The 46,932-nt window shown below is 72.4% G+C and carries 35 protein-coding genes; 14 read left to right on the top strand and 21 right to left on the bottom strand.

The annotated features are described in order from the left end of the window. Positions 1–226: 226 nt before the first annotated feature. On the top strand, positions 227–1,537 hold the full coding sequence (locus VFZ92_RS04720) for an MFS transporter (RefSeq protein ID WP_330874448.1): 1,311 nt from the start codon (positions 227–229) through the stop codon (positions 1,535–1,537). On the opposite strand, the gene VFZ92_RS04715 is transcribed toward VFZ92_RS04720, so the two are convergent. From VFZ92_RS04715 to VFZ92_RS04705, 3 genes are all read right to left on the bottom strand, one after another. Then, entirely contained in the window at positions 1,483–2,256 is a 774-nt protein-coding gene (locus VFZ92_RS04715; RefSeq protein ID WP_330874447.1) for an FMN-dependent NADH-azoreductase, read from the bottom strand. The genes VFZ92_RS04720 and VFZ92_RS04715 overlap by 55 nt on opposite strands. Before the next feature lie 97 nt (positions 2,257–2,353). Beyond that, a complete protein-coding gene (locus tag VFZ92_RS04710; RefSeq protein WP_330874446.1) occupies positions 2,354–3,868 on the bottom strand; it encodes a ubiquinol-cytochrome c reductase cytochrome b subunit in 1,515 nt (504 codons plus the stop codon). A gap of 140 nt (positions 3,869–4,008) precedes the next feature. Further along, complete coding sequence (locus tag VFZ92_RS04705; protein ID WP_330874445.1) at positions 4,009–6,681, bottom strand: FAD-binding and (Fe-S)-binding domain-containing protein; 2,673 nt, start codon at positions 6,679–6,681, stop codon at positions 4,009–4,011. Between the two features lie 91 nt (positions 6,682–6,772). Between VFZ92_RS04705 and fabG the strand changes: the two genes are divergently transcribed. The 3 genes from fabG (at position 6,773) to VFZ92_RS04690 (ending at position 9,388) form a co-directional block, all read left to right on the top strand. Further along, positions 6,773–7,477: a 3-oxoacyl-[acyl-carrier-protein] reductase gene (gene fabG / locus VFZ92_RS04700; RefSeq protein ID WP_330874444.1), complete on the top strand. Its 705-nt coding sequence runs from the start codon at positions 6,773–6,775 to the stop codon at positions 7,475–7,477. 35 nt (positions 7,478–7,512) lie between these two features. Next, a complete protein-coding gene (fabI, locus tag VFZ92_RS04695) occupies positions 7,513–8,280 on the top strand; it encodes an enoyl-ACP reductase FabI (RefSeq protein WP_330874443.1) in 768 nt (255 codons plus the stop codon). Between the two features lie 82 nt (positions 8,281–8,362). Then, a complete protein-coding gene (locus VFZ92_RS04690) occupies positions 8,363–9,388 on the top strand; it encodes a ferrochelatase (RefSeq protein ID WP_330874442.1) in 1,026 nt (341 codons plus the stop codon). On the opposite strand, the gene VFZ92_RS04685 is transcribed toward VFZ92_RS04690, so the two are convergent. The 11 genes from VFZ92_RS04685 to VFZ92_RS04635 all read right to left on the bottom strand — a co-directional run bounded on the left by VFZ92_RS04685 (position 9,385) and on the right by VFZ92_RS04635 (position 20,031). Next, the gene (locus tag VFZ92_RS04685; protein ID WP_330874441.1) at positions 9,385–10,317 is read right to left on the bottom strand and encodes a 5'-nucleotidase; all 933 of its coding nucleotides are present in this window, start codon (positions 10,315–10,317) and stop codon (positions 9,385–9,387) included. The two genes, VFZ92_RS04690 and VFZ92_RS04685, sit on opposite strands and share 4 nt — an antisense overlap. A 72-nt stretch (positions 10,318–10,389) precedes the next feature. Then, on the bottom strand, positions 10,390–10,794 hold the full coding sequence (locus tag VFZ92_RS04680) for a hypothetical protein (protein ID WP_330874440.1): 405 nt from the start codon (positions 10,792–10,794) through the stop codon (positions 10,390–10,392). Next, complete coding sequence (locus VFZ92_RS04675) at positions 10,791–12,161, bottom strand: HAMP domain-containing sensor histidine kinase (protein ID WP_330874439.1); 1,371 nt, start codon at positions 12,159–12,161, stop codon at positions 10,791–10,793. The genes VFZ92_RS04680 and VFZ92_RS04675 overlap by 4 nt, the downstream gene beginning before the upstream one ends. Continuing rightward, positions 12,158–12,841, bottom strand: a complete 684-nt coding sequence (locus VFZ92_RS04670; protein ID WP_330874438.1) for a response regulator transcription factor — start codon at positions 12,839–12,841, stop codon at positions 12,158–12,160. The genes VFZ92_RS04675 and VFZ92_RS04670 overlap by 4 nt, the downstream gene beginning before the upstream one ends. A gap of 4 nt (positions 12,842–12,845) precedes the next feature. Then, positions 12,846–13,511, bottom strand: a complete 666-nt coding sequence (locus VFZ92_RS04665; RefSeq protein WP_330874437.1) for a phosphatase PAP2 family protein — start codon at positions 13,509–13,511, stop codon at positions 12,846–12,848. Between the two features lie 69 nt (positions 13,512–13,580). Then, positions 13,581–17,060, bottom strand: coding sequence for a CHAT domain-containing protein (locus tag VFZ92_RS04660; RefSeq protein ID WP_330874436.1), 3,480 nt, complete (start codon positions 17,058–17,060; stop codon positions 13,581–13,583). Between the two features lie 4 nt (positions 17,061–17,064). Then, the gene (locus tag VFZ92_RS04655; protein ID WP_330874435.1) at positions 17,065–17,214 is read right to left on the bottom strand and encodes a hypothetical protein; all 150 of its coding nucleotides are present in this window, start codon (positions 17,212–17,214) and stop codon (positions 17,065–17,067) included. After that, entirely contained in the window at positions 17,211–17,858 is a 648-nt protein-coding gene (locus VFZ92_RS04650) for a DUF6338 family protein (protein WP_330874434.1), read from the bottom strand. The genes VFZ92_RS04655 and VFZ92_RS04650 overlap by 4 nt, the downstream gene beginning before the upstream one ends. A gap of 88 nt (positions 17,859–17,946) precedes the next feature. Further along, positions 17,947–18,744 carry a hypothetical protein gene (locus tag VFZ92_RS04645; RefSeq protein WP_330874433.1) on the bottom strand — a complete coding sequence of 266 codons (798 nt, stop codon included), beginning with the start codon at positions 18,742–18,744 and terminating at the stop codon, positions 17,947–17,949. 39 nt (positions 18,745–18,783) lie between these two features. Beyond that, positions 18,784–19,272 carry a YcxB family protein gene (locus VFZ92_RS04640; RefSeq protein WP_330874432.1) on the bottom strand — a complete coding sequence of 163 codons (489 nt, stop codon included), beginning with the start codon at positions 19,270–19,272 and terminating at the stop codon, positions 18,784–18,786. 48 nt (positions 19,273–19,320) lie between these two features. Beyond that, positions 19,321–20,031, bottom strand: coding sequence for a polysaccharide deacetylase family protein (locus VFZ92_RS04635; protein WP_330874431.1), 711 nt, complete (start codon positions 20,029–20,031; stop codon positions 19,321–19,323). 37 nt (positions 20,032–20,068) lie between these two features. Between VFZ92_RS04635 and VFZ92_RS04630 the strand changes: the two genes are divergently transcribed. From VFZ92_RS04630 to VFZ92_RS04620, 3 genes are all read left to right on the top strand, one after another. Continuing rightward, on the top strand, positions 20,069–21,460 hold the full coding sequence (locus tag VFZ92_RS04630) for a sigma 54-interacting transcriptional regulator (protein WP_330874430.1): 1,392 nt from the start codon (positions 20,069–20,071) through the stop codon (positions 21,458–21,460). Next, positions 21,457–23,400 carry a VWA domain-containing protein gene (locus tag VFZ92_RS04625; protein WP_330874429.1) on the top strand — a complete coding sequence of 648 codons (1,944 nt, stop codon included), beginning with the start codon at positions 21,457–21,459 and terminating at the stop codon, positions 23,398–23,400. The genes VFZ92_RS04630 and VFZ92_RS04625 overlap by 4 nt, the downstream gene beginning before the upstream one ends. A gap of 63 nt (positions 23,401–23,463) precedes the next feature. Beyond that, a complete protein-coding gene (locus VFZ92_RS04620) occupies positions 23,464–24,132 on the top strand; it encodes a hypothetical protein (RefSeq protein ID WP_330874428.1) in 669 nt (222 codons plus the stop codon). On the opposite strand, the gene ctaD is transcribed toward VFZ92_RS04620, so the two are convergent. Both ctaD and VFZ92_RS04610 read right to left on the bottom strand, forming a co-directional pair. Next, positions 24,129–25,886, bottom strand: a complete 1,758-nt coding sequence (ctaD, locus tag VFZ92_RS04615) for a cytochrome c oxidase subunit I (RefSeq protein WP_330874427.1) — start codon at positions 25,884–25,886, stop codon at positions 24,129–24,131. The two genes, VFZ92_RS04620 and ctaD, sit on opposite strands and share 4 nt — an antisense overlap. Positions 25,887–25,956: 70 nt before the next feature. Then, entirely contained in the window at positions 25,957–26,778 is an 822-nt protein-coding gene (locus VFZ92_RS04610; RefSeq protein WP_330874426.1) for a slipin family protein, read from the bottom strand. Between the two features lie 179 nt (positions 26,779–26,957). Between VFZ92_RS04610 and VFZ92_RS04605 the strand changes: the two genes are divergently transcribed. Together VFZ92_RS04605 and mshC are read left to right on the top strand one after the other, a co-directional pair. Beyond that, positions 26,958–29,042, top strand: coding sequence for an MMPL family transporter (locus VFZ92_RS04605; RefSeq protein WP_330874425.1), 2,085 nt, complete (start codon positions 26,958–26,960; stop codon positions 29,040–29,042). A 10-nt stretch (positions 29,043–29,052) separates the two neighbouring features. Beyond that, a complete protein-coding gene (mshC, locus tag VFZ92_RS04600) occupies positions 29,053–30,291 on the top strand; it encodes a cysteine--1-D-myo-inosityl 2-amino-2-deoxy-alpha-D-glucopyranoside ligase (protein ID WP_330874424.1) in 1,239 nt (412 codons plus the stop codon). A 109-nt stretch (positions 30,292–30,400) separates the two neighbouring features. Here the strand turns inward: mshC and VFZ92_RS04595 are convergent, their stop codons facing one another. Beyond that, positions 30,401–32,212, bottom strand: a complete 1,812-nt coding sequence (locus tag VFZ92_RS04595; protein ID WP_330874423.1) for a S8 family peptidase — start codon at positions 32,210–32,212, stop codon at positions 30,401–30,403. Positions 32,213–32,737: 525 nt separating this feature from the next. On the opposite strand from VFZ92_RS04595, the gene VFZ92_RS04590 reads away from it, so the two are divergent. Together VFZ92_RS04590 and VFZ92_RS04585 are read left to right on the top strand one after the other, a co-directional pair. Next, complete coding sequence (locus tag VFZ92_RS04590) at positions 32,738–33,865, top strand: S1 family peptidase (protein WP_330874422.1); 1,128 nt, start codon at positions 32,738–32,740, stop codon at positions 33,863–33,865. Between the two features lie 258 nt (positions 33,866–34,123). After that, positions 34,124–36,607, top strand: a complete 2,484-nt coding sequence (locus tag VFZ92_RS04585; protein ID WP_330874421.1) for a terpene synthase family protein — start codon at positions 34,124–34,126, stop codon at positions 36,605–36,607. On the opposite strand, the gene VFZ92_RS04580 is transcribed toward VFZ92_RS04585, so the two are convergent. Then, positions 36,580–37,068 carry a GbsR/MarR family transcriptional regulator gene (locus VFZ92_RS04580; protein WP_330874420.1) on the bottom strand — a complete coding sequence of 163 codons (489 nt, stop codon included), beginning with the start codon at positions 37,066–37,068 and terminating at the stop codon, positions 36,580–36,582. The two genes, VFZ92_RS04585 and VFZ92_RS04580, sit on opposite strands and share 28 nt — an antisense overlap. Before the next feature lie 90 nt (positions 37,069–37,158). Here VFZ92_RS04580 and VFZ92_RS04575 point away from each other — a divergent pair, with 90 nt between their 5' ends. Together VFZ92_RS04575 and VFZ92_RS04570 are read left to right on the top strand one after the other, a co-directional pair. Beyond that, entirely contained in the window at positions 37,159–38,064 is a 906-nt protein-coding gene (locus VFZ92_RS04575; protein WP_330874419.1) for an ABC transporter ATP-binding protein, read from the top strand. After that, complete coding sequence (locus VFZ92_RS04570) at positions 38,061–39,734, top strand: ABC transporter permease (RefSeq protein ID WP_330874418.1); 1,674 nt, start codon at positions 38,061–38,063, stop codon at positions 39,732–39,734. Before VFZ92_RS04575 ends, VFZ92_RS04570 begins: the two co-directional genes overlap by 4 nt. 22 nt (positions 39,735–39,756) lie before the next feature. On the opposite strand, the gene VFZ92_RS04565 is transcribed toward VFZ92_RS04570, so the two are convergent. From VFZ92_RS04565 to VFZ92_RS04555, 3 genes are all read right to left on the bottom strand, one after another. Further along, complete coding sequence (locus VFZ92_RS04565) at positions 39,757–40,944, bottom strand: MFS transporter (RefSeq protein ID WP_330874417.1); 1,188 nt, start codon at positions 40,942–40,944, stop codon at positions 39,757–39,759. A 38-nt stretch (positions 40,945–40,982) separates the two neighbouring features. Next, positions 40,983–42,293, bottom strand: coding sequence for a serine hydrolase domain-containing protein (locus VFZ92_RS04560; protein ID WP_330874416.1), 1,311 nt, complete (start codon positions 42,291–42,293; stop codon positions 40,983–40,985). A 94-nt stretch (positions 42,294–42,387) separates the two neighbouring features. Beyond that, entirely contained in the window at positions 42,388–43,284 is an 897-nt protein-coding gene (locus VFZ92_RS04555; RefSeq protein WP_414719809.1) for a PAC2 family protein, read from the bottom strand. Between the two features lie 50 nt (positions 43,285–43,334). Between VFZ92_RS04555 and metH the strand changes: the two genes are divergently transcribed. Then, a complete protein-coding gene (gene metH, locus VFZ92_RS04550) occupies positions 43,335–46,859 on the top strand; it encodes a methionine synthase (protein WP_330874415.1) in 3,525 nt (1,174 codons plus the stop codon). The last annotated feature ends 73 nt before the right edge of the window (positions 46,860–46,932 follow it).

The following is a 46,932-nucleotide window of genomic DNA, read 5'->3' as shown; positions in this document are numbered from 1 at the left end:
GGCGTCGGGGTGGTTCCGACCAGCGCAAATCGGCGTGTTGACGGCCTGGGGACGGCCTGGGGATGATCATACAGTCTGGGTGGGTGGTAAAACGCCTGGTAGAAGGCATTTGATCATGGTTCTCCCGGCCCCATCGTCCTAAGGGAGTGCAAAGAAGTGCCGGTGCGCCTTGTCGTGAGGTTGTGGTGGACCCGATGGTGTGGGCGATCACACCAGGAGGACGACTATGGCGGTCGAGGTCGGGCAGGGGCGGGAGACGGGTGCTGCTGAGCGCCGCGTTGTCGCCAACGTGCTGAGGGGGTCCATCGGGAACCTCATCGAGTGGTACGACTGGTACGCGTACACCGCGTTCAGCATCTACTTCGCCGCGGCGTTCTTCCCGAAGGGTGATCAGACCGCGCAGCTGTTGAACACGGCCGCCGTGTTCGCGGTCGGGTTCCTGATGCGGCCGCTCGGCGGGTGGCTGCTGGGGCGCTACGCGGACCGGCACGGGCGGCGGGCGGCGTTGACGCTGTCCGTGACGCTGATGGCGCTGGGGTCGTTGATGATCGCGTTGACGCCGTCGTTCGCGACGATCGGGGTCGCCGCGCCGATCCTGCTCGTGACGGCCCGGCTGCTCCAGGGGCTGTCGGTGGGCGGGGAGTACTCGACGTCGGCGACCTACCTGTCCGAGGTGGCGTCGAAGGGGAAGCGCGGGTTCTACTCGAGCTTCCAGTACGTGACGCTGACCGCCGGGCAGCTGTTGGCGCTGGGCGTGCAGATCGTGCTCCAGCAGGTGCTGACGCGCGAGGAGATGCTGTCGTGGGGGTGGCGGATCGCGTTCGTCATCGGCGCGACCGGTGCGATCGTGGTGATGTTCCTGCGGCGCGGCATGGACGAGTCGGAGAGCTTCCAGCGGGAGGGCCGGACGTCGGACTCGCGGGGGTCGCTGCGGGCGCTGCTCCAGTACCCCAAGGAGTGCCTGCTGGTCGTCGGCCTGACGCTCGGCGGCACGGTCGCGTTCTACACGTACACGACGTACCTCCAGAAGTTCATGATCAACACCAGTGGCATCGACGCGGCCACGGTGAGCTGGATCAACTTCCTGGCGCTGCTGGTGTTCGTGGTCATCCAGCCGCTGGCGGGCGGGTTGTCCGACCGGATCGGGCGGAGGCCGCTGCTGCTCGCGTTCGGCGTGCTGGGCGCGCTCGGCACGGTGCCGCTGCTGACGACGCTGGCGTCCACGACGGAGGCCGTGCCCGCGTTCCTGCTGATGCTGGCGGGACTGGTGGTCGTGACCGGCTACACGTCGATCAACGCGATCGTGAAGGCCGAGCTGTTCCCGACGCGGATCCGGGCGCTCGGCGTCGGGCTGCCGTACGCGCTCACGGTGGCGATCTTCGGCGGCACGGCGGAGTACGTGGCGCTCGGGCTGAAGTCGGCCGGGCACGAGTCGTGGTTCTACTGGTACGTCTCGGGGTGCGTGCTGGTCTCGCTGCTCGTCTACGGCTCGATGCGGGAGACGTCGAAGGAGTCCACGCTGGAGACGAAGGCCTGACTGCCCGCCAGCTCCACGACGGCGGCGCGTGCCGCGGCCAGCGATTCCGTGCCCAGGGCCTGGAACCGCGACGGCCGCGGCACGTCCGGCGCGCGGGTCATCTCGACGTGCACGAAGCGCAGGTTGGCCTCGGGCACGCCGAGGTCGCCGAAGTAGGCGCGCAGGTACGGTTCCACGAAGTCCGCGCCGGAGCGGTGGCGGCCACCCGTCGCCGTGACCACGACGACCTCGGTGCGGCGCAGCAGGCTGTCCTCGGTGGCCGCGTCGGTGAACACGCCGGGCACGGTCACCCGGTCGATCCACGCCTTCAGCGCCGCCGGGACGGTCAGGTTGTGCACCGGCACGCCGAGCAGCACGGTGTCCGCCGCCAGCAGTTCGGCCACCAGCGGCCGGGTCAGCGCCCACTCGTGCTCCTCGGCCGCGGAGGCGAGGAGCTTGCCGACCGCGCGGACGGCGACGGGGCCGCGGTTCTCCAGCCGCCCGCGCAGCGCGCTGTAGGCCGGGCCCGGCAGCGGCACCGGGTGCTCGGCCACGTCGCGGTACCGGTGGCCCGCGTCGCCGTGCCGCTCGCGCCAGGTGTCGGCGTACAACGAGGTCAGGTGCTTGCTGATCGACGGGTCGGAGTTGCTGGAATCGAGGTGCAGCAAGGACTTCACCGGTTCGGCCGCGATGGGCGGCACGGAGCGGAGGTGGTTCCGGCGGGAGGGGTTCGAGATCATCGGAACCATGCTCGCAGAGCGCTCGCGCGCACCTCCCACCGTCACGGGAAGTGCACCTGATCGTGTGCCCGCGTCGGCCTGGCAAGTCCACAGAGGACTAGTGCTTGAGCGCCCGCACCTCCTCCGCCGGGTCGGGGGAGTAGAACGAGCCGGGCGCGGGTGACCCGGCGGAGCCGAGCTTGTTCATCTTCTTCGGCACGGCCGCGCCCTGGTAGGTCAGCGGGTGGTCGGCGAGCGGCTGGTGCACCTCGATGAACTCCCCGTGCGGCAGGCGTTTCACGATCCCGGTCTCGACGCCGTGCTCCAGCACCGCGCGGTCGGAGTGCTGGAGCCCCAGGCACAGCCGGTAGGTGACGAAGTACGCGAGCGGCGGCAGCAGCAGGAGCCCGAGCCTGCCCGCCCACACCGTGGCGTTGAGCGAGACGTCGAACGCGTGCGCGATCACGTCGTTGGCCGCGGACAGCAGCGCCACGAGGAAGTACGCGAGCGCCATCGCCCCCAGCGCGGTGCGCACCGGCACGTCGCGCGGCCGTTGCAGCAGGTTGTGGTGCGCCCGGTCGCCGCTGAGCCTGCGCTCGACCCACGGGTACGCCGCCGCGAGTCCGGTGAGCAGCGGGAGTCCCGCGACGAACGGGAAGAACGCGGCGGGGACCGTGTGGTCGCCCAGGTACAGCTCCCACGCGGGCCACAGCCGCAGCAGACCGTCGGTCCACGCCATGTACCAGTCCGGCACCGTGCCCGCGGAGATCTGGCCCGCGTTGAACGGCCCGAAGTTCCACACCGGGTTGATCTGGAAGACGCCGCCCATCACCGCGCAGACGGCGACGACCACCGCGAGGAACACGCCGCTCTTGACCAGGAACACCGGCATGATCCGCACGCCGACGACGTTGGTCTCCTTGCGGCCTGCACCGGGGAACTGCGTGTGCTTCTGGTACCAGACCAGCGCCAGGTGCACCGCGACCAGCCCGAGCATGATCGCCGGGATCAGCAGCACGTGCAGCGTGTACAGCCGGGGCAGCACCTCCGTGCCGGGGAACTCGCCGCCGAACAGCGCCCAGTGCAGCCAGGTGCCGACGACCGGGACCGACAGCAGCAGCGACGCCGTGATCCGCAGACCCGCGCCGGACAGCAGGTCGTCGGGCAGCGAGTAGCCGAACAGGCCCTCGACGCAGCCGAGCAGGAACAGCACGATGCCGATGACCCAGTTCAGCTCGCGCGGGCGGCGGAACGCGCCGGTGAAGAAGATCCGCAGCATGTGCACGACGATCGCCGCCATGAACAGCAGCGCCGCCCAGTGGTGCACCTGGCGGGCGAACAGGCCGCCGCGCACCTCGAACGAGAGGTCCAGCGTCGACTCGAACGCGCGGGACATCTCCAGGCCCCTCAGGTTCGTGAACGAGCCGTCGTAGACGACCTCCTCCATCGACGGGTCGAAGAACAGCGCCAGGTACGTCCCGGACAGCAGCAGGACGACGAAGCTGTACAGCGCGATCTCCCCGAGCAGGAACGACCAGTGCGCCGGGAAGACCTTGTTCAGCTGTCCGCGCAGACCGCCCGCCGCGTGGTAGCGCTGGTCGACGGCTGTCGCGGCCGTGCCGAGCGAACTCATGACCCGTACCCCCCGTCCGGACCGCCGTCGTGCCGGGAGCGGACGCCCCCCGGCGTCGGTCCGCTCCTCCAGTGTGCCTCGGTTCCCCCGTCCAGGACCATGACGTGAAGACGACACCGGGGCACGAGGTGTGACACCGGTCAGGGGCGCAACCCCAGGGACCGCGCCACGACGGTGGCCGAGTGCACCGGTTCCGCGTCGGTCCCCTCGCGCACCTGGGTGCGGCAGCTGAACCCGTCGGCGACGACCGCGGTGCCCGGCCCGGCCGCCCGGACGGCGGGGAACAGGCCCTGCTCGCCGACGGCCATCGACACCTCGTGGTGGCCGCGCTCGAAGCCGAAGTTGCCCGCCAGGCCGCAGCACCCGGTGTCGAGCACCTCGGCGGCCAGGCCGGACTTCGCCAGCAGCTCCCGGTCGGCGTCGAAGCCCAGTTCGGCGTACTGGTGGCAGTGCGTCTGCACGATCGCCCTCCCGTCGCCCGCGACCCGGTCCAGCGCGGGGGCCACGTGCTCGGCGAACGTCCGCGTCGCGGTGGCCAGCGCGACCACGTCCGGGTCGTCGCCCGCGAGCTCCAGCGCGTCGCCGCGCAGGAACGCGGTGCAGCTCGGTTCCAGCCCCACCACCGGAACCCCGGCCCCGGTGGCCCCCCGCAGGATCCGGGCGGTCCGGCGCAGCACCCGGCGGGCGGTGCCGAGCTGGCCGGTCGACATCCACGTCAGCCCGCAGCAGACGGAGCGGTCGGGGATCTCCACGCGCTGCCCGAGGTGGGTCAGCACGGCCGCCGCGTCGTGCCCGATCGACGGCTCGAAGTGGTTGGTGAACGTGTCGGTGAACAGCAGCGCCCTCGGGCCGTCCACCGCCGACCGCGTGAACGTCGCCCGGAACGACCGCTCCGCCACGACGGGCATCCGCCGCTCCGGCGCCAGACCCGCGAGCCGGGGGAACCGCGAGGTCAACCGGTTCACCAGCCCGAGCCGCAGCCACAGCGGCAGCCAGCCCATCGAGTAGTGCGCCGCGGGCCGCACCCGCCCCCGGTAGTGCTGGTGCAGGAACTCCGCCTTGTAGGTCGCCACGTCCACGTCCACCGGGCAGTCGCGCTTGCACCCCTTGCAGCCCAGGCACAGGTCGAGCGCGTCGCGGACCTCCTCCGACCGCCAGCCGCCCCGCACGACCTCGCCGTTCAGCATCTCGAACAGCAGCCGCGCGCGGCCCCGCGTCGAGTGCCGCTCCTCGCGGGTCACCCGGTAGCTGGGGCACATCACGCCGCCGCTCGCGTTCAGGCACTTGCCGACGCCGACGCACCGCCGGGTCGCGGCGGCCAGGTCGCCGCCGTCGGCGTGCAGCGCGAGCGTCGTGCGGGTCGGGATGCGGGCGGGCGCCACGAGCACCCGCAGGTCGGCGTCGAGCGGCGCCGGGTCGACGATCCGGCCGGGGTTCATCAGGTTGTCCGGGTCGAACGCGGCCTTGAACCGGCCGAACGCCACCAGCGCCGCGGGCGGGTACATCCTCGGCAGCAGCTCCGAGCGGGCCTGCCCGTCGCCGTGCTCGCCGGAGATCGAGCCGCCGTGCGCGACCACGAGGTCGGCCGCGTCCTGGAGGAACGACCGGTAGCCCGACGCGAAGTCGAAGTCGATCCGCACGTGCACGCAGCCCTCGCCGTAGTGCCCGTAGGTCAGGCCGCGCCGCCCGTGCCCCGCCAGCAGCGCGTCGAACTCGCGCAGGTACTTCCCGAGCCGCTCCGGCGGCACGGCGGCGTCCTCCCAGCCCGACCACGCCTCGGTGCCGTCGGCCATCCTGGTCGCCAGGCCCGCGCCGTCCTCGCGGATCCGCCACAGCAGCCGCTGCCGCGCCGGAGAGGTCACCACGACGGAACCCGGGGCGACCGACGCGACGCGCCGCGCGGTCTCCTCGTCGCGGCACTCGACGAACAGCCAGCTCGCGCCGGGCGGCAGCAGCGCGAGCGCGGGGGCGTCCGGGGTGCGCTGCCGCACGACGGCGACCATGCCCGCGTCGATGCCCTCCAGAGCCAGCACGTCGTACTCGCGCAGCGCCACCACGTTGTCGGCGGCGTCGTAGGTGTTCGCGAACCCCAGCACGGCCAGCACCCGGTGCTCCGGCGCCTCGACCAGCCGCACGGTCGCGCCCAGCAGCGTCACGCAGGTGCCCTCGGTGCCCACCAGCGCCCGCGTCAGGTCCGGCAGGGCGTCCAGCGCGTACCCCGACACCCGGCGGCCGAGCGGGGGGAACCACGCCGGGTCGACGTCCGGGAGGGCGAGCGCGGGCGGCGTCCGGGTGTCGAACCGGGTGCCGTCGGGCAGCAGCACGTCGAGCGCCTCGACGTTCTCGCCGGTCTTGCCCCACGCGACCGAGTGCGCGCCGCACGCGTTGTTGCCGATCATCCCGCCGAGCGTGCACCGCGAGTGCGTCGACGGGTCCGGCCCGAACAGCAGCCCGTGCGGCGCCGCGGCGGCGTTCAGCCGGTCGAGCACCGCGCCCGGCTGGACGACCGCGAGCCGCCGGTCCGGGTCGACCTCCACGATCCGGTCCAGGTACCGGGCGAAGTCGAGCACCAGGCCCGACCCCGCCGCGTTGCCCGCGATGCTCGTGCCCGCGCCCCGGTTGGTGATCGGCACGCCGTGCTCGACCGCCAGCGCCACGGCCGCCAGCACGTCGTCGACCGTTCTCGGCCGCACCACGACCGCCGGGACGTGCCGGAAGTTCGAGGCGTCGGTCGAGTACAGGGCACGGGAGGACGAGTCGGTCAGCACGTCGCCGGAGACCTCGGCGCGCAGCCGATCGGAGAATTCGCTCACCCGGACGATTGTGATCCGGGTCCGCCGATGCCGGGGTACTCGGGGGTAACGGATAGCCTCGCGCCCATCAACCAGCAGCGATGGGAGAACCGTGTCGAGGTCCGTTCTGGTCACCGGGGGCAACAGGGGAATCGGGTTGGCGATCGCCCGGGCGTTCGCCGCGCAGGGTGACAAGGTCGCCGTGACACACCGCGGCTCCGGTGTCCCCGAAGGCCTGTTCGGCGTCAAGTGCGACGTGACGAACGGCGACGAGGTCGACGCCGCGCTGGCCGAGGTCGAGGCGCACCAGGGACCGGTCGAGGTGCTGGTGGCGAACGCGGGCATCACCGAGGACACGCTGCTGCTGCGCATGTCCGACGACCAGTTCACCCGCGTGCTCGACGCCAACCTGACCGGTGCGTTCCGGGTCGTGCAGCGCGCGTCCAAGGGGATGCTGCGCAACCGCTACGGCCGGATCGTGCTCATCTCCTCCGTCGTGGGCCTCTACGGCGGTCCCGGCCAGGTCAACTACGCCGCCAGCAAGGCGGGCCTCGTCGGCATGGCCCGGTCGATCGCCCGTGAGCTCGGGTCGCGCAACATCACCGCGAACGTGGTGGCGCCCGGCTTCGTGACGACCGACATGACCGACAAGCTCACCGACGACCGCAAGAAGCAGATCCTCGGCCAGGTGCCCGCCAACCGGTTCGCCTCCGTCGAGGAGGTCGCCGCCACCGTGGCGTTCCTCGCCTCGGACGCCGCGGGCTACATCACCGGCGCGGTCATCCCGGTCGACGGCGGCCTCGGCATGGGCCACTGAGCCGTGTCTCTCGAACTGATCAACGGAGGAAGCAAGTGACGGGACTGCTCGAAGGCAAGCGGCTGCTGATCACCGGGGTGATCACCGACGCGTCGATCGCCTTCCACGTCGCCAAGGTCGCGCAGGAGCAGGGCGCGCGGGTGGTGCTCACGGGGTTCGGCCGCATGAGCCTGGTCGAGCGCATCGCGAAGCGGCTGCCGAACCCGGCGCCGGTCGTGGAGCTGGACGTCCAGAACCAGGAGCACCTCGACACGCTGGCCGATCGGGTGCGCGAGCACGTGGACGGCCTCGACGGCCTCGTGCACGCCGTCGGCTACGCCCCGCCGAGCTGCCTGGGCGCTCCGTTCATGGACGCGCCGTGGGAGGACGTGGCCACGGCGATGCACGTGTCCGCGTACTCGTACAAGGCGCTGGCCGCCGCCGCGCTGCCGCTGCTGTCCCGCGGCAGCTCGATCGTCGGCCTCGACTTCGACGCCCGCCAGGTGTGGCCCGCCTACAACTGGATGGGCCCGGCCAAGGCCGCGTTCGAGTCGATCAACCGGTACCTCGCGCGCGACCTCGGTGAGCACGGCGTGCGGGTCAACCTCGTGTCCGCCGGTCCGGTGCGCACGATGGCCGCCAAGTCGATCCCCGGCTTCGCCGACCTGGAAACCATGTGGTCGGAGAAGGCCCCGCTCGGCTGGAACGTCGACGACCCGACGCCCGTCGCGCAGTCCGTGTGCGGCCTGCTGTCCGACTGGTTCCCCGCGACGACCGGCTCGATGGTGTTCGTCGACGGCGGCGTGCACTTCCTGGGCCTCTAGCCGTCCCCCGACCGGGTCGACGTGATCATCAGCACGTCGACCCGGTCGTGCGCGTTCCCTTGACCGGGTCCAGGATGTAGCGGTGAGTTACGACGCGCTGCTCTGGTTGTCGTTCGGAGGCCCGGAAGGACCAGCGGACGTCCGTCCATTCCTGGAGAACGTCACCAGGGGGCGTGGCGTACCACCCGAACGGCTGGACGAAGTCGAGGTGCACTACCAGCACTTCGGCGGAGTGTCACCGATCAACGCCCTGAACCGCGCCGCCATCGACGCCGTCCGCGCCACCGGGCTGGACCTGCCGGTCTACTTCGGCAACCGCAACTGGCACCCGATGGTCGAGGACACCCTCGCCGAGATGGAGCGCGACGGCGTGCGGCGCGCGCTCGTGTTCCCCACCAGCGCCTACGGCGGCTACTCCGCCTGCCGCCAGTACGACGAGGACATCCTGCGGGCCCGTGCGGCCGTGCCGAACGCCCCCGAACTGGTGAAGCTGCGCCAGTTCTTCGACCACCCGCTGTTCATCGCCGCGTTCGCCGACGCGGTCCGCACGGCCGCCCTCGCACTGCCCGCCGACCACCGGTTGGTGTTCACCGCGCACTCCGTGCCGGTCTCGGCCGACCGGGCCGCCGGACCGCCGGCCGAGGGCGGGCACCGCTACTCCCGCCAGGTCGCCGAGGCCTCCCGCCTCGTGGCGTCGGCCGTGGGCCGCGAGGAGTACGACGTCGTGTGGCAGTCCCGCTCCGGCCCGCCGCACATCCCGTGGCTGGAGCCGGACGTCGTCGACCACGTCGAGGCGCTGCACGAGGAGGGCGTGAGCGGCGTCCTGCTGTGCCCCATCGGGTTCGTCAGCGACCACCTGGAGGTCGTGTGGGACCTCGACACCGAGGCCCGCGAGCGGGCCGGTGAACTCGGCATGGCCTTCGCCCGCGCGGCGACGCCGAACGCCGACCCCCGGTTCGCCGAGCTGGTGGTGGAGCTGGTCCGCGAGCACACCGACGGCGTCGCGCCGCGCAAGCTGTCCGACTTCACCGCGGCCGGGTGCACGGTCAACGGCGCCCCCTGCGCACCGCTGTGCTGCGAGCCCGCGAAGCGGCCGGCGAAGCACTAGGAGGGTGGCTTGGCCTCGTTGATGACACCGAACGGCACGTGGACGCACGGAATGCTGGCGGACTTGAGGTTGCGTTTCTGATCGTCGAAGTAGATGTGAGGCCGCAGAGCGCACAACACCTTGTTCTTCTCGATCCCGCCGAGGAAGAACGCGTCGTTCACCCGGAGCCCCCACCGTTTCAGGCTCTCGACGGCCCGCTCGTGCGAGGGTGCGTTCCGAGCTGTGACAACGGAGACCCTGACCCTGGTCTTGTACTTCCGGTTGACGACCCGCTCTTCTTCTTCCCTGTCCTGGATCCTGGTGATGCCCGCCAGGAGGTCCCTCAACGGGCCGGAATTGTGCGTTGTGGTGAGGTTCGCGGTTTCGTGCCGATGGAATTCGTCGAGTCCGCCGCTCTGCATCACCCGCTCCGATTCGTCGTCCGCGAGGACGCTGTCGAAGTCGAACGCGATGCGTAGGTCGGTTTCATCGTCGTCGACGTAGGTCGACTTGAGTACGCGGCCACTGGGCAGGTTGTCGGCTACCGCACGTCGAACGTCCCGCTGGTTCGCGGACAGGAACAGAGACATGTTCAGCGCGCGCATGAACCCGTAGGGCGACCGACCCTGCTGGAAGATGGCGCGCGTGATCGGCAGTTGGTGGTGCTTGATGGAACGCATCACCCGAAGACCCGTGTCCGGGCTGTTCTTGGAGAGCACGATGACCTCGACCAGTGGATCATCCTGGGGTGAGAGGTCGTTGAGAGACAGGAGTCTCTTGATGAACGGGAACGCAACCCCCGGCGCCAGCGGAACATTAAGTCGCTGCTCCTGGTATGTGCGGTAGACCGCCACGCCTTTCCTCCTGAACACCCTGTCTGATTTGGTCAGGTCGAACAGTGCGCTGGACGCGATGCCGATGACCAGCCTCTTCTCGAGTTCATAGGCCATGGCTACCTCGCTTTCCGCTGAACTCGGCCCGACCTCGTTCCTATCTCATTTCGACGTGCGGTGGAATAGTTATCACCCAACCGGGCACGCGAGCGGGCCGCGGCTCTGCCCGCCGCCGACCAGGGTGACGGAGCCCGCGGCCGTGGTGCAGACGATCTGGTCGACGGCGTTGGCGGACAACGAGGTCACGTCGACCGAGACGGTCACGGTCGAGCCCGCGGCGTCGAGGACGGCACCCGCGGGCACCTCGGTCGCGTAGCCCTGCTCGCGTTCCGCGGTCGTCGGGCCGACGGCCAGCTGGGCGAGCGCGGAGGCGGACCCTGGGCGCGGCACGGGGGCGACCCGGCCGCCGGACACGAAGTACACGGAGATCACGGCCGCCGCGGTCGGGGCCGGGCCGCCGACGATGACCCCGCTGGGACGCACGCCGCAGCCCGCCACGAGCAGCACGGCCGCGAGGGCGGCGGCGCGCTTCACCGGTCACCTCGCGGGTCGGGCAGGCGGAGGGTGAACACCGCGCCGCCGCCGGGGTGGTTCTCGGCGACCAGGGTGCCGCCGTGCAGGAGGGCGTTCTCGCGGGCGATGGCGAGACCCAGGCCGCTGCCCGTGGAGCGCGCCCTGGACGAGTCGGCCTTGTAGAAGCGGTCGAACACGTGGGGCAGCACGCCAGGGGACAGGCCGGGGCCGCGGTCCGCCACGGTGATGACGACCCAGCCCGGCTCGACGTCGAGCGCCACGGACACGGGCGCGCCGCCGTGCCGCACCGCGTTGCCCACCAGGTTCGCCAGCACCACGTCCAGCCTGCGCGGGTCGACCCGCGCGACCACGTCCGGGGGCAGGGTCGTCTCGACCGCGTCCAGCCACCCCCTGGTGCGCAGCGAGGCGCGGACCACCGCCGCCACGTCCACGTCGTCCAGCACCAGCGCGGCGGCCCCCGAGTCGAACCTGCTGATCTCCATCAGGTCGTTCACCAGCCTCGTCAGGTTGTGCGTCTCCTGGCTCACCAGCCGGGCGGCCTGCGCGGCGTCCGCGGGCAGCACCTCGGCCTCCTCCTCCAGCACGTCGGCGACCGCGGTCATGGCCGACAGCGGGGTGCGGAGTTCGTGCGACACGTCGGCGACGAACCGGCGCGCGTCGGCCTCCATCCGCCGCAGCTCGTCGACGCGCTGGTCCAGCGCGTCGGCCGTGTGGTTGAACGTGACGGCCAGACCCGCCAGCTCGTCCGAGCCGCGAACGTCCAAACGGGACTTCAGGTCGCCCGAACCCATCCGCCGCGCGGCGTCCCCGAGTTCGCGCACCGGCCGCAGCACGCTCCACGCGGCCAGCAGGGCCAGCAGCAGCGCGAACACCAGCGCGCCGCCGCCGAACACCCACGCCCTGGTGGACAGCTCGGCGATGCTCGCCGCCGCGGGCGCCAGGGTGCGCAGCGAGTAGACCTCCAGCACGGACGACCCGAACGCCACGCCGGTCCCGCTCACGAGCTGGGTCTCGCCGCCGACGGAGACGCGCTGCCACGCGGTGTACCCGCCGCGCACGGTCTCCCGCAGCTCGGGCGTGACCACCGACAGGGGCAGGCCCCCCGCGCTCAGGTCGTCGTACACGGCCACGGCGGTGTCGTCGCGGTCCGACAGCTCGTCCGCGATCCGGTGCAGCCGTTCCGGCGTGGGCGGCAGCAGCCCGAACCGCGCGACCCCGTCGGTCAGCGCCAGCACGGCCGCGTCCTGCGCCTGCTGGAGGATGACGGTCCTGGCCTTGAGGTACATGCCGCCCGCGACCGCCAGGGCGGTGATCACCCCGACGAGCGCGAACGCCACCACCAGCCGCGCGCGCAGACCGATCGTCACAGCGGCCCGAACCGGTACCCGAAGCCGCGCACGGTCTGCACGTACACCGGGGCCGCGGAGTCGTCCTCGATCTTCGCCCGCAGCCGCTGCACGCACGCGTCCACGAGCCGCGAGTCGCCGAGGTACCCGTGCTCCCACACCGATTCCAGCAGCTGCTGACGGCTGAGCACCCGCCCCGGAGTGCCGGACAGCTCCAGCAGCAGCCGCAGCTCGGTGGGCGCGAGCGACACCCGTTCCCCGTCCTTGGCCACGACGAGCCCCACCCGGTCGACGGTCAGCGCACCGTGCCGCTCCACGGCCGGGTCGGCCCTCGGCTCCGCGGCGGTCCGCCGCAGCACGGCCCGGATGCGGGCCTCCAGGACCCTGGCCTGCACGGGCTTGACCACGTAGTCGTCGGCCCCGGCCTCCAGACCGGCCACGACGTCGATGTCGTCGTCGCGCGCGGTGAGCATGATGATCGGCAGGTCGCCCGCCGCGCGGATCCGCCTGCACACCTCGAACCCGTCGATCCCCGGCAGCATCAGGTCGAGCACGACCACGTCCGACGGCTCCCGCGACAGCCGCTCCAACCCCTGCTCGCCGGTCTCCGCGGCGTCCACGACGTGGCCCTGCCTGGTCAGCGCCAGCTGGAGCCCGTCGCGCACCGCGCGGTCGTCCTCGATCAACAACACCCGTGACATGAGGTCAACTATCGTCGCGCGCGGCGGAGGGCGCCCGGTCGTCGGCCAGCGCGGCGGCGGCCAGGCAGTGCAGCGCCGAGGCCACGAGCACGCCGCCGACCAGGTCGCTGAGCCGGTGCCAGCCGGTGACCATCGTCGAGGCGCCGACCACCACGACCACGGGCACACCGGGCACGAGGGCCCACCAGCGCACGGCGGGCGGCAGCACCAGCACGAACGCCAGCACCAGGGCCGTGGCCACGGCGACGTGCCCGCTGGGGAAGCTGTTGTGCGCGGACGAGCCCACGACGCCCAGCTCGGGGCGCACGACGACCTCCTTGAGCACCCTGGCCGCCGCCACCGAGCCGAGCACGACGCCCACGGCCGCGACCGACGTCCACGCCCTCCGGCCCAGCAGCACGGCGGCGAGCAGCACCACGCCGAGCACCAGCTCGTCGCCGAAGACCGCCAGCACGGCCTTCGCGGGGCCCAGCAGCGGGGTGTCCTGCTGGTAGCTCGCGCCGCGCTCGGACAGGGGCAGCAGCGCGCCGTCGAACGCCTGGCCGCCGGGCGTCCAGACGAACACCAGGCACGTCAGACCCAGGGCGAACAGGCAGGCGGTGGCGGCGACCAGGAACCGGCCGCCGTGGCGGTGGCGGGCGACCGCCACGGGGACCACGGGGTTCGTCATCACCCCACCGATGGTCGGCTCCCCGTGCGGCGGGAGCGTCCCCGTCGTGTCCGCGTTCTGCCACGGTTCTCAGGCGCCCGCGTGGACGTACGCGGCCCACAGCGACGGCCGGTCCGGGTAGCGGTCCCTGATCCGGCGGACCGTGCGGTGCACGGCGAACGGGGCCCGGTCCGCGTCCGGCGCGCCCTCCAGCAGGTCGTCGTAGATCGACTCGGTGAGGTGCGGGGCCAGCACGTCGTTGGTCCGCCAGAGCGTCCCGACGACCCTGGGGAACCCCGCGACCAGGAACGCGGACGTGGGGTGGATCGCCTCGTCGGACAGGTGGACCGACGACCGGGCGGTGTCGCACGCGGAGAGGTAGGCGAACTCGGCGTGGTCGAGGCGCTGGCGCGAGACGTCCAGGACGTGCAGGACGGACCCGCTGAGCGCGAGACCGCTGTTCGACGGGTTGACCGGGTCGCTGTACCCGTGGCACGCGAAGTGCGCCCAGGTGCTCGTGCGGAGGGCGGCGAGGACCCGGTCGCGGGTGGCGTCCGGGCCGACCAGCCGTGTGAGGCCAGGGACCCGCGCGGTGAGGCGTTCCGCCTCGTCCAGCACGCCGGGCAGGTCTTCCGCGTCCTCCGCCTCCGGCACGGCCACGACCAGCAGCCGCGGCTCCCCGGTGCCGCGACAGCGGGAGCGGGCGTGGCCGAGCGCGCGGACCGTCGGCGTCACCGACGACACCACGCGGTCCAGGACCGCGGGACCCCCGGTCCTCAGGTGACCCGCCGCGTGCAGGGGCAGCAGGCCCAGCAACCCGACCGGCGCCCACCACAGCCGCGGCGGCGGGTCGGTGCCACCGGTCAGCCCGAGCCGGTCGAGCACCGGCCCCGCCACGGTGTCCCACAGCCATTCGAGGGTCTCGTGGACCACCGCCTCCGCCTCGGCGGGCTCCGGACCCGTGACGGCGACCGCGGCCTGGAAGGCGGTGACCCGGCGGCGCAGCTCGCTCGCCGTGAGGTCCAGCAGGTCCTGGACGACGACCCCGGACGGGGTGAGCACCAGCGCGTCGCACCGGTAGCGGCTCACGTTCACCAGCACCACCGGGCCCTCGCGGGCCTGTTCGACCAGGTCGGCGACCAGCGGCGGGCGCAGGAACCGGTCCATCCCCGGCAGCGCCCTGATCACGGCGGTGAGCGCCGCCAGCTCGTCGGCCAGCTCCAGCCGGTCGCGCGGGGTGTCGGACTCGAACTCGGCGCCGAGCGCGGCGAACCGGTCGGCCAGCTCCGGCTCGCGCTCCCGCAGGTCCGCCAGGTCGCCCCGGCCGTCGAGCGCCTGCGCGGCCAGCACACCCCGGCCGAGTTCGAGCAGCGCCACCGCCTCGTCGACGCGCCCGACGGCGAGGCAGCACGCCGCCGCGTCCGCCGCGAGGTCGGCGAAGCGGCTCAGCAGGTACTGGGCGTCGCCCCGGCCCACGCCGCGCCCGGCGAGCAGGGGGAGCAGCCGGACCGCCGTGGCGAACCCCTCGGCCGCGGAGGTGTAGTCGTCGGCCTTCGCGGCCAGTTCGCCCCAGAGGTCCGCGGCGATCACCCGGTCCTCCGTCGGTGACGAGGGCAGCGCCGCGGCCTCCTGGAACGCGGCCAGGGCCTCGGCGAGAGCGGACCGGTCGCCGTGGTCCAGGTAGAGCAGGCGCAGCGACCGGCCGAGGCCGATCAGCCTGCTCGACCGGCGGTGGGCGCCCGCCCGCCCCGCGCGCACGGAGGCGCGGGCGAGGTCGACCGCCTCCGCCAGCTCCTCCTCGCCCCCGCTTGAGCCGCTCAGGTACCGCTGGCGCAGCGCCCCGCTCAGGCTCGCCTGGTAGCCGGCGTGGTCGGGGTCGGCCGGGTCGCAGCCCAGCACCGCCGCCCGGTGCGCGCTGATCCCGCGGTCCAGCGCGTGCAGGTCGCCGTCCTGCTCGAACGCCGTGACCAGCGCCCCGCCCAGGTTGTTCAGCCGCATCGGCCGTCCGGGGTGGCGCTCGGGCGTGCTCCGCACGGCCTCCTCGTGCAGGCCGACGCACTCCTCCAGCGTGGCGGCCCGACGGGTGCGCTCCCACAGGGCGAACAGCAGGGCCCCGAGGTTGGTCAGGTGGGTGGCGTGTCCCGCGACCACGTCCGCGCCGGTGCGCACGGCCTCGCGCGCGGCGGCGACCGCTTCGTCCAGCACGGCCCGTTCCCCGGTCGTCTCGGAGCGGCGGTGCAGCATCGCGGCGAGGTTCGCCAGGTAGGTCGTGCGGTCGTCGGGCCGGGTGGCGGCGTCGACGGCCCGGCGGGTCACCGCGGTCGCCTCCGTGAGCCGCACGAGGTCGCCGGTGGCGTGGAACACCGCGGCCAGGGCGGTACCGAGGTTGCCGAGGAACCGCGCCTCGTAGGTGTGGCCGCCGGGTGAGGTCTCCACGGCTCGCCGGTGCAGCCCGACGGCCTCCGCGAGCAGGCCGTGGTCACCGTCGAGCCGGGCCAGCAGCCCGAGCGCGCAGCCGAGGACGTCGATCCGCTCCGGCAGCTGCGGGTGGCCCGGACGGGTGTCCGCGACGGCCGCGCGGGCCTCCGCGACGGCCTGGTCGAGCGGGGCCCGGTCCCCGGTCTCGACGTACCGGGCGGTCAGTTCGGCCGCGCGGTGGGACCGCACGCCGGTCCGGTCGGACGGCGGGACGGTGCCGTCGGCCCGGCGAGTGCCCACGACGCCGGTCCAGGTCCGCTCCGCCAGTTCCAGGTCGACGCGGTGCGCGTCGTAGGACCCGTGCCCCTTCGGGGTGACCGCGACCAGGGTGCGCCGGACGTCGACCGCCTCGCCCAGGTCCTCCCGCGCCCCGGTCCACTGGAAGCGGTCGGCCAGCAGGTCGCCGAGCAGCGCGAGCCGGTCGATCCGCTCCGGGCACCCCGGCGCGGTGAGGTCGACCGCGCGGCGTTCGGCGTCGATCGCGTCGGCCAGGACCTCCACGTCGTCCGTCGCGTCGAACAGGCGGCGGACCAGCAGCGCGAACGAGTGCAGGCCCTGCGCGGTGATGACGTCGTCGCCCTCGGCGCCGGTGGCGCACCCCCGCGCGGCCTCGATCGCCTCGTGCAGCGCGGAGAGCTTCCCGTTCTCCAGGTACGCGGTCGTCAGCGCGATGGCGAGGTTGCGCTGGTAGTTCGCCCTGTCCGGTCCCTCGGCCGCGGCGTGGACGGCGGCCCGGCTGAAACCGATCGCGTCGGCGAGCACCTCCGGGTCGCGGACGTGGGTGAAGTGCGTGTGCTTCAGCGCGCCCGCGTTGGCGTAGAGCCGGGCCTTCCCGCCGGGATCGGACTCCTCGCCGATGGCCGCCAGCAGGCCCGCGACCGCCTCGTCGAGGTAGCTCGGGTCGCCGGTCTGCTGGAACCGGGTCTGGAGCAGTCCGCCGAGGTTGGACAGGTGGCGCACCCGCTCCTCACCGCCCGGCCCGGTGGCGAGCCTGCCCGCCTCGATCGCGGCCCGCACCGCGGCCGGGCTGGGGTCGAAGCGCGCGACCCGCAGCGCGAGGTCGAACTTCCGGCCCCTGTTCGCGGCGAACACCCGCTCACTCCTCGGACGGCGGGGTGCGCGACGGCCCCGCCTGCCCCGGCGGGGCCTCGTCGGGTTCCGGCACGTCCCGCTTGGGCGAGAAGCCGCGGCCCGCGCCGCGGAACAGGTCCGCCTCGTCGGGCAGGGGGGTCGGTTCGGTCGTCACCCGTCCACCTCTCTCACGTCGTCGGGCGCGCTGACGAACTCCAGCACGTCGAAGTCCTCCGCTCGCAGGCGCAGACCGGCCGTGCCGCGCACCCGCGGTCCGAACCCGCCGTCGGGCGTCATCACCCGCGCGGACTCCAGGTACAGCTCGGCCGGGTGCGGGTAGGAGGACGCGTAGGACCCGTGCCCGTACCAGCCGCCCGCCCAGTTGCCGTCCTTGAGCCGGACCCGGACGAAGCACGGGTCGCGGTCGCGGAAGGCGTGGTCCCACGCGGTCGGCGTGCGCCGGTAGGTCGACCGGTGGCGCTCGCGCTCCACCAGCGACACGGCCGAGGCGACCACGGCGGGCACGACCAGGAACAGCAGCACGCCCACCAGCCCGACCAGCCTCGGCTGCTGCACGAACCCGTTCAGCTCGCCGGGCGGCCTGCCGCGGACGAGCGCGACCAGCGCGGGACCGGCGGCGGTGAGGTACGCGGCGTCCAGCGCGATCGACGCGACGACCGCGCGCAGCACGCGCTCCCCGAGGTCGCGCTCCCACGGCACCGGGCCGCGCAGGCGTTCCCGCACGAACTGGTAGGAGATGCCGGGCAGCACGAGCAGCACCAGGAGGACGAGCTGCACGACAGTCGAGGGCGCCTGCACCCCAACCTCCCCCAGGTGTGGATGATCTTCGCCACCCAGGCTACTGCGCGAGTGCTCCCGTGCGAGCGGGATTCAGCCGTCCGTGGGATCAGTGCAGCCCGGCCGCCTGGTCCGACAGCACGCGCACGGCCTCCTCCACGGCGGCGCAGCGGGCCCGCCGCACGGCCTCCGACAGGGGCCGCAGCGCGTCGTCGCGGGCCTGCATCGCCGACGCCGACCTCGCCCCGCCGGGGGAGTCGCCGCGGGCGACCTCCAGGATCGCGGCGACCTCGGCGGCCCGCTGGAGCACCCGGACCGCCCTCGGCGGCATCCCCGCGGGCCACTCCAGCTTCGAGTGCCTGGTGGACAGCTCGGCGATCTCCTCGCGCACGTTCGGGCGGTGCTTGGCCACGTCCAGCGTCACCAGCGCCGTCGCGGCCTGGCGCATGGCGCTGGAGAGGCCGTGCTCGGCCTCGCCGATGGGCACGTGCTCCGCGCCCCCGGCGGACGGCAGGTCGAACACGGTCCAGCGCAGGACGCCGTCCGCGACGACCTTGGGCACGAGCCCGACGCCGGTGTCCGGCAGCACCGCCGCCTCGCCCGCCCGCAGCGCGCACGTGCTCAGCGGACCCTTGCCGCCCAGACCGCGGACGTCACCCGGTACGGGGAGGGCGAGCCTGCCCGTCCGCGTGCCCGCGCGGCGCAGCGACGCCAGCAGCAGCGCGGGGCCGACCGGGGCCTCGTCCGGGCCCGGCAGGTCCAGCGCCGTCGCGGTGCCGTCGTCGTCGGCCACCACTTCGTGCAGGTCGGCCCACGCCCCGAGGGCGTCAAGGACGTCGTCGGCCGCGGCCGCACCATGCAGCCACGCGGAGGTCCAGACGACCAGCGTCGCACTCGCACAAGACACGCTGTCCAAGGTTAGTGCCTCCGCGGGGGTGCTCCGTCCTCAGGCGGCCGGTCCCACGTGCCGGACGAGGAGGTCGCGGAAGCGGTTCCGGGCGGCGTTGTCCTCGAACGCCCGGTACGGCACCGCGTACATCGGCCCCCGCGCGCCCTCCCAGGTGCGCAGGATGAACCCGCGCCGGGTCTCCGTCCACGCGGGGAGGTGCGTCCACGGCAGCTCGCTGCGCGCCGCGTCGCCGACGGTCATCCGCAGCGAGTGGTCGTCCGCGGTGGCCGTGACGGTGTTCGCGGCGAGGGGGTGGCCGCTGAAGTCGATCCGCACCTGGACGGGGACCAGCACCGCGACCAGGCCCGCGACGGCGATGCCGAACAGGCCCGGAGCCGTGGACCCGCTCAGCAGCAGCACCACCGATCCCGCCAGGAGGACGGCCGCGAACCAGGGGGCCCAGCGGAACATCGGCACGGCCGAGCGCAGGGCGTCACCCCAGTCGGCCGGTTCCGGTGCCCACCTGAAGTCGACGCTGCCGCTCACTGATGCTCCGATGTCCGGGATGTCCGTGCCGCCGCATTCTCCTGCGCCTCAGGTGAGCAGTTGGGCCACCGTGACGAAGGTGTAACCCTCCGCCTTGAGCGCGCGGACGATCCCCGGCACCGCGTCCCACGAGGACTGCCGCGAGGTGGGCCACACGTGCAGCAGCACGATGGAGCCAGGCCGGACCTCGTCGCAGGTCCGGCGCACGACCTCGGCCGTCGTCGGCTGCTCGCCGGAGTCCGGTTCGACGTCCCACGTGATCGTGGTCCGGTCGTGGTCGGCGAGGTAGGAGGGCAGCGCGAACAGCTTCTTGCCGTGCGGCGGCCTGAAGTGGATCGGTCCCGTGTGGCCCGCGGCCCGGATCGCGGCGTCCGTGCGCTCGACCTCGTCGGCGACGAACTCGTCCGACACCAGCACCATCCGCCGGTGGGTGTAGCTGTGGTTGCCCAGCTCGTGGCCCGCGTCGACCAGCAGGCGGGCGTACCCGGGGTGCGCGTCCACCTCCCGGCCGACGACGAAGAACGTCGCGGGCACGTCCAGGTCGGCCAGCGTCCGCACCACGTCGAGGGTCCGGTCGCCGGGACCGTCGTCGAACGTGAGCGCGACGACCTTGCGGTCGGTTTCCACCCGGTGGACGAGCTTTCCCGCGAACTGGAACGTGCGCGACTTCGACACCTGGAACAGGCCGAACGCCGTGCTCACCAGGAGCAGCAGGACCACCGCGGCGACGACGGCCCACCGCCGCTGGAGTTGCTCCACGTCGACCAGTCTGGCAAACGTGCGTAGCGTCGATCGGGTGACCGCCTCCTCCGCACTTCCCCGTACCGCGGGTGAGCTCCGCGCCGCGGGCCACCTGCCCCGCAGCGTGAAGACCGAGATCCGCGAGAACCTGCTCACCGCACTGCGCGCGGGCAAGAACCCCTGGCCCGGCATCGTCGGCTTCGACCGCACGGTGGTCCCGCAGCTCGAACGCGCCCTGCTGGCCGGGCACGACTTCGTGCTCCTCGGCGAGCGCGGCCAGGGCAAGACCCGCCTGCTGCGCACCCTGATCGGCCTGCTGGACGAGTGGACGCCCGTCATCGAGGGCTCCGAACTGGGCGAACACCCCCTCGACCCGATCACGCCCGAGTCGAGGCGCCGGGCCGAGGAGCTGGGCGACGACCTGCCCGTCACGTGGCGGCACCGCGACCAGCGCTACGCCGAGAAGCTCGCCACGCCGGACACGTCGGTCGGCGACCTCGTCGGCGACATCGACCCGGTCAAGGTCGCCCAGGGCCGCAGCCTCGGCGACCCCGAGACCATCCACTACGGCCTGCTGCCGCGCTCGCACCGCGGCATCATCGCCATCAACGAGCTGCCCGACCTCGCCGAGCGCATCCAGGTGTCGCTGCTCAACGTGATGGAGGAGCGCGACATCCAGGTCCGCGGCTACACGCTGCGGCTGCCGCTGGACGTGCTGCTCGTCGCCACCGCGAACCCCGAGGACTACACCAACCGCGGCCGGATCATCACGCCGCTCAAGGACCGGTTCGGCGCCGAGGTCCGCACGCACTACCCGTTGGAGATCGCCAACGAGGTCGACCTGGTCCGCCAGGAGGCCGACCTGGTCGCCGAGGTCGGCGACCACCTGATCGAGGTCGTCGCCCGGTTCGTGCGGCACCTGCGCGAGTCGTCCGCCGTCGACCAGCGCTCCGGCGTGTCCGCCCGGTTCGCCGTCGCGGCGGCCGAGACCGTCGCCGCGTCCGCGCTGCGCCGGTCCGCGCTGATCGGCGAGACCCCGGCGGTCGCCCGGCCGGTCGACCTGGAGTCCGTGCCCGAGGTGCTGCGCGGCAAGCTGGAGTTCGAGGCGGGGGAGGAGGGGCGCGAGATCGAGATCCTCACGCACCTGCTGCGCCGCTCGATCGCCGACACCGCACGCTCCACGTTCGCCGGGATCGACCTCCGGTCGCTCGCCGACGCCGTGACCGACGGCCACCCCGTCGCCACCGGCGAGCGCGTGCCCGCGGGCACCGTGCTCGCGGCCCTGCCCGAGCTGCCGGTCCTGCACGAGGTCGCGGCCCGCCTGGGCGTCGGCCCGAAGGACCCGGTCGGCCGGATCGCCTCCGCCGTCGAACTGGCGCTGGAGTCGCTCTACCTGACCAGGCAGATCGGCAAGGACAGCGACGACGATCGATCGGTGTACGGATGAGCGGATACCGCTACGGGCGCTACGTCGACGGCCCGGACCCCCTGGCGCCGCCGACGGACCTGCGCGCCGCCATGGACGAGCTGGGCCGCGAGGTCATGGAGGGCTCCTCGCCCGCCGCCGCGCTGCGCGAGCTGCTGCGGCGCGGCGTGCAGGGCACCCGCGGACTCGACGACCTCATGTCCAGGCTGTGGAAGAAGCGGTCGGACATCCAGCGCCGCCACCGGCTCGACGGCACGTTGCAGGAGGTCCAGCGCCTGCTCTCGGAGGCGTTGAGCGCCGAGCGCAAGGCCCTGTTCCCCGAGCCGACCGACGACGCCCGGTTCCGCGAGGCCCAGCTCGACGCGCTGCCCCCCGGCACCGCGGCGGCCGTGCGCGACCTGGCCGAGTACGACTGGCGTTCCCCCGAGGCGCGCGAGTCGTACGAGAAGATCCGGAACCTGCTCGGCCGCGAGCTGATGGACCAGCGCTTCCAGGGCGTGAAGGAGGCGATGAGCAACGTCGACCAGGCATCCGTGCAGCGCGTCCAGGAGATGTTGGCCGACCTGAACGCGCTGCTGGCGGGCCACGCCGCGGGCGACCAGGACACCCCCGCCCGGTTCGACGAGTTCATGCGCGAGCACGGCGAGTTCTTCCCCGAGAACCCGCGCGACGTCGACGAGCTGATCGACGCGCTGGCGGAACGCTCCGCCGCCGCGCAGCGGATGATGAACTCGATGACCGACGAGCAGCGCGCCGAACTGGCGGCGCTGTCGCAGCAGGCCTTCGGCAACTCCGGTGTCGGGCAGCAGCTGTCTCAGTTGGACTCGCTGCTGCAAGGCCTGCGGCCGGGCGAGGACTGGACCGGCTCGTCCCGCTTCCGCGGCCAGAACCCGCTGGGGCTGGGCGAGGGCGCCCTGGCCATGCAGGACCTGGCCGACCTGGACGCGCTGGCCGAGCAGCTCGGCCAGTCCTACCCCGGCGCGCGGCTGGAGGACATCGACGTCGAGTCGCTCGTCCAGCAGCTGGGCGCCGAGGCGGGCGTCGACGCGCGTCGGCTCGCGGAGCTGGAACGCCAGCTGCGCGAGCAGAACCTGCTCGAACGCGGACCCGACGGCGACCTGCGGCTGACCCCGAAGGCGCTGCGGCGCCTGGGCGAGACCGCGCTGCGCGGCGTCGTGGACAGCGTCCGCACCCCGCGCGGCGACCGGGACAGCAACCGGGCGGGCGCGGCGGGCGAGCCGATCGGCAGCACCCGGCCGTGGCAGTTCGGCGACGCCGAGCCGTGGAACGTGCCCCGCACCGTGACCAACGCGGTGCTGCGCGGCGGCGGCGGGCCGGTGTCGCTGGACGTGGTCGACGTCGAGATCACCGAGACCGAGCTGCGGTCGCGCGCGGCCATCGCGCTGTGCGTGGACACGTCGTGGTCGATGGTGCAGGACGGCCGCTGGGTGCCGATGAAGCGCACCGCGCTGGCGCTGCACCACCTGGTGCGCACCAGGTTCCGCACGGACGCGCTGGAGCTGATCACGTTCGGCAGGCACGCCGAGACCGTCGACATCGGCGGGCTCACGTCGCTGGAGGGCGTGTGGGAGCAGGGCACCAACCTGCACCACGCGCTCCTGCTGGCCGGTCGTCACCTGCGCCGCCACCCGGACGCGCAGCCGGTCGTGCTGGTCGTCACCGACGGCGAGCCGACCGCGCACCTGGAGCCGGACGGTGAGGCGGAGTTCCACTACCCGCCGCTGCCGCGCACGCTCGGGAAGACGCTGGTGGAGGTCGACACCATCGCCAAGCTGGGCGCGTCGATCACCGTGTTCAAGCTCGGCGACGACCCCCGCCTGGCCGCGTTCGTCGACACCGTGGCCCGCCGCAGCGGCGGGCGGGTGGTGGCACCGGACGAGGACGGTCTCGGCGCGGCCGTGGTGAGCGACTACCTGAGGGCCCGCAAGCGCAGGCGGTGACCGCGGGAGCGCCCCGGACACGGGTCCGGGGCGCTCCCGCGGCGCACCGGGCACACTGGTCGGGTGGAGACCGAGGGCGCGCGACTGGCGCGGGAGTGGCTGGCCGAGCGGGACGTGGTGCCCGCGGGCGACGGGTGGTGGCACGACGGGCAGGAGTGCTCCGCCAACGAGGTGGCGCACGACTGGACCGACAAGGCCCTCGAAGACCCCGGCCTGGACGACGTCGGGCGGGTGCGGGTGGCGCTGGGGCTGCTCGACCTGCTCGACCAGTACGCCGTGACGATGTACCTCAAGACCACACCGCTGTCGCCGGAGGCCGACGCCCTGTTCTGGGAGGCCTACCGGCGGCGGCTGGAGGCTCCCGCGTCCGCCGAGCCGGTCACCTACTCGCTGTGGGTCGACTGGTTCGAGGACCCGCTGACCGCCGAGGGCGCGTTCGCCGAGGTCGTGGCCCGCCCGGACGACCTCGCCGACGGTCCCCTGCGCCGCAACCGCCGGGTGCTCGCGGTGTCCGGCCCGGTGCCGTGGCGGGCCAAGCGGGCGGTGTACGAGGCCGCCGCCACGGTGCCCGAACTGCACCTCGCTCTCTTCCACGGGCTGCTCGGCAGCCGCTACGACGTGTACGGCGACCTCGACGCCCCGCAGGCCCTCGCCCTGCTGCGCCGGCTGGACCTGCCGGAGGGCACGGCGAACGTGGACGTGCTGCGCGAGGAGCTGGAGGCGCGGCGCTAGGACTCGCGGTCGCGGTCCGCCGCCAGGGCCTCCTCGGTCGTCTCGTCGCGCGGCACCCGGCGCTTGCCCGGTCTCAGCAGCGAGAAGTGGGACTCCTCGCGCATCCGCTCGACCATGTGCGGGTAGTGCAGCTCGAACGCGGGCCGCTCCGAGCGGATCCGGGGCAGTTCGGTGAAGTTGTGCCGCGGCGGGGGTGAGGAGGTGGCCCACTCCAGGGAGTTGCCGAAGCCCCACGGGTCGTCGGCGTTCGCCGGGTCGCCGAAGCGGTAGCTGCGGAACACGTTGTACACGAACGGGAGCACGGAGGCGCCGAGCAGGAACGAGCCGATGGTGGACAGGGTGTTGAGGAACGTGAACCCGTCGCTCGCCAGGTAGTCGGCGTAGCGCCGGGGCATGCCCTCGTTGCCCAGCCAGTGCTGGACCAGGAACGTCAGGTGGAAGCCGAGGAACGTGGTCCAGAAGTGCAGCTTCCCCAGGCCCTCGTCGAGCATCCGGCCGGTCATCTTGGGGAACCAGAAGTAGATCCCGGCGTAGGTGGCGAAGACGATGGTGCCGAACAGCACGTAGTGGAAGTGCGCGACGACGAAGTACGTGTCGGTGACGTGGAAGTCGACCGGCGGCGAGGCCAGCAGGATGCCGGTGAGACCGCCGAGCAGGAACGTGACCAGGAACCCGACGCTGAACAGCATCGGCGACTCGAACGTCAGCCTGCCGCGCCACATCGTGCCGATCCAGTTGAAGAACTTGATGCCCGTCGGCACGGAGATCAGGAACGTCATGAGCGCGAAGAACGGCAGCAGCACCGCGCCGGTGGCGTACATGTGGTGCGCCCACACGGCCACGGACAGCATGGCGATGGCCAGGGTCGCGAACACCATCCCCTTGTAGCCGAACAGGGGTTTGCGGCTGAACACCGGGATGACCTCGGTGATGATGCCGAAGAACGGCAGCGCCACGATGTAGACCTCGGGGTGGCCGAAGAACCAGAACAGGTGCTGCCACAGGATCACGCCGCCGTTGGCGGGGTCGTACACGTGCGCGCCGAGGTGCCGGTCGGCGGCCAGGCCCATGAGCGCGGCGGTGAGGATCGGGAACGCCAGCAGGATCAGGATGCTGGTGACCAGGATGTTCCAGGTGAAGATCGGCATCCGCCACATCGTCATGCCGGGCGCGCGCAGGCAGATGACGGTGGTGGTCATGTTGACCCCGCCGAGGATCGTGCCGAGGCCGCTCACCGCCAGCCCCATGATCCACAGGTCCGCGCCGATGCCGGGGGTGTGCATCGCGCTGGCGAGCGGCGTGTACGCCGTCCAGCCGAAGTCGGGTGCGCCGCCGGGCGTCAGGAACGAGGACAGGACGATCAGGCCGCCGAAGAGGAACAGCCAGTAGGAGAACGCGTTGAGCCGCGGGAACGCCACGTCCGGCGCGCCGATCTGGAGCGGCAGGACGTAGTTGGCGAACCCGAACAGGATCGGGGTCGCGTAGAGCAGCAGCATGATCGTGCCGTGCATGGTGAACAGCTGGTTGTACTGCTCGTTCGACAGGAACTGGAGGCCGGGCCGCGCCAGCTCGCCGCGCATCAGCAGCGCCATCACGCCGCCGACCATGAAGAACGCGAACGACGTGACGAGGTACAGCAGGCCGATCTGCTTGGGGTCGGTCGTCCTGAACAGGGAGAGCAGCAGCCCGCCCTTGGGACGCGGTCTCGCGGCGCCGGGGTGCACGACAACCGGCGTCGGCCTGAGCACGGTCACGGTGTTCTCCCTCGTCCTCGGACGTGAGCGGTGTCCATCGTCCACCCGCGTCCGGGACCGGGGCAATCGGTCAGCCGGGGAGTCGTCCCTCCGACTTGTTCGGTTCAGGGTCCGCCGCCCGCGCCGCCTGCCGGTCCAGCGCGTCGGAGCTCTTCTCCAGGAACCGCAGCAGCTCCACCGGGAACGGCAGCACGAGCGTCGAGTTCTTCTCCGCCGCCACCTCGACGATCGTCTGGAGCAGCCGCAGTTGCAGGGCGGCGGGCGTGTCCGCCATCGTCCCGGCGGCCTGCGACAGCTTCAGCGACGCCTGGAGCTCGCCGTCGGCGGTGATGATCCGCGCCCGCCGCTCCCGCTCGGCCTCGGCCTGCCGCGACATCGAGCGCTTCATGCCCTCGGGCAGCGCGACGTCCTTGATCTCCACGCGGTCGATGTCGATGCCCCACCCCACGGCGGGCGTGTCGATCATCAGCTCCAGGCCCTGGTTCAGCCGCTCGCGGTTGGACAGCAGGTCGTCCAGCTCGCTCTTGCCGATGATCGAGCGCAGCGACGTCTGCGCCACCTGGAGGACGGCGAACCGGTAGTCCTCGACGTTCACCACCGCGCGCACCGGGTCGACGACCTTGAAGTACACCACCGCGTCCACCCGCAGCGTCACGTTGTCGCGGGTGATGCCGTCCTGCGCCGGGATGGGCAGCGTGACGATCTGGAGGTTCACCTTCTTCAACCGGTCCACGCCGGGGATGAGCATCGTCAGCCCCGGACCGCGCAGGTGCTCGCGCACCCGGCCGAACCGGAAGACGATGCCCTGCTCGAACTGCTTGATCACGCGGGCGCTCGTCCCGAGGCCCACGGCGGCGAAGCCCAGCACGCCGAGCACGATGTCGAGGATCACCGGGACCATCTCCCTCAGTCACGACCCGCTGTCGAGCGTACGCCCGCGACCGGTCCGGTCGCCGGGTCGCCGCGCCCCCGTGCTGGGGACGAGCGGGCCGCGGCACGCGGTGTGTCCTGGCCGACACGGGGCCCCGACCACCGGGCGGACCCGACCGGCGCCACCTAGCCTTCTGCACCATGAAGTGGCTCCGCTGGACCCTGCCCGCAGTGCTGGTCGCCGTCTGGCTGCTCGTCGGCGGCCTCGGCGGCCCGTTGCAGGGCAAGCTGTCGGAGGTGCAGACGAACGACAACGCGTCGTTCCTCCCCGCGTCGGCGGAGGCCACCGAGGTCGCCGACTGGCAGAAGCGGTTCGCGGACGAGGAGTCGCTGCCCGCGCTCGTCGTGTTCGAGCGCGACGGCGGTCTGACGCCGGACGACCTCGCGGCGATCGGCGACCGGGTCAGGGCCCTCGCGACCTTCGAGGGCGTCGAGGGCCGGGTGATCGGACCGGTGCCCGCCGAGGACGGGCGGGCCGCGCAGGTGATCGTGCCGCTCAAGCCCGTGGGCTCGGAGATCACCGAGGTCGTGGAGGAGCTGCGCGCGTCCGTGCGGGAGGGGCTGCCGTCCGGGCTCACCCCGTACGTCACGGGCCCCGCGGGCATCCTCGGCGACTTCGCCAACGCCTTCGGCGGCATCGACGGGCTGCTGCTGGTCGTGACGGCGGTCGTCGTCGCGCTGATCCTGCTCGTCGTCTACCGCAGCCCGCTGCTGCCGCTCGTGGTGATCCTCAACGCCGGCCTGGCGCTGTCGCTCGCGGTCATCGTCGTGTACCTGCTGGCGCGCGACGACGTGCTGACGCTCAACGGGCAGAGCCAGGGCATCCTGTTCATCCTCGTGTTCGGCGCGTCCACGGACTACTCGCTGCTGCTGGTCGCGCGGTTCCGGGAGGAGCTGCACCGGCACGAGGACCGGTGGAGCTCCCTGCGGACGGCGATGAAGCAGTCGCTGGAGCCGATCGTGGCGTCCGCCGGAACGGTGGTCATCGGACTGCTGTGCCTGCTGCTGTCGGACCTGAAGTCGAACCAGGGCCTCGGTCCGGTGGCGGCGATCGGCATCGCCGCGTCCCTGGTCGCGACGCTCACGTTCCTGCCGGCGATGCTCGCGCTGCTCGGCCGGTCCGCGTTCTGGCCGTTCCGGCCGAAGTTCGACACGGTGGCGCACAAGGAGTCCGGCCTCTGGCAGCGGGTGTCGGCGTTCGTCGGCCGCCGGGCGCGGGCGACGTGGATCGTGACGACGCTGGTGCTGCTGGTGGGGGTCGCGTTCGTGCCGCAGCTCAAGGCGAACGGCGTGGCGCAGACCGACTTCTTCCTCAACCCGGTCGAGTCGGTGACCGGCCAGGAGGTGCTGACCGAGCACTTCGACGGCGGCACCGGGTCGCCCGCGGTGATCATCGTGGAGCGGTCGGCCGCGCAGGAGGCCGTGGCCAGGGCCAGGGCCGTGCCCGGCGTCGCGGAGGTCGCGCCGTCCTCGGACAAGGTCGTCGACGGCAGGGTGGAGCTGCTGGCGACGCTGAAGGCCCCGGCCGACAGCGCGGAGGCGACGGCGGCGCTGCGGCAGCTCCGCACCGACCTGCACCCGGTCGGCGGCGCGCTCGTCGGCGGCGTCACGGCCATCCAGGTCGACGTTCAGGACACCGCGAAGCGCGACCTGCGGGTGATCATCCCCGTGGTGCTGCTGGTGATCTTCCTCATCCTGGCGCTGCTGCTGCGCGCCCTGCTGGCCCCGCTGCTGCTGATCGCGACCGTCGTCCTGTCGTTCGCCGCGACCCTGGGCGTGGCCGCGCTGGTGTTCAACGACCTGCTGGACTTCCCCGGCGCGGACCCGAGCGTGCCGCTGTTCGCGTTCGTGTTCCTGGTGGCGCTGGGGATCGACTACAACATCTTCCTGATGACGAGGGTGCGCGAGGAGTCCATCCGGCACGGCACCCGCGAGGGCACGCTGATCGGGCTCTCCGTCACGGGCGGGGTGATCACCTCGGCCGGTGTCGTGCTCGCCGCGACGTTCGCCGCGCTCGCCGTCCTGCCGATCCTGTTCCTCGCGCAGATCGCGTTCCTGGTGGCGTTCGGCGTCCTGCTCGACACGCTCATCGTGCGCTCGCTGCTCGTGCCCGCGCTGACCGTCGACATCGGCCGCGCGGTCTGGTGGCCGTCGGCGCTGTCGCGCAGGGGTGTGACCGCCGTCCCAGAGGCCGAGAAGTCCTCCCGGTCCCCGCACTCGGGTTAGGGTCGAACCCATGCAGACCTGGTCATCCATCCCAGTGCCGCGGGTAGCGGGCGAGCCTCGACCCCTGCGGTTGTTCGACACGGCCACGGGCGAGGTCCGCCCCACGGCGCCGGACGACACCGCCAGGTTGTACGTCTGCGGCATCACGCCGTACGACGCCACGCACCTCGGCCACGCGGCCACGTACCTGGCCTTCGACCTCGTGCACCGGCTGTGGCTCGACAACGGCCACGACGTCCACTACGTGCAGAACGTCACGGACATCGACGACCCGCTGCTGGAGCGCGCGGCCCGCGACCAGGACGACTGGGTCGTGCTCGGGATGCGGGAGACCGCCCTGTTCCGCGAGGACATGGAGGCGCTGCGGGTCCTGCCCCCGCGCCAGTACATCGGCGCGGTCGAGGCGATCCCGGAGATCGTCGAGGCCATCGCGAAGCTCGTCGCCGACGGCGCCGCCTACCGCGTGGACGACGCCGAGTACCCCGACGTGTACTTCGACCACACCGTGACCGGCCGGTTCGGCTACGAGTCGAACTACGACGAGCAGACGATGCTGGGCTTCTTCGCCGAGCGCGGCGGCGACCCCGACCGCCCCGGCAAGCGGCACCCGCTGGACGCCCTGCTGTGGCGCCTGGAGCGGCCGGGCGAGCCCGCGTGGCCGTCGGACCTCGGCGCGGGCCGCCCCGGCTGGCACATCGAGTGCAGCGCCATCGCCCTCAACCGCCTCGGCACGGCGTTCGACGTCCAGGGCGGCGGCTCCGACCTGGTCTTCCCGCACCACGAGTACAGCTCCGCGCACGCGGAGGCGCTGACCGGCCAGCACCCGTTCGCCCGGCACTACGTGCACGCGGGCATGATCGGCCTGGACGGGGAGAAGATGTCGAAGTCCAGGGGCAACCTGGTCTTCGTGTCGAAGCTGAGGGCCGAGAAGGTCGACCCGAACGCCGTCCGCCTCGCCCTGTTCGCGGGCCACTACCGGTCCGACCGGCCGTGGAGCGCCGCACTGCTCGACGAGGCCCTGACCAGGCTCGACCGCTGGCGCGCCGCGGCGGCACTGGTGGCGGGCCCCGCCGCCGAGGACACGATCGCGCGGCTGCGCGAGCACCTCGGCAACGACCTGGACACCCCGCGCGCGCTGGCCGCGGTGGACGCGTGGGCGGCCGACGCGCTGGCGACCGGCGGCTCCGACCACTCGGCGCCCGCGCTCGTGCGCGAGGCCGTGGACGCGCTGCTGGGCGTCGCGCTCTAGCCCCTGGAGAGCACGAAGGCCGTCCTGCGTCGAGCAGGACGGCCTTCTCCGTGCTGTGCGGGAGCCCGTGGGTGAGCCCTGGCGGCTCACCCACGGGAGGGATCAGGACCTACGCGTCGAGCGTCCACGAGTCGATGCGACCCGTGTCGAGGGACGCCTGGTCGCGGACCCGCAGCTTCCAGGTACCGGCGGCGACCTCGCTGGAGGCGTTCACCGTGTACGTCTGGTTGATGTTGTCGGTGCTGCCACCGGTGCGGTTGTGCAGGTTGTACGAGGTGCCGTCCGGCGCGACGAGGTCGACGACGAGGTCACCCTTGTAGGTGTGGACGATCGCGACCGTCACCGTGGTGGTGGCCGAGGCGTTGCCGGAGCAGGACAGGGCGATGGAGCTGCTCACGTCCGAGTTGTCCGGGATCGCCACGTCGGTGCCGTTGGTCGCCGCGTCGCAGCCGGAGCCGACCGGGTTGACGACCCAGGAGAAGGTCGCCGTGCCGGTCTTCGCGGCGGCGTCGGTCACCGTCACCGTCACCGACGAGGTGCCCGCGGTGGTCGGCGTGCCGGAGACCAGGCCCGAGGAGCTGATCGACAGACCGGCCGGGAGACCGGACGCCGCGAAGGTGTACGGCGAGGTGCCGCCGGACGCCGCGAGCTGGAGGTTCACCGCGGTGCCCACGGTGCTCGCCTGCGCGCCGGGGTTGGTGACCGACGGGTTGCCGGGCACGCCACCGGTGCCGGTGAACAGCAGCTTGTTCGGCGAGCCGGTGCCGGGGTTCGTGACCTTGTCGCTGGTCGCGGCGTTGACGATCGCGGAGTGCACGGTCGCCGGGCTCGCGGTCGGGTTGCCCGCCAGGTAGAGGGCCACGGCACCCGCGACGTGCGGCGTCGCCATCGACGTGCCGCTGATGTTGTTCGTGGCCGTGTCGTTGGTGTTCCACGACGACACGATGTTCTGGCCGGGGGCGTAGAGGTCGGTGCAGGTGCCGTAGTTCGAGAACGAGGCACGCGCGTCGGTGTTGGTCGACGCGTTCACCGTGAGGGCCGTCGCGACGCGTGCCGGGGAGAAGTTGCACGCGTTGGTGTTCGAGTTGCCCGAGGCGATGGCGTAGGAGACACCGGAGGCGATGGAGTTCGCGACCGCGTTGTCCAGGGTCGTGTCGACGCCGCCACCGAGGCTCATGTTGGCCACGGCGGGCTTGATCGCGTTCGCGGTCACCCAGTCGATGCCCGCGACGACGCCCGCGGTCGTGCCGGAGCCCGCGCAGTTCAACACCTTGACGGCGACGATGGAGACGCCCTTCGCGACGCCGTACTCGGCGCCGCCGACCGTGCCCGCCACGTGCGTGCCGTGGCCGTTGCAGTCGGAGTTGTTGCCGTCACCGGAGGTGTTGGTGCCCCACGTCGCCCGGCCGCCGAAGGTGGAGTGCGTGGTGCGCACACCGGTGTCGACGATGTAGGCGTGCACGTTCGACGCCGTCGTGCCGTAGGTGTAGCTGTTGTCGAGGGGCAGGTTCTGCTGGTCGATCCGGTCGATGCCCCACGAGGGGACGGGCGACTGGGTGTCGGCGAGCGTGACCACAGCGTCCTGCTGGACGTAGGCGACCGTGGGGTCCGCGGCGAGCTTGCGGGCCTGGTCGGCGGTCATCGTGACGGAGAAGCCGTTGATCGCGTGCTTGAACGCGGCACGCACCTGGCCGCCGTACTTCGAGGTCAAGGAGCCCGCCGTCCGCGCGGACTCGGCCCGCGGCGACGCGCTCTCCTTGAGCGTGACGATGTAGCTGTCCTTGACGGCGTCGGCGCGGTCAGCGCCGAGGATCTGACCTTCGGCCGACGCGGGTGCGGCGGCGGTGATGGCCAGGGCGATCGCCGCGGTGGCGGCCATGCCCAATCCGGCCAGACGTCTGGTGATCCGAGCGTCTCCCATTGCAGGTGTCTCCCTCAAGACGGGGTCGCTCAGCCGTTCGGCGGTGCCGAACGACTGAGCCGCAGGGTAGGGACATTCGCGCGAACGGGTGAAACGGTAATCGACCGGTCACAGAAGATAGTCGTGACATTCGACGGCCGGGAGTAGGACCGATCGTTGCAACTTGGCGCGGATAATTACCCGTTGACATGCGAAAACCGGGAACCGTGTTTAAGGGCCCCGGCTACTGGGAACGCGCGTCGCGGCTATCTCATTCGGCCGGATGGCCGCTACCGTCGGGCGGCTCTACCTACTTCCGGGTACGCCTGCATAGCGTCACCCGTTAGGAGGACCGGAACCGAGTCGAGTGGTTCAGGGCCGATGGGGACGCGGAGCGTGTCGCAGGTGCGGCCACGCCGCAACGTGGTCGATCTCCTCATCGCGGCCGGGACGCTCGGCGTTACAGCTCCACTCGACGTCGGCTCGGCACCGGTCCACCTCGCCCCCCAGGGGGCGTTCCCCGCAGCCGAGGAAGAGGAGAGCTGGATGAAGTGCACGAGTGTTGCGCGGGCGGCTGGAGCAGTGGTGCTCGCGACCCTCACGGTGGTGCCCGGAACGGCCCTGGCCTCGGCCTCGGACCCGACGGCCGCGCTGCCCGCTGAGGTGTTGGCCGCCTACCAGCGCGACCTCGGGTTGGATTCGGGCGAGGCGAAGGCGCGATTGGAGTTGGAGCGGACGGCCGCGGCGACGCAGAAGTCGGTCCAGGAGTTCACCGGGGCCGCCTACGGCGGGGCGTGGTTCGACGCGGACAGCGGGAAGCTCGTCGTGGGTGTCACCGACGAGGCGAGGTCCAGGGTGGTGAGGGCGCTCGGCGCCGAGCCGAAGCTGGTGGCGCACAGCGCGACGACGCTGACCGACACCAAGAACGAGATCGACCGGGCGGGCAGGGCCCCCGGCGCGGTGACCGGCTGGTACGTCGACACCGAGGCGAACTCGGTCGTGGTGACCGTGAAGCGCGGCGCCGTCGACGGCGAGGTGTCGCGGTTCCTCGACACCGCCAAGGCCGCGGGGCCGGTCTCGGTCGTGGAGACCGACCGGGCGCCCAGGCTGTACGCGGACATCCGCGGCGGCGACGCCTACAACATCAACAACCAGTCGCGGTGCTCGATCGGGTTCGCCGTGTCCGGCGGGTTCGTGTCGGCGGGCCACTGCGGCTCGCCGGGTGACCCGGTGACGTCCGGTGGTCAGTCGATGGGCTCGTTCGAGGGGTCCTCGTTCCCCGGCGACGACTACTCGTACGTGACCACCGGTTCCGGCTGGACGCCCACGGCGAAGGTCAACCACTACGGCGGCGCGGACGTGATCGTGTCGGGGTCGACCGAGGCGGCCGTCGGTGCCTCGGTGTGCCGCTCCGGTTCCACGACCGGGTGGCACTGCGGGACCGTGCAGGCGAAGGACCAGACGGTGAACTACCAGGAGGGCTCGGTCTCGGGCCTCACGCGGACGAACGCGTGCGCCGAGCCCGGTGACTCGGGCGGCTCCTGGGTCAGCGGCACCCAGGCCCAGGGCGTGACGTCCGGCGGCTCCGGTGACTGCACCTCCGGCGGGGAGACGTACTTCCAGCCGGTCAACGAGATCCTGTCCGTCTACGGGGTCAGCCTGATCACCGGCTGACCGCCGTCGCGACACCGGTGGGCCACCTCGGGACCGGGTGGCCCACCGGTGCGCGCGGGTCTCACCACCGGGTGAACTTCGAGGTGGGGCGCTCCTGGGGCGAACCGGCCGCCGCGGTGATCACCCCCACGGTCAGTAGCGCGGGTGTCACCCGCCAGAACAGGCCGTCCGCTCCAATGGCCGTTGTCCGGTCGCGGCCCCGGTTGCGAGGGTCTTCTACCGAGCCCCCAGCAGCCGGCCGAAGGAGCAGTCCCACCCATGCAGGCGTTCACGCTGCCCGACTTCTACCTGCCCCACCCGGCCAGGATCAACCCCCACCTGGAGCGCACGCGGTCGCACAGCGCGGCCTGGGCCGAGGCGATGGGGATGCTGTCGGCCCCGAAGCCCGGTGGCGGTGTCGTCTGGACCGAGTCCGCCCTCGCGCGCATGGACTACGCGCTCATGTGCGCCTACACCCACCCGGACTGCGGCGGCGACGCGCTCGACCTGATCACCGACTGGTACGTCTGGGTCTTCTTCTTCGACGACCACTTCCTGGAGCAGTTCAAGTACACCCGCGACCGCAGGGGGGCGCAGGCCTACCTGGACCGGCTCGAACGGTTCATGACGGCGGGCGACGAGCAGGCCCCCGAGGTGACCAACCCCGCCGAGGCCGGGCTGCACGACCTGTGGCGGCGCACCGTCCCGTCCATGTCGGACGGCTGGCGCCGCCGGTTCACCACCGTGACGCACAACCTGATGGTCGAGTCCCTGTGGGAGCTCGACAACATCGAGCTGGGGCGGATCGCGAACCCGATCGAGTACCTCCAGATGCGCCGCCGGGTCGGCGGTGCCCCGTGGTCGGCCGGGCTGGTCGAGTACGCGGTCGGCGCGGAGGTCCCGGACGCCGTCGCGGCCCTGCGGCCGATGCGGCTGCTGTCGGACACGTTCTCCGACGCCGTGCACCTGCGCAACGACCTGTTCTCCTACCAGCGCGAGGTCGAGGAGGAGGGCGAGAACTCGAACGCCGTGCTGGTGTTCGAGGAGTTCCTCGGCTGCACCACCCAGCAGGCCGCCGACCTCGTCAACGAGCTGCTGACCTCGCGGCTGCACCAGTTCGAGAACACCGCGCTGGTCGAGGTGCCCGCGCTGATGGCCGAGCACCGCGTCCCGCCGCACGAGCAGCTCGGCGTGGCCGCGTACGTGAAGGGGTTGCAGGACTGGCAGTCCGGCGGCCACGAGTGGCACGCCGTGTCCAGCCGGTACATGAACGAGGAGGCGGCGACCGGCACCAGCGTCCTCGGTGGACCGTCCGGGTTCGGCACGTCGGCCAGCCGCATGTTCTCACCCGCAGCCACCGGGATGCGGCGGCGGGAGCGGCAGTTCGGCTTCACGCCCTTCGAGCGGGTCGGCCACCTGCCGCTGCCGGACTTCCACATGCCGTTCGACGTCAGGACGAGCCCGCACCTCGACGCCGCCCGCGAGTACTCCGTCGGCTGGGCGCGTGCGATGGGGATGTTCGGCTCGATCTGGGACGAGCGGAAGTTCGCGGGCTTCGACTTCGCGCACTGCGCCGCGATGATCGACGCCGACGCCACCCCCGACGGCCTCAACCTCACCTCGGACTGGCTCGCCTGGGGCACCTACGGCGACGACTACTTCCCGCTGGTGTTCGGCGCCGCGCGCAACGTCGCGGCGGCCAAGGCGTGCAACGAGCGGCTGTCGCTGTTCATGCCGGTCGACGGGAGCGGGACCCCCGAGCCGACGAACCCGATCGAGCTGGGCCTCCAGGACCTGTGGCGGCGCACCGCCGGACCGATGGAGCCCGGCGCCCGCCAGGAGTTCCGCCACGCCGTCGAGGCCATGACGGAGAGCTGGGTCTGGGAGGTCTTCAACCAGGCGCAGCACCGGGTGCCCGACCCCGTCGACTACGTCGAGATGCGGCGCCGGACGTTCGGCTCGGACATGACGATGAGCCTGAACCGCCTGGCGAACTGGAACTCCGTGCCGCGGGAGATCTACGACACGCGGGTGATCCGCGAGATGGAGACGGCGGCCCAGGACTACGCCTGCTTCACGAACGACCTCTTCTCGTACCAGAAGGAGGTCGAGTTCGAGGGCGAGGCGCACAACATGGTCGTCGTGGTCGAGAACTTCCTGGAGGTCGACCGGCTCACCGCCAGGGACGTCGTCGCGAAGCTGATGACCGACCGGATGCGCCAGTTCGAGCACATCGTCGCGAACGACCTGCCGAAGCTGTTCGAGGAGCTCGACCTGGACGACTCGGTGCGCGCGATCCTCACCAGGCAGGCCGAGGGGTTGAAGGAGTGGATGTCCGGCATCCTGGAGTGGCACCGGAAGGTGGTGCGCTACGGCGAGGCCGAGCTGCGGCGCGACCGCGCCGCGAGCCCGCCGGAGGTGCGCGCGAGCGGGTTCGGGCGGCCCGGCGGGTTCGGGCGGACGGGGTTCGCGGTGTCCGGCGCCGGTCTGCCGGGGTCGACGGTGGCCGCCGCGCGGACGTGGACGCCACCGAGCGCGCCCGTGGGGGCCGTGCCGGGTGGGCCTGTCGTGACCGTGCCGGGTGTGCCGGTGCGGGGTGTGTCGGGTGGGCCTGTCGTGACCGCGCCGAGCGCGCCCGTGGGGGCCGTGCCGGGTGGGCCTGTCGTGACCGCGCCGAGCGAGCCGGTGCGGGGCGCGCCGTCGGCTCGGGGGCTGGGCACCTCGGCCGCGCGGGTTCAGGTGCCGAAGGTCTCCTCGCGGTAGACGCGCCACCGTTCGAGCATCCCCGGCATCTCCCGGTGGATGAACCGGAAGAAGGCCAGCGTCTCGTTGAGGCGCCTGCCCGCCGGGGTGTCGGGACCCAGCGTCTCGACACCCTCCTTCAGGGGCACGGCCCAGCGCTCCAGCATCTGGTCCTTGTGGAAGACGGCCTCGTACCAGACGTCGTCGGACACCTGGAACACGTCGCGGCGGGAGCCCACCTCCCGCTCGCGGCGCACCAGCTCGACCTGGCCCAGGTAGCGCACGGCCCCGGAGATCGCGGCGGGGGAGACCTGGAGCAGCTCGCCCAGCTCGGCCGCGGTCATCCGCCCCGTATCGCTGACCAGGAGCGTCACGAAGACCCGCGCGGGCATCCGCGCCATACCCGAATCGGTGAACACCGAGGAGAAGCGCTCGATGAAGCGCACGACGGCCTGGTTGTCGCGCTCCGCCACTCCGGTCACCTCGGCACCATCCTCTTCGTCCGTTCGACGTGGAATCTTATCCGATTTCACAACTTCACGAAGTTGTGAAATGAGCGTAGCTTACGGTTCATGACTGATGCGATATCCGTGTCGGGCCTGGTGAAGACCTTCGGCCCGACGCGTGCGCTGGACGGTCTCGACCTGACCGTCCGCACCGGTGAGGTGCACGGCTTCCTCGGCCCCAACGGGGCGGGCAAGTCGACCACCATCCGGATGTTGCTGGGGCTGCTGCGAGCCGACGCGGGCACCACCCGCCTGCTCGGCGGCGACCCGTGGAAGGACGCCGTCACCCTGCACCGCAGGCTCGCCTACGTGCCGGGCGACGTCACGCTGTGGCCGACCCTGTCCGGCGGCGAGGTCATCGACCTGCTCGGCAGGCTGCGCGGCGGGCTCGACCACACCCGCCGGGCCGAGCTGCTGGAGCGCTTCGAGCTGGACCCGCGCAAGAAGGGCCGGGCCTACTCGAAGGGCAACCGGCAGAAGGTGGCGCTGGTCGCCGCCCTCGCCTCCGACGTGGAGCTGCTGGTCCTGGACGAGCCGACCTCCGGGCTGGACCCGCTGATGGAGGCCGTGTTCCAGGAGTGCGTCCAGGAGGAGCGGAGCAGGGGCAGGACCGTCCTGCTCTCCAGCCACATCCTCGCCGAGGTGGAGGCCCTCTGCGACCGGGTGAGCATCATCCGCGGTGGTCGGACCGTCGAGTCCGGCACGCTCACCGAGCTGCGCCACCTCACCCGCACCAGCATCTCCGCCGAACTCGCGACCGAGCCGCACGGCCTGGCCGCGCTGCCCGGCGTGCACGACCTGAGGGTCGAGGGGAACCGCGTCCACCTCGACGTGGACACCGAGCAGCTCGACGCCGTCCTCCGGCGGCTCACGCAGGCCGGTGTCCGCGGTCTGGCGAGCCACCCGCCGACCCTGGAGCAGCTCTTCCTCCGCCACTACGAGGCGGAACCCGAGGTCGTGGTGCCGTCGTGAGCGCCGTGGTGTCGCGACCGGATCCCGGAGCCGCCCCGGCGGCGCGGGACGGGGGCGGCCGTGGCGCCGCGGTGACCGGGGGGTTCGCGGGCACCGGCGCCCTGGTGCGGCTCGCGCTGCGCCGCGACCGGATCATGCTCCCCGCCTGGATCGCGGGCGTCGTGGTGCTGGCCGCGGGCTCCGCCGCTGCCGCCGCCGACCTCTACTCGACGGTCGAGTCGCGCGTGGCCTCCGCCACCGCCGCGAACAACACGACCGCGCTGGTCGCGCTGTACGGCCGGGTGTACGACCCGACCTCGGCGGGCGGCATCTCGATGGTCAAGACCGGCGGTCTCGGCGCGGTGCTGATCGCCCTGCTGTCGATCGTCGTCGTGGTCCGGCACACCCGTGCCGAGGAGGAGACCGGACGGCTGGAACTGGTCGGCGCGACCGTCGTCGGCCGGTACGCCCCGCTGTCCGCGGCCCTGGTCGTCGCCGTCGGCACCAACGTGGTGCTGGCCCTGCTCACGGCCGTGAGCGTGGCCGGGGTGGGGATGCCGACGGCGGGCTCGTTCGCGTTCGGCCTCGCCTGGGGCGGTGTGGGGATCGCCTTCGCGGGCATCGCGGCCATCACCGCCCAGGTCTCCTCGACGGCCCGCGGCGCGACCAGCCTGGCCTCGATCGTGCTCGGCGTGGTCTACGTCCTGCGCGCGGTCGGCGACACGGCGGGCCCGGACGGCCCCACCTGGATGTCGTGGCTCTCGCCGATCGGCTGGGGCCAGCAGTTCCGCCCCTACTCGGGCGACCGCTGGTGGGTGCTGCTGGTCCTGCTCGGCTTCGCCGCCGTGGTCGTGCAGGGCGCCTACGCGCTGGTCGAACGCCGCGACCTCGGCGCGGGCCTGGTCGCCGACCGGCTCGGCCCCGCCGGGTCCACGCGGCTGGGCAGCCCGCTCGCGCTGGCCTGGCGCCTGCACCGCGGCTCGCTGCTCGGCTGGACCGCGGCGTTCGCCGGGGTCGGGCTGGTGCTGGGCAACATCGCGGACAACGTCAGCGGCTTCGTCGACAGCCCGTCCGCGCGGGAGATGGTCGCGAAGCTCGGCGGCACGGACGCGCTCACCGACGCGTTCATCTCCGCCGAGATGGGGATCATGGGCCTGGTCGCGTCGGTCTACGGCATCCAGGCCGCCCTGCGGCTGCGGACCGAGGAGACGGGCCAGCGCGCCGAACCCCTGCTCGCGGGCGCGGTCTCGCGGACCGGCTGGGCGGGGAGCCACCTGGTCATCGCGTTCGGCGGCCCGGTGCTGCTGATCACGGCGATGGGGGTGGGCGCTGGCCTGTCGCACGGCTCGTCGTCCGGCGACATGGGCCGGTTCGGGCCGGTGCTCGTCTCGGCGCTGCTCCAGGTGCCCGCCGTGTGGGTGGTCGGCGGCATCGTGGTGCTCGCGTTCGGCGCCGCTCCGCGCCTGGCCGCCGCCGGGTGGGTCGCGCTCCTGCTGTTCCTGCTGCTCGGCCAGCTCGGGCCGCTGCTGGAGCTGGACCAGTGGGCGATGAACCTGTCCCCGTACACCCACGTCCCGAAGTTCCCCGCCGGGGACGTCGACCCCGTGCCGCTGGTGTGGCTGGTGCTCGTCGCCGCCGCGCTCGTCGCCGCGGGGCTCGCCGCGTTCCGACGCCGGGACGTCACCACCTGACCCGGGAGTCCACCGGGCCGGGCTACACGTGCTCGTCGGGGCGCCCGCGCCGAAGCACCAGCGGGGGCACGAGGACGAGCAGGGCGGCGGGCACGAGGAACGCGAGGACCGGGTCGAGGTGGTACAGGGGCACGAACGCGGTCGGTGACAGGGCGGCGCCGAGGAACCGCAGCGACTGCACGACCGAGACCGAGCCGCCCCTGTTCGGGCCCTCGCCGGTGAGGACCAGGGTGTTCACCCCGACGATGACGCCCTGGCTGCACGCGCCGGTCAGCGCCCAGAGGAGACCGACCGCCCACAGCGCCGGGAGCGTCGCCACCGCGGCCAGCAGCACCCCACCGGTCGCCGTGCCCACCAGCACGCAGCGCCGGGCGCCGAACCGGTCCACCGCGCGGCCCACCAGCCGGGCGGTGAGGATGCCGGCCAGGCCGAAGCCCGTCAGGACCAGGCCGCGCTGCCCCGCGCTCAGCCCGAAGTCGTCGCCGAGGCGGAACGCGACCAGGAACGACAGACCGCCGAGGCAGCCCCAGGCCACGAAGGCCGTGACGGCGATCCTCACCACCGACGGGCGCCACGCGCTGCGCAGCCGCGGGCGCTCGCCCGAGGGGGCGGTGGTCCTCGGCAGTCCGATCCAGGCGAGCAGCGCCGCCACCACCGCGGCACCCGCGAACGCCCAGCGCCAGGACGCCTCTGCGGCGAGGCCGCCCACCAGCGGGGCCGAGGTCTGTCCCGCCGCCTGCATGGCCGCGAAGACGCCCAGCGTGCGGCCGAGGCGGTCCTCCCTGGTGACCGCCGCGATGGCCGCGAGCAGCAGCGGGGTGGTGAACGCGTTCGCCGCGCCCTGGACCGCCCTTCCGGCGAGCAGGACGGGGAACGACCAGGAGACGGCGCACAGCACTGAGGCCAGCACGTAGACGAGGTAGGCGGTCCGGACCGTCCGCGGCGCGCCCCAGCGGGCGCCGAGGGTGCCGGAGAACAGCATCAGCCCCGCGAACGGCAGGAGGTACGTCGTGAGGGTCGCCGCCGCCCCGCCGCCGGTCCGGTCGAAGTCCGCGCCGATCTCGGGGAGGATCGACGACGTCATCGCGCCGCCGAAGGGGCCGAGGAAGCCGCCCGCGTACAGGGCGGCGAGGGTGGCCCTGTCCCGCAGGCCGGTGCGGGGTGCCGTCGTGGTCATGGTGGCGCGCTCGTCCTGTGTGGTGGGTCCCACCCGTCCGGTGGTCGTGGACAGTCAACTCCACGTGCCGGTCAGGCGCGGTCGGGGTCCACGGGACGGGACCGCGGCTCGCGCGCGGCGGTCTCCGCCTCCTGCTCCTGGGTCACCTCCAGGGTGTCGTCGTCGAGCAGCCTGATCTCGCAGTCGAGGTCGGCCGCGCGGTAGCGGCCCCGGCCCAGGTGGTGCAGCGGCAGGGGCGGCAGGCCCGGCGCGGTGAGGACCAGGTGGCCGTCGGCCCCGGTGACGGTGAACCGGTAGTCGTCGCGCAGGCGCCACGCGCCCGTCGGGTCGCCCGCGCCCGGAGGCGGCGCGCCGTACCGGCGCTCCGCCTCGGCCAGCAGGCCGAGCAGGATCTCGTCCGCCACCTCGTTGTTGGCCATCACCGCCATCGTGGCCCCGGTCGAGGGCCAGGTGAACGTCCAGCAGCCGTAGCCGACGTTGCCGCCCGTGTGGCCGAACCTGCCCGTCGCGTCGACGTGCACGCCCAGCCCGTAGCCGCCCGGCACCTGCGGGGTCAGCATCTGCTCGGTGGTCTCTCCGGTCAGCAGACCCAGGGCGCCGGTGCGGATCTCCGCGCCCAGCTTCACCAGGTCGGACGGGGTCGTCCAGAGGCCCGCGCCCGCCAGTTCCGGCTGCACCCGCCACCCGCCGCTGACCGGGGTGCCGTCCAGGTGGTGCCCCGCCGCGGCGTCCCGGTGGTGCGGGAACTGCTGGTCGTAGCCGCTGTGCCGCATGCCCAGCGGCTCCAGGACCAGCGAGTGCGCGAGGGAGGCGAACGGGGTGTCGGTGACGTCCTCCAGGAGTTGCTGGAGGACGGCGTAGTGGCTGCCCGAGTAGCGGAAGCGGCTGCCGGGCAGCGTGGTCGCCCGCACCGGCGGGGTGTTGGCGGGCGGCTCGCCGTCCAGGACCTGGCGCAGGGTCGGGATCCGGTCGTCCTGGTGGAAGCCGCGGAACCAGTTGTAGGACAGGCCCGCGGTGTGGGCCAGCAGCTGGCGCACGGTGATCCGGGGCCGCGCGCCGCCGACGTCCGGCAGCCGCCACGAGGTGAGGTAGGTGTGGGCGTCCTCGTCGAGGTCGAGGACGCCCTGGTCCACCAGGCGCAGGGTGCCGAACGCGGCGACGTGCTTGCTGATCGAGCACGCCTGGAAGACCGTCCCGGTGCCGGCCGTCCCGTAGGCCGCGGCCCAGGGCTCGACACCCTCCTGGGCGACGGCGACGCTGACCGCGGGCACCCGGTGCAGGCCCATGAGGTCCAGGAGCGTGGCCCGGTCCGGCGACCGGTGCCGCCTGCGCTGCTGGCGGTCCAGCCCGGCCAGGAACTCGGTCCACTCGGATTCGACCACGGCGGAGCCCACCTCCCGTGAATTGGTCCCACTCTAGGGAGGACGGGCCCCCGGTGGTGCCGCCATCGCGCGTGGCGGTGGCGGCACCCGGTGCCTACAGGCCCGCCGGGCCCTTGCCGGGACCGCGGCCCCGGCGGCGGAGGTAGCGCTCGAACTCCGCCGCGATGGCGTCGCCGCTCTCCTCGGTGATCTCGATCTCCGCGTCGCCGCGCTCCTCCAGGGCACGCACGTAGTTGCGCACGTCCTCGTCCTCGTCCGCCATCTCGCTGACGGTCCGCTCCCACTCCTCGGCCTGCTCCGGCAGCGCGCCGAGCGGCACCTCGACGTCGAGGACCTCCTCGACGCGGTGCAGCAGCGCCAGGGTCGCCTTCGGCGACGGGGGCTGGGAGACGTAGTGCGGCACCGCCGCCCAGAACGAGATGGCGGGGATGCCCGCCTGGACGCACAGGTCCTGGAAGACGCCGACGATCCCGGTCGGACCCTCGTAGCGGGAGCGCTCCAGCCCGTACTTCGCCGCCGACTCCTCGTCGTAGGCGGTGCCGGTCACGGGGACCGGGCGGGTGTGCGGGGTGTCCATGAGCAGCGCGCCCAGCGTCACCACGGTGGTGATGCCGAGGCCCTCGATGTGGCCGAGGAGTTCCGCCGCGAACCTGCCCCACCGCATGTTGGGCTCGATGCCGTGCACCAGGACCACGTCGGTCGCGGAGCCCGGTGGGCGGCACACGGTCAGCCGGGTCGTCGGGAATTCCACCCTTCGGGTGATGCCGTCCACCATGCGGACCGTGGGTCGCGTCACCTGGAAGTCGTAGTAGTCGTCGGGGTCGATCTCCACGAGCGGAGTCGCGTCCCAGGTGAGTTGCAGGTGTTCGATCGCGGTACTGGCTGCGTCTCCAGCGTCGTTCCAGCCCTCGAACGCCGCCACCATGATCGGGTTGGTGAGGGGTTTCCGAGGGTCGTAGGGGGTGGGGGAGGCCTGGTCCGGATCGGTCACCGGGTCAGACTACGACCCGTGGCCAAGTTGGATGCCCGTAGGCTTGGCGCATGGTGGATCGTGTCTCCTCACCTCTGCTGGCCGCTCTCGACGACCGGGTGGTCGTCGCGGACGGCGCGATGGGCACCATGCTCCAGTCGGTAGAGCTCACGCTGGACGACTTCGCAGGTCACGAGGGTTGCAACGAGATCTTGAACATCACCAGGCCCGACGTCGTGCGCGAGGTGCACCGCGCCTACCTGGAGGCCGGGGCTGACGCCGTCGAGACCAACACCTTCGGGGCCAACCTGCCCAACCTCGCCGACTACGGGATCGCCGACCGGATCTTCGAACTGTCCAGAGTGGGCGGTGCGCTGGCCCGCGAGGTGGCCGACGAGTTCGCCGAGCCGGGGCGGCCGAGGTTCGTGCTCGGGTCGGTCGGGCCGGGCACGAAGCTGCCGACGCTGGGGCACGCCCCGTACGCGCGGCTGCGCGACGCCTACCTGGAGCAGGTGAAGGGCCTGCTCGCGGGCGGTGTGGACGCGGTGGTCGTCGAGACCTCGCAGGACCTGCTCCAGACGAAGGCGGCGATCGTCGGCGCCAAGCGGGCGATGGCGGCCGACGGGCGGGCCGTGCCGATCATCGCCCAGGTGACCGTGGAGACGACCGGGACGATGCTGCTCGGGTCGGAGATCGGGGCGGCGCTCACGGCGCTGGAACCGCTCGGGATCGACCTGATCGGGCTGAACTGCGCGACCGGTCCCGCCGAGATGAGCGAACACCTGCGGCAGCTCGCCAAGCACGCGCGCGTCCCGCTGTCGGTGATGCCGAACGCGGGCCTGCCCCGGCTCGGGCCGAACGGCGCCGTGTACCCCCTGTCACCGGAGGAGCTGGCCGAGGCGCTGGCCGGGTTCGTGCGGGACTTCGGGACGCGGCTGGTCGGCGGCTGCTGCGGCACGACCGGCGAGCACATCCGGCAGGTCGTGGCCGCCGTGCGCGACCTCGGCCCCACCCCGCGCAGGCCGAGGCCGGAGCCGGGCGTGTCGTCGCTCTACCAGGCCGTGCCGTTCCGGCAGGACGCGTCCGTGCTGATGATCGGCGAGCGGACCAACGCGAACGGGTCCAAGGCGTTCCGGACGGCGATGCTGGAGGACCGCTTCGACGACTGCGTCGAGATCGCCCGCGACCAGACCCGCGACGGCGCGCACCTGCTCGACCTGAACGTCGACTACGTCGGCCGGGACGGCGCGGCGGACATGACGGCGCTGGCGTCGAGGCTGGCCACCGCGTCGACGCTGCCGATCATGCTGGACTCGACCGAGCCCGAGGTGCTGCGGGCCGGGCTGGAGTGCCTGGGAGGCCGCTGCGCGGTCAACTCGGTCAACTACGAGGACGGCGACGGCCCTGGGTCCCGGTTCCACCGGATCATGGAGCTGGTCGCCGAGCACGGCTCGGCGGTCGTGGCGCTGTGCATCGACGAGGAGGGCCAGGCGCGCACCGCCGAGTGGAAGGTGCGGGTGGCCGAGCGGATCATCGCCGACCTGACCGGGAACTGGGGGGTGCGGGCCGAGGACATCATCGTCGACTGCCTCACGTTCCCGATCTCCACCGGGCAGGAGGAGGTGCGCCGGGACGGGATCGAGACCATCGAGGCCATCCGCGAGCTGAAGCGGCGCCACCCGGACGTGCAGACGACGCTGGGCCTGTCGAACGTCTCGTTCGGACTGAACCCGGCCGCGCGGCAGGTGCTGAACTCCGTGTTCCTGCACGAGTGCGCGCAGGCCGGTCTGGACTCGGCGATCGTGCACGCCTCGAAGATCATCCCGATGGCGCGGATCCCCGACGAGCAGCGCGCGGTCGCCCTGGACCTGGTGCACGACCGCCGCCGCGAGGGCTACGACCCGTTGCAGCGGCTGATGGAGCTGTTCGAGGGCGTGACCACGTCGTCGGACAGGGCGTCGCGCGCGGAGGAGCTGGCCGCGCTGCCGCTGTTCGAGCGGCTGGAGCGCCGGATCGTGGACGGCGAGCGGGTCGGCCTGGAGGACGACCTGGACGGCGCGCTGGAGCAGCGGCCCGCGTTGCAGATCATCAACGACACGCTGCTGTCCGGCATGAAGACCGTCGGCGAGCTGTTCGGCTCCGGCCAGATGCAGCTGCCGTTCGTGCTCCAGTCCGCCGAGGTGATGAAGACCGCCGTGGCGCACCTGGAACCGCACATGGAGCGCGCCGACGACGGCGGCAAGGGCCGGATCGTGCTCGCCACCGTCAAGGGCGACGTCCACGACATCGGCAAGAACCTGGTCGACATCATCCTGACCAACAACGGCTACCGGGTGGTGAACCTCGGCATCAAGCAGCCGCTCGGCAACATCCTGGCGGCCGCGGCGGAGCACCGCGCCAATGCGGTCGGCATGTCCGGGCTGCTGGTCAAGTCGACGGTGATCATGCGCGAGAACATGCTCGAGATGACCCGCCAGGGCCTGGAGCTGCCGGTCATGCTGGGCGGCGCCGCGTTGACCCGCCAGTACGTCGAGCAGGACTGCGTCGCCGCCTACGGCGCCGGCCGCGTCGCCTACGCGCGCGACGCCTTCGACGGCCTGCACCTGATGGACCGCATCGTCAACGGCGGCTTCGACGCGTATCTCGCCGATCGCCAGGAGCAGGCCAAGGCGCGACCGGCGCGCAAGAAGCCCGCCCGCACCCTTGCGGCGGTGAACGGCGATGCTGCTGCCGGCGCCATCCGGCCGGTCGATGTCGAGGCGAGCCGCCTGCGCCGCAACGAGCTCTCGCGCGGCATCGAGGTGCCGCAGCCGCCGTTCTTTGGCGCGCGCGTGCTCGAGCACGTGCCGGTCAAGGCGCTGCTGCCCTACCTCAATGAGAACATGCTCTATCAGTTTCACTGGGGCTATAAGAAGAACGGCCGCTCGCTGCCGGATTTTCTCGCCTGGGCCGGCAAGGAGCTGCGCCCGATCCTGGTCGACCTGGTCGAGGAGACGGAGCAGGAGCGGGTGTTCGCGCCCAAGGCGGTGTACGGCTATTTTCCCGCTGCGGGCGACGGCAATGCGGTGGTGCTGTTCGACCCCGACGACCACGCCCGCGAGATCGTGCGCTTCCACCTGCCGCGCCAGGACAAGGCCAACGGCCTCTGCATCGCCGATTTCCTGCGCGACATCTCTGAACCGGAGCGCGACGTGATCGGGCTGCAGGTGGTGACCGTCGGCCAGCGCGCCTCCGACGTCGCGCGCGAATGGTTTTCCGCCGATCGCTACAACGACTACGTCCGCCTGCACGGGCTCGGCGTCGAGCTGGCCGAGGCGCTGGCGGAATATGTCCACAAGCGCTTTCGCAGCGAATTGGGTTTCGGCCATCTCGATGCGCGCGACCGGGCCGAGCTGATCAAGCAGGGCTACCGCGGCTCGCGCTATTCGTTCGGCTACCCCGCCTGCCCCAACCTCGCCGACCAGCGTCAGCTCCTGGCGCTGCTGGACGCCTCCCGCATCGGCGTCGAGCTCGGCGACGAGGACCAGCTCTGGCCCGAGCAAAGCACCTCCGCCATCGTCCTCCACCACCCCCAGGCGCGGTATTTCAACGTGTAACCTCGGGGCTGCCTCGCCCGCAGTTCGATCTCATGCTTGAGTGGCGAAGCAATTTGCCGCAAACTTGAGGACG

It is taken from the genome of Umezawaea sp., assembly GCF_036375055.1.
Taxonomy (GTDB): Bacteria; Actinomycetota; Actinomycetes; order Mycobacteriales; family Pseudonocardiaceae; genus Umezawaea.
The sequence above is the reverse complement of the archived record's forward strand: the minus strand, read 5'-3'. Positions and strand labels throughout refer to the sequence as shown.

Bases quoted from the DNA above. Each gene is read 5' to 3' on its own strand.
- VFZ92_RS04720 (WP_330874448.1), top strand. From the start codon at position 227: ATGGCGGTCGAGGTCGGGCAGGGGCGGGAGACGGGTGCTGCTGAGCGC.
- VFZ92_RS04715 (WP_330874447.1), bottom strand. From the start codon at position 2,256: ATGATCTCGAACCCCTCCCGCCGGAACCACCTCCGCTCCGTGCCGCCC.
- VFZ92_RS04710 (WP_330874446.1), bottom strand. From the start codon at position 3,868: ATGAGTTCGCTCGGCACGGCCGCGACAGCCGTCGACCAGCGCTACCAC.
- VFZ92_RS04685 (WP_330874441.1), bottom strand. From the start codon at position 10,317: ATGGCCTATGAACTCGAGAAGAGGCTGGTCATCGGCATCGCGTCCAGC.
- VFZ92_RS04670 (WP_330874438.1), bottom strand. From the start codon at position 12,841: ATGTCACGGGTGTTGTTGATCGAGGACGACCGCGCGGTGCGCGACGGG.
- VFZ92_RS04665 (WP_330874437.1), bottom strand. From the start codon at position 13,511: ATGACGAACCCCGTGGTCCCCGTGGCGGTCGCCCGCCACCGCCACGGC.
- VFZ92_RS04625 (WP_330874429.1), top strand. From the start codon at position 21,457: ATGAGCGGATACCGCTACGGGCGCTACGTCGACGGCCCGGACCCCCTG.
- VFZ92_RS04605 (WP_330874425.1), top strand. From the start codon at position 26,958: ATGAAGTGGCTCCGCTGGACCCTGCCCGCAGTGCTGGTCGCCGTCTGG.
- mshC (WP_330874424.1), top strand. From the start codon at position 29,053: ATGCAGACCTGGTCATCCATCCCAGTGCCGCGGGTAGCGGGCGAGCCT.
- VFZ92_RS04595 (WP_330874423.1), bottom strand. From the start codon at position 32,212: ATGGGAGACGCTCGGATCACCAGACGTCTGGCCGGATTGGGCATGGCC.
- VFZ92_RS04590 (WP_330874422.1), top strand. From the start codon at position 32,738: ATGAAGTGCACGAGTGTTGCGCGGGCGGCTGGAGCAGTGGTGCTCGCG.
- VFZ92_RS04585 (WP_330874421.1), top strand. From the start codon at position 34,124: ATGCAGGCGTTCACGCTGCCCGACTTCTACCTGCCCCACCCGGCCAGG.
- VFZ92_RS04575 (WP_330874419.1), top strand. From the start codon at position 37,159: ATGACTGATGCGATATCCGTGTCGGGCCTGGTGAAGACCTTCGGCCCG.
- metH (WP_330874415.1), top strand. From the start codon at position 43,335: ATGGTGGATCGTGTCTCCTCACCTCTGCTGGCCGCTCTCGACGACCGG.